The sequence below is a fragment of the Sorangium sp. So ce367 genome, from assembly GCF_051520455.1.
Classification (GTDB): Bacteria; Myxococcota_A; Polyangia; order Polyangiales; family Polyangiaceae; genus Sorangium; species Sorangium cellulosum_B.
Map to the genome: position 1 here is coordinate 1 of NZ_CP150334.1, position 57,671 is coordinate 57,671.

41 protein-coding genes, 1 tRNA gene and 1 pseudogene are annotated in these 57,671 nt (G+C 71.6%); 19 read left to right on the top strand and 24 right to left on the bottom strand.

Translation table 11 applies throughout. The features are described 5' to 3' along the window. Entirely contained in the window at positions 1-1,416 is a 1,416-nt protein-coding gene (gene dnaA / locus WME97_RS00005) for a chromosomal replication initiator protein DnaA (RefSeq protein ID WP_437548394.1), read from the top strand. 37 nt (positions 1,417-1,453) lie between these two features. Here dnaA and WME97_RS00010 read toward each other — a convergent pair whose 3' ends face one another. The 3 genes from WME97_RS00010 to grpE form a co-directional block, all read right to left on the bottom strand. Then, positions 1,454-5,371 (bottom strand): serine/threonine-protein kinase, encoded by a 3,918-nt coding sequence (locus tag WME97_RS00010; protein WP_437548396.1) that lies wholly within the window; start codon positions 5,369-5,371, stop codon positions 1,454-1,456. Between the two features lie 120 nt (positions 5,372-5,491). Further along, entirely contained in the window at positions 5,492-7,354 is a 1,863-nt protein-coding gene (gene dnaK / locus WME97_RS00015) for a molecular chaperone DnaK (protein ID WP_012232637.1), read from the bottom strand. Between the two features lie 187 nt (positions 7,355-7,541). Further along, complete coding sequence (gene grpE / locus WME97_RS00020) at positions 7,542-8,126, bottom strand: nucleotide exchange factor GrpE (protein WP_437548398.1); 585 nt, start codon at positions 8,124-8,126, stop codon at positions 7,542-7,544. 267 nt (positions 8,127-8,393) lie between these two features. Here grpE and WME97_RS00025 point away from each other — a divergent pair, with 267 nt between their 5' ends. Further along, positions 8,394-9,656, top strand: a complete 1,263-nt coding sequence (locus WME97_RS00025) for an aspartate aminotransferase family protein (protein WP_437548400.1) — start codon at positions 8,394-8,396, stop codon at positions 9,654-9,656. Between the two features lies 1 nt (position 9,657). Beyond that, positions 9,658-12,105: an HAD-IC family P-type ATPase gene (locus WME97_RS00030; protein ID WP_437548402.1), complete on the top strand. Its 2,448-nt coding sequence runs from the start codon at positions 9,658-9,660 to the stop codon at positions 12,103-12,105. A gap of 49 nt (positions 12,106-12,154) precedes the next feature. Here the strand turns inward: WME97_RS00030 and WME97_RS00035 are convergent, their stop codons facing one another. The 3 genes from WME97_RS00035 to WME97_RS00045 form a co-directional block, all read right to left on the bottom strand. After that, positions 12,155-12,667 carry a Fur family transcriptional regulator gene (locus WME97_RS00035; protein WP_437548404.1) on the bottom strand — a complete coding sequence of 171 codons (513 nt, stop codon included), beginning with the start codon at positions 12,665-12,667 and terminating at the stop codon, positions 12,155-12,157. A gap of 98 nt (positions 12,668-12,765) precedes the next feature. After that, a complete protein-coding gene (locus WME97_RS00040; protein WP_437548406.1) occupies positions 12,766-13,827 on the bottom strand; it encodes a hypothetical protein in 1,062 nt (353 codons plus the stop codon). A gap of 77 nt (positions 13,828-13,904) precedes the next feature. Next, positions 13,905-14,699, bottom strand: coding sequence for a hypothetical protein (locus WME97_RS00045; RefSeq protein ID WP_437548408.1), 795 nt, complete (start codon positions 14,697-14,699; stop codon positions 13,905-13,907). 344 nt (positions 14,700-15,043) lie between these two features. Here WME97_RS00045 and hrcA point away from each other — a divergent pair, with 344 nt between their 5' ends. Beyond that, positions 15,044-16,087, top strand: coding sequence for a heat-inducible transcriptional repressor HrcA (gene hrcA / locus WME97_RS00050; protein ID WP_437548409.1), 1,044 nt, complete (start codon positions 15,044-15,046; stop codon positions 16,085-16,087). Here hrcA and WME97_RS00055 read toward each other — a convergent pair. Next, on the bottom strand, positions 16,080-17,039 hold the full coding sequence (locus tag WME97_RS00055) for an RluA family pseudouridine synthase (protein ID WP_437548411.1): 960 nt from the start codon (positions 17,037-17,039) through the stop codon (positions 16,080-16,082). The genes hrcA and WME97_RS00055 overlap by 8 nt on opposite strands. Positions 17,040-17,188: 149 nt before the next feature. Here WME97_RS00055 and WME97_RS00060 point away from each other — a divergent pair, with 149 nt between their 5' ends. Next, on the top strand, positions 17,189-18,205 hold the full coding sequence (locus WME97_RS00060) for a response regulator transcription factor (protein WP_437548413.1): 1,017 nt from the start codon (positions 17,189-17,191) through the stop codon (positions 18,203-18,205). A gap of 97 nt (positions 18,206-18,302) precedes the next feature. Next, the gene (locus WME97_RS00065) at positions 18,303-21,125 is read left to right on the top strand and encodes an ArnT family glycosyltransferase (RefSeq protein ID WP_437548415.1); all 2,823 of its coding nucleotides are present in this window, start codon (positions 18,303-18,305) and stop codon (positions 21,123-21,125) included. 330 nt (positions 21,126-21,455) lie between these two features. Here the strand turns inward: WME97_RS00065 and cobA are convergent, their stop codons facing one another. Further along, entirely contained in the window at positions 21,456-23,060 is a 1,605-nt protein-coding gene (gene cobA, locus WME97_RS00070) for a uroporphyrinogen-III C-methyltransferase (RefSeq protein ID WP_437548417.1), read from the bottom strand. A gap of 202 nt (positions 23,061-23,262) precedes the next feature. On the opposite strand from cobA, the gene WME97_RS00075 reads away from it, so the two are divergent. From WME97_RS00075 to WME97_RS00085, 3 genes are all read left to right on the top strand, one after another. Further along, positions 23,263-23,640, top strand: coding sequence for a DUF4339 domain-containing protein (locus tag WME97_RS00075; RefSeq protein WP_437548418.1), 378 nt, complete (start codon positions 23,263-23,265; stop codon positions 23,638-23,640). 210 nt (positions 23,641-23,850) lie between these two features. Beyond that, positions 23,851-24,834 carry a porphobilinogen synthase gene (hemB, locus tag WME97_RS00080; RefSeq protein WP_272097060.1) on the top strand — a complete coding sequence of 328 codons (984 nt, stop codon included), beginning with the start codon at positions 23,851-23,853 and terminating at the stop codon, positions 24,832-24,834. 3 nt (positions 24,835-24,837) lie between these two features. Beyond that, positions 24,838-25,413, top strand: a complete 576-nt coding sequence (locus WME97_RS00085; protein ID WP_437548420.1) for a hypothetical protein — start codon at positions 24,838-24,840, stop codon at positions 25,411-25,413. Positions 25,414-25,424: 11 nt separating this feature from the next. Here WME97_RS00085 and WME97_RS00090 read toward each other — a convergent pair whose 3' ends face one another. From WME97_RS00090 to WME97_RS00100, 3 genes are read right to left on the bottom strand one after another with little or no spacing between them, the layout of a single operon-like run. Further along, positions 25,425-27,344, bottom strand: a complete 1,920-nt coding sequence (locus WME97_RS00090; protein ID WP_437548422.1) for an ABC transporter ATP-binding protein — start codon at positions 27,342-27,344, stop codon at positions 25,425-25,427. 29 nt (positions 27,345-27,373) lie between these two features. Further along, positions 27,374-29,170, bottom strand: a complete 1,797-nt coding sequence (locus tag WME97_RS00095) for an ABC transporter ATP-binding protein (RefSeq protein WP_437548424.1) — start codon at positions 29,168-29,170, stop codon at positions 27,374-27,376. A gap of 27 nt (positions 29,171-29,197) precedes the next feature. Beyond that, positions 29,198-30,613 carry a hypothetical protein gene (locus WME97_RS00100; RefSeq protein ID WP_437548426.1) on the bottom strand — a complete coding sequence of 472 codons (1,416 nt, stop codon included), beginning with the start codon at positions 30,611-30,613 and terminating at the stop codon, positions 29,198-29,200. A gap of 368 nt (positions 30,614-30,981) precedes the next feature. Here WME97_RS00100 and WME97_RS00105 point away from each other — a divergent pair. Beyond that, positions 30,982-31,122 (top strand): annotated as a pseudogene (locus WME97_RS00105) (zinc-ribbon domain containing protein); the annotation flags it as partial. Between the two features lie 144 nt (positions 31,123-31,266). Next, positions 31,267-31,590, top strand: a complete 324-nt coding sequence (locus tag WME97_RS00110) for a CxxC-x17-CxxC domain-containing protein (protein WP_437555672.1) — start codon at positions 31,267-31,269, stop codon at positions 31,588-31,590. Between the two features lie 134 nt (positions 31,591-31,724). Here the strand turns inward: WME97_RS00110 and WME97_RS00115 are convergent, their stop codons facing one another. From WME97_RS00115 to WME97_RS00125, 3 genes are all read right to left on the bottom strand, one after another. Continuing rightward, positions 31,725-33,614 carry a serine/threonine-protein kinase gene (locus WME97_RS00115; RefSeq protein ID WP_437548427.1) on the bottom strand — a complete coding sequence of 630 codons (1,890 nt, stop codon included), beginning with the start codon at positions 33,612-33,614 and terminating at the stop codon, positions 31,725-31,727. Between the two features lie 183 nt (positions 33,615-33,797). Then, positions 33,798-34,652, bottom strand: a complete 855-nt coding sequence (locus WME97_RS00120; RefSeq protein WP_437548428.1) for an HAD family hydrolase — start codon at positions 34,650-34,652, stop codon at positions 33,798-33,800. A gap of 10 nt (positions 34,653-34,662) precedes the next feature. Next, the gene (locus WME97_RS00125) at positions 34,663-35,862 is read right to left on the bottom strand and encodes a class I SAM-dependent rRNA methyltransferase (protein ID WP_437548430.1); all 1,200 of its coding nucleotides are present in this window, start codon (positions 35,860-35,862) and stop codon (positions 34,663-34,665) included. A gap of 236 nt (positions 35,863-36,098) precedes the next feature. Between WME97_RS00125 and WME97_RS00130 the strand changes: the two genes are divergently transcribed. Together WME97_RS00130 and lnt are read left to right on the top strand one after the other, a co-directional pair. Beyond that, positions 36,099-37,013 carry an outer membrane beta-barrel protein gene (locus WME97_RS00130; RefSeq protein WP_437548433.1) on the top strand — a complete coding sequence of 305 codons (915 nt, stop codon included), beginning with the start codon at positions 36,099-36,101 and terminating at the stop codon, positions 37,011-37,013. A 130-nt stretch (positions 37,014-37,143) separates the two neighbouring features. Next, positions 37,144-38,901 (top strand): apolipoprotein N-acyltransferase, encoded by a 1,758-nt coding sequence (gene lnt / locus WME97_RS00135; protein ID WP_437548435.1) that lies wholly within the window; start codon positions 37,144-37,146, stop codon positions 38,899-38,901. Here lnt and WME97_RS00140 read toward each other — a convergent pair. The 5 genes from WME97_RS00140 to WME97_RS00160 form a co-directional block, all read right to left on the bottom strand. Beyond that, positions 38,888-39,196, bottom strand: a complete 309-nt coding sequence (locus WME97_RS00140) for an HU family DNA-binding protein (RefSeq protein ID WP_272097071.1) — start codon at positions 39,194-39,196, stop codon at positions 38,888-38,890. The genes lnt and WME97_RS00140 overlap by 14 nt on opposite strands. Before the next feature lie 64 nt (positions 39,197-39,260). Continuing rightward, positions 39,261-39,869 (bottom strand): rRNA maturation RNase YbeY, encoded by a 609-nt coding sequence (ybeY, locus tag WME97_RS00145; protein ID WP_437548437.1) that lies wholly within the window; start codon positions 39,867-39,869, stop codon positions 39,261-39,263. A gap of 7 nt (positions 39,870-39,876) precedes the next feature. Further along, positions 39,877-40,527: a fructose-6-phosphate aldolase gene (fsa, locus tag WME97_RS00150; protein ID WP_437548439.1), complete on the bottom strand. Its 651-nt coding sequence runs from the start codon at positions 40,525-40,527 to the stop codon at positions 39,877-39,879. A gap of 137 nt (positions 40,528-40,664) precedes the next feature. Continuing rightward, positions 40,665-43,700, bottom strand: a complete 3,036-nt coding sequence (gene secA, locus WME97_RS00155) for a preprotein translocase subunit SecA (protein ID WP_437548441.1) — start codon at positions 43,698-43,700, stop codon at positions 40,665-40,667. A 307-nt stretch (positions 43,701-44,007) separates the two neighbouring features. Next, a tRNA-Leu gene (locus tag WME97_RS00160) sits at positions 44,008-44,092 on the bottom strand. 457 nt (positions 44,093-44,549) lie between these two features. Here WME97_RS00160 and WME97_RS00165 point away from each other — a divergent pair. Continuing rightward, positions 44,550-45,272 (top strand): response regulator, encoded by a 723-nt coding sequence (locus tag WME97_RS00165; protein WP_437548443.1) that lies wholly within the window; start codon positions 44,550-44,552, stop codon positions 45,270-45,272. Here WME97_RS00165 and WME97_RS00170 read toward each other — a convergent pair. Continuing rightward, positions 45,226-45,987 carry a Crp/Fnr family transcriptional regulator gene (locus tag WME97_RS00170; protein WP_437548445.1) on the bottom strand — a complete coding sequence of 254 codons (762 nt, stop codon included), beginning with the start codon at positions 45,985-45,987 and terminating at the stop codon, positions 45,226-45,228. The two genes, WME97_RS00165 and WME97_RS00170, sit on opposite strands and share 47 nt — an antisense overlap. 344 nt (positions 45,988-46,331) lie before the next feature. Here WME97_RS00170 and rpoN point away from each other — a divergent pair, with 344 nt between their 5' ends. From rpoN to WME97_RS00185, 3 genes are all read left to right on the top strand, one after another. Further along, positions 46,332-47,852, top strand: a complete 1,521-nt coding sequence (rpoN, locus tag WME97_RS00175) for an RNA polymerase factor sigma-54 (RefSeq protein WP_437548447.1) — start codon at positions 46,332-46,334, stop codon at positions 47,850-47,852. Positions 47,853-47,914: 62 nt separating this feature from the next. Next, a complete protein-coding gene (locus WME97_RS00180; protein WP_437548449.1) occupies positions 47,915-48,907 on the top strand; it encodes a hypothetical protein in 993 nt (330 codons plus the stop codon). A 40-nt stretch (positions 48,908-48,947) separates the two neighbouring features. Beyond that, the gene (locus WME97_RS00185; protein ID WP_437548450.1) at positions 48,948-49,946 is read left to right on the top strand and encodes a hypothetical protein; all 999 of its coding nucleotides are present in this window, start codon (positions 48,948-48,950) and stop codon (positions 49,944-49,946) included. Positions 49,947-50,003: 57 nt separating this feature from the next. On the opposite strand, the gene WME97_RS00190 is transcribed toward WME97_RS00185, so the two are convergent. Beyond that, a complete protein-coding gene (locus tag WME97_RS00190; RefSeq protein WP_437548452.1) occupies positions 50,004-51,266 on the bottom strand; it encodes a bifunctional nucleoside/nucleotide kinase/histidine phosphatase family protein in 1,263 nt (420 codons plus the stop codon). A gap of 9 nt (positions 51,267-51,275) precedes the next feature. Beyond that, complete coding sequence (pgeF, locus tag WME97_RS00195) at positions 51,276-52,088, bottom strand: peptidoglycan editing factor PgeF (RefSeq protein WP_437548453.1); 813 nt, start codon at positions 52,086-52,088, stop codon at positions 51,276-51,278. An 86-nt stretch (positions 52,089-52,174) separates the two neighbouring features. On the opposite strand from pgeF, the gene WME97_RS00200 reads away from it, so the two are divergent. Further along, positions 52,175-53,380, top strand: coding sequence for a serine/threonine-protein kinase (locus WME97_RS00200; protein WP_437548455.1), 1,206 nt, complete (start codon positions 52,175-52,177; stop codon positions 53,378-53,380). Positions 53,381-53,692: 312 nt separating this feature from the next. Next, positions 53,693-56,407 carry a PBP1A family penicillin-binding protein gene (locus WME97_RS00205; RefSeq protein ID WP_437548457.1) on the top strand — a complete coding sequence of 905 codons (2,715 nt, stop codon included), beginning with the start codon at positions 53,693-53,695 and terminating at the stop codon, positions 56,405-56,407. Between the two features lie 109 nt (positions 56,408-56,516). Here WME97_RS00205 and WME97_RS00210 read toward each other — a convergent pair whose 3' ends face one another. Further along, on the bottom strand, positions 56,517-56,762 hold the full coding sequence (locus WME97_RS00210) for a hypothetical protein (RefSeq protein WP_437548459.1): 246 nt from the start codon (positions 56,760-56,762) through the stop codon (positions 56,517-56,519). Between the two features lie 181 nt (positions 56,763-56,943). Then, on the bottom strand, positions 56,944-57,651 hold the full coding sequence (locus tag WME97_RS00215) for a hypothetical protein (RefSeq protein WP_437548460.1): 708 nt from the start codon (positions 57,649-57,651) through the stop codon (positions 56,944-56,946). Positions 57,652-57,671 lie beyond the last annotated feature (20 nt).

Genomic DNA, 57,671 nt, shown 5'->3' on the forward strand with positions numbered 1-57,671 from the left:
ATGACGATTCCGAAACACGAGCCGCGCGAGGTCTTCGATCGGGCGATCGAGCATACGCGGACGCTTTCCCCGGCCACTTTCGATCAGTGGTTCGGGGGAGTTCAGTTCGATGATCTGACCGACGGCGTCCTGACGCTGCGTGTCCAGAACGAGTTCGTCCTCGAGTGGGTCAGGGACAATTTCCTGCCAGCGCTCACGGACAAGATCCGAGAGCTCACCGGCTGGTCGGTCCAGGTCGCGTGGACGGTGGATCAGAACCTCGACGCGCCCATTGCGCAGCGCGTGGAGCTCACCCCGGTGCGTCCACGGGCGCTCGTTGTGCGTCCGTCGAGCGCGGCGCCAGCGCCGGCGCCCCGCCCCGAGCCGACGCTCCGGCGCGTCCCGTCGATGCCGGACGACCTCAACCCGAAGCACACCTTCGCGAGCTTCGTCGTGGGCCCCTCGAACCAGCTGGCGCATGCGGCCGCGATCGCGGCCGCGGGCGGCGGGGGACGCCGTTACAACCCGCTCTTCATCTGCGGCGGCACGGGGCTCGGCAAGACCCACCTCATGCACGCGATCGCGCACCGCGTCTTCGAGGGCAGGCCGGACGCGCGGATCATCTACGTCTCGGCCGAGAAGTTCACGAACGACTTCATCACGGCCATCCAGCACCACCGGATGGACGAGTTCCGCACGCGGTACAGGTCGAGCTGCGACGTGCTGCTGGTCGACGACATCCAGTTCCTGGCCGGGCGCGAGCAGACGCAGGAGGAGTTCTTCCACACCTTCAACGCGCTCCACACGCTCGACCGGCAGATCGTGGTGACGAGCGACAAGTACCCCCAGAACCTCGAGCGCATGGAAGAGCGGCTCGTCTCGCGGTTCTCCTGGGGGCTCGTCGCCGACATCCAGGTGCCGGAGCTCGAGACGCGCGTCGCGATCGTGCGGAACAAGGCGGCGCTCGAGGGCATCGCGCTCACGGACGACGTGGCGCTCTACCTCGCGCAGATGGTCCGCTCCAACGTCCGCGAGCTCGAGGGGACGCTGATCCGGCTGGCGGCCAAGAGCTCGCTCACGGGCCGCCCCGTCGACCTCCCGTTCGCGCGCGCCGAGATCACGGCCACGTCGCCGCCGCGCGCGCAGATGATGAGCGTCGAGGACATCCAGCGCGCGGTGTGCCACCACTTCCACCTGCGCTCGATCGACCTCACCTCGAAGGACCGCCACAAGAGCGTTGCCTTCGCGCGCCACGTCGCGATGTACCTCTGCAAGCAGCGGCTGAAGTGCAGCTTCCCGGAGATCGGTCGGGCCTTCGGCAACCGCGATCACACGACGGTGATGAGCGCCGTCCGCAAGATCGAGGCGCAGCGCGACTCGGATCCGCAGGTCCGCGCCCACCTCGAGGCGCTCGAGAAGAAGCTCGCCGACGAGTGAGTCGCGCGCGCGTGACGCGGAAGACGCGCGCGCGGGGTCAGAGCTCGGACAGCGCGGAGCGCGCGTCGTCCGCGACGAGCTTGTTGCCGTACGCGGACGCGAGATCGAGCACCTCGGCGAGCTCGCGCCGCGCCTCCTTGACCAGGCCCCGCTGCTTCAGGAGCGCGCCGAGCAGGTACCGGCTCTCGAGGGCGTCGGTGCGGTAGGAGCGCGCGTCGGCGTAGCGCGCGAGCTCGCGCAGGAGCTCGCCGGCGCCGACCGCGCCGCTCAGCCCGTCCAGGTAGGCGAGGTGCGCGCGGTTGATGGAGGCGAGGCGCTCGTGGCCGCTCTCCTCGGCGAGCTCCTTCGACTCGGTGAGCGACGCGTAGGCGCGCGGCAGATCGCCGAGCCGCCGGCTCGCGTCGCCGAGGTTGTGCAGCGCGGCGGCGGTCTCGAAGCGCAGGCCCGCGGACCGGGCGAGGTCGACGGCGCGGGCGGAGCTCTTCACCGCCGCGTCGAAGTCGCGCAGGAACACGTGCACGAGGACGCGCTGCTTCTCGCGCTCGCTCGCCGCCGCGAGGTCGCCCGGATCGCCGAGCGCCTCTGCCCGATCGAGGGCGCGGAGCGCCGCCGCGATGTCGCCCGTCGCCGCGCGCGTCTGGGAGATCGCGAGCAAGAGCCTCGGATCGTCGATCGCGCCCGTCGCCTCGAGCTGCTCGACGGCGCGCTCCGCGCGCGCGAAGTCGCCGCTCCGGACGCCGATCTCCGTCTCGCACGCGAGCGCCTTGCGGCGGAGGTCCCCCCGATCGCCGGCGAGGGCGTAGGCCTCCTCGAGCCTCGCGTACGCGTCGGCGAAGAGATCCACCGCGCCGAGGGCGCGCGCCAGGTCGACGCGGGCCGAGAGCTTCTGCTCCGGCGTGCCGGCCTCGTCGATGCGCCGCAGCGCGCGGGCGGCGACGTCGGCGAGATCCGGCGCGGAGCGCACGCGCACGACGACGTCGGCGAGCGCGCCGAGCCACGCGGAGAGCTCCGCCGGCGAGCGGTGGGCGTGGTCGCCGAGATCGAGCGCCTGGAAGATGAGCCGGAGCGCCGGATCGAGCTGGCTCGCGCGGATCTTGTGCAGCGCCGCGCGCGCGTAGAACGTGGCGGCGCGGTCGCGATCGCCGGCCTGGTAGAAGTGCTGCCCGATGCGCTCGGCGTGCTCGGCGCCGTCCTCGCCGACGACGGCGACGTACGCCGCCGCGGCCGCGGCGTGCAGCTCCCGGCGGAGCTCCGGCGGGATCGCGTCGAGGACGATCTCCCCGTGCATGGGCGACGCGAAGCTCGCCTGCGCGGGGCCCTTGAGCCGCAAGAGGTCGCGGGTCGCGAGCCCGGAGATCGCGCGGTTCACGGCCGGGAGCTTCTGCTGGAGGAGCGCCGCGAGGACCTCGGTCGGCACCGGATCGCCGAGGATGGCCGCCGCCTGGAGCACGGCGCGGTCGCTCGGATCGAGCCGCCGCACCCGGGTCGCGATGAGCGTGCGCAGCGAGCGCGGCACCGCCGACGCGCCGTCGAGCCGCGCCTTCACGACGCCGCTGACGACGCTGAGCGCGCCGGAGTCGAGGAGCTCCCTGATGAGCTCCTCGAGGAAGAGCGGGTGGCCGCCGGCGCGCTCGCGGCAGAAGGCGACGACGTCGGGCGGCAGGAAGCTCGCGCCGATGCGCGCCGACATGAGGCGCGCGCTGTCGCTGTCCGAGAGCTCCCCGACCTTGAGCCGGTAGAAGTGGGGGTGCGCCTCGAGCAGCGGCGGCGGGTCGCTGCGCGTCGCCAGCATCAGCACGGCGCGGAGCCCGCCGGCGCGGCCCGCGGTGGCGAGCAGCGTCTCGGCGGTGAGCTGGTCCATCGCCTGCGCGTCGTCCCACGCGAAGCAGTGGAGGCGATCCTCGCAGAGGCTCTGCACCATGCGCGGGAACGCCGTGCGCAGGATCGCGGTCGTCCCCTGCGGCGCCCGCCTCTCGGCGAGCGCCGCGCCGAGCTGACCGAGCACGGCCGCGGACTCGTCGTCGCGCAGGCCGAGCGCCCGCAGCCGCGGCAGCACCGCGCGGATGCGCTCCTCGTCGTCGCCCTCCTGGATGCCGCAGAGCACCTGGAGCATCGCGGTGAGGCCGCTCCACGGGACGTCGGCGCCGTTGTGCGGGCACGAGGCGACGTAGACACCGACGTTGTAGTCGCCCTTCGAGAGCCGCCGCTCCATCTCGGCGAGCAGCCGCGTCTTGCCGATGCCGCGTTCGCCCTGGATGACGACGATCTGCGCGCGCTTCCTCGTGGCGTCGGCCAGGATGTCGCCGAGCTGCTTGAGCTCTTCGCGGCGGCCGATGAAGCGTCCGTACGCGCCGTCCGGGGGCTGCGCGGACGTGACGACGCGCCCCCCCTCGGGCGCTGTCCGGCCCGCGCCGGGCAGCTCCTCGGTCGCGAACGCGTTGCGGAGGACGCGCCCAGTGAGGTTCGACACGGCGACCTGGGACTCGGTCGCGCGGGCGAGCGCCTGGGCGGAGGCGATGAGCGAGGTGAGCCGCTCGTCGCGGATCGGGGCGCCGGCGCTGTCGACGAGGATGCGGGCGAGGTGGATGCCGGCGGAGACCGCGGCGCCCCCGCCGCGCGAGCGCAGGATCACGAGGGCGGCGCGCGCCGCGGCCTCCGTGTCGCGGCCGTCGGCGTCGCCGAGCCCGAAGACGGCGACCAGCTGCGACGCCTCCTGCTCGAGCAGCAGCGCGCCGTAGCGCGCCAGCACGTCGCGGGCCCGCGCCATGCGCCTCGCCGCGTCGTCCTCGGATCCCGTGAAGATGAGCACGAGCGCCGTGACCTCGCGCCGCTCGCCGAGCCCGCGCGCGGCCGGGCCGCTGTCGGCCTTCTCGAGCAGCTGGAGGAGCCCCGACGCCGAGCGGCTGCGCGTGCTCGTCGTGTGCGGCACCTCGACCGGCGTGCGCTCGTTGGCCCCGTTCGGCTCCTCTTCGAGCACGGCGCTCGCCTGGATCTCTGCGCTCTTCTCCTCGTGGAACGGCTCCAGGAAATCGGCGAGGTCGTTCGCCCCGAACCGCTCGGCCGTCGCGTAGAAGAAGCCGAGGAGCGCCTCGTGCAGCCGCCCGGCGTCGGGGAACCGATCCTCCGGGTTCTTCGCGAGCATCGTGCTCACGACGTCGACGAGCGACCGGGGCACGTCGGGGCGCACGAGCGCGAGCGGCGGATACTCGCTCGCCTGCAGCCGCCGCATGATCTCGAACGCCGTCGGCGCCGCGAACGGGTTCGACCCGGCGAGCATCTCGTAGAGCACCGTGCCGAGCGAGAAGAGATCGCTCCTGCCGTCGATCGCGCCGGCGCGCGACTGCTCGGGGCTCATGTAGGCGAGCTTCCCGCGGATCCTCCCTGCGCGGTTCTCGCCGACCTCCTCGTCGGTCATCGATTGCGTCGCCTTCGCGATGCCGAAGTCGGTGACCTTCACCTCGCCCTCCCAGGAGAGCAGGATGTTCTGCGGAGAGATGTCGCGGTGGACGATGCCGAGGGGGCGCGACTGCTCGTCGCGCCGCCGGTGCGCGTGATCGAGCGCCTTCGCGATCTCGGCCGTCATGAAGACCGCCATGGCGAGGGGGATCGGCTTCTTCGCCCTCCGGCAGCGGGCGAGGAGCGTCGCCAGGTCGAGCCCGGGGACGTACTCCATCGCGATGAAGTAGCTGGTCGGATCGCCGTTCGGATGGTCGACGCGGCCGAGGTCGAACACCTGCACGATGTTCGCGTGCGAGAGGCGCACGGCGAGCTTCGCCTCGTGCACGAACATGTCCACGAAGCGCCCCTGCTCGGCCAGCTTGGGGAGGATGCGCTTGATGACGAGGACCTTCTCGAACCCCTCGACGCCGAAGCTCTTCGCCTTGAAGACCTCGGCCATGCCGCCTTCGCCCAGGCGCTCGAGCAAGCGATACCGCCCGAAGGTCTCGCTCAGCATCGCCCCGCCTGCGCCCCACGCAGCGTCGCGCCTTTGGCGCGCGCGGCGCTCCGGAGGGGACGGCCCGCGATCGGCGCGCGCGCCGGCGCCGCCGCGCCGGCCGCGTCGCCTAGCCGCGCGTCATGTCTCGACGGCCTTGTTTGCGCCGGCGTCATCGTCCCCTCCATACATCGACTCCGCGATCCGGAACGCCGCCCCCTCCAGACGCGCGTACGCGTCCCGGAGCGCGTCGAGGTCGCCGCCGGCCTCGAGCAGCTTCCGCAGCGCCGCGCACTCGGCGTGGACCTCGCCGAGGAGCTCGGCGTCGAGCAGATCGCCGTAGCCTTCGAGGGCCTGCTCGGTCGTGTAGACGAGGGTCTCGGCCTGGTTGCGGAGCTCGGCGAGATCGCGCCGGAGCGCGTCGGTCTCCTTGAACCGCTCGCCCTCCGAGACGAGCCGCTCGACCTCGTCCGGCGTGAGGCCGCTCGTGGGGGTCACCCGGATCTCCTGCACCCGCCCCGTCCCGAGATCCCGCGCCTCGACGCGGACGATCCCGTTCTCGTCGATGCGGAAGGTGACCTGGATCTTGGGCAGCCCGCGCGGGGCGGGAGGGATGCCTGTGAGCTCGAAGCGGGCGAGGCTCCGGCAGTCCGCGGCCATCTCACGCTCGCCCTGGAGCACGTGCACGGGGACGAAGCTCTGGTTGTCGACGCTCGTCGTGAAGATCTCGCTCCGCTCGGTGGGGATGGTCGTGTTGCGCGGGATGAGCTTGAAGCTCACGCCGCCGCCGGTCTCGACGCCGAGCGACAGCGGCGTCACGTCGAGGAGCAGCACCTCGTCCACCTGTCCGGACAGCGCGGCGCCCTGCAGCGCGGCCCCGACCGCGACGACCTCGTCGGGGTTCACGCCCTTGTTCGGCTCCCGGCCGAAGAACTCGCGCACCGCCGCCTGCACCGCGGGCATCCGGGTCATGCCGCCGACGAGGACCACCGTGTTGACGGCGGAGACGGGGAGCTTGGCGTCCCCGAGCGTCGCGCGGCAGACGTCGATGGTCCGCCGGATGAGGCCCTCGCAGAGCATCTCGAGCTCGTTGCGCCGCATCGTCCGCTCGAGGTGGAGCGGCCCGCCGCCTGGGCCGACGGCGATGAAGGGGATGTTGATCTCGGTCTCGAGCGACGACGAGAGCTCGTGCTTCGCCTTCTCGGCCGCCTCCTTGAGCCGCTGCAGCGCCATGCGGTCCCGGCGCAGATCGATGCGGCTCTTCCCCTCGAACTCGTCGGCGAGCAGGTCGATGATCCGCTGGTCGAAGTCCTCGCCGCCGAGGTGCGTGTCGCCGCCGGTCGCCTTGACGCTGAAGACCCCGCTCGCGATCTCGAGGATCGAGATATCGAACGTGCCTCCGCCGAGATCGTAGACCGCGATCGTCTCGGCCTTCACCTTGTCGAGGCCGTAGGCGAGCGCCGCGGCGGTCGGCTCGTTGATGATCCGGCGCACGTCCAGCCCGGCGATCCGCCCTGCGTCCTTCGTCGCCTGCCGCTGCGCGTCGTCGAAGTAGGCGGGGACGGTGACCACCGCCTCCGTCACGGGCTCGCCGAGGAACCGCTCGGCGACCTGCTTCATCTGGCCGAGGATCACCGCGGAGATCTCGGGCGGCGAGTAGTTGCGCCCCTTGACCTCGACCCACGCGTCGCTGTTCGGCGCCTCGACGATCTTGTAGGGGGCGAGGCTGATCTGCTTGCTGACCTCGGGCGCGGTGAACTTGCGGCCCATCAGCCGCTTCACCGCGTAGATGGTGTTCTGCGGGTTCGTGACCGCCTGGCGTCGCGCGACCTGCCCGACCAGGCGCTCACCGCTCGCGGGGAAGCCGACCACGGACGGCGTGGTGCGCGCGCCCTCGGCGTTCGGGATCACCCGAACATCGTTGGCCGAGGCGACGCCTGCCCCTTCGACGACAGCCACGCACGAGTTCGTCGTCCCGAGATCGATGCCGATCACCTTCCCCATATGCGGCGAAAGATACTACAGGCCTGGATGCTCTCCGGGTGGGGAGACGACCTGGGCGCCCGCGATATTTGGGGAGATCGTGCGGCGAGGTAGCGGGGCACGGCAGATCCCGGACAGGATCACCGCCAGGATGCGCACCGTGCCGGTGGTGTGCGCCGAGGGAGCCGGCGCGACGCCGCGCGGAGGCTCAGTTCGCCGCGGGCGCCGGCTCGACGGGCGAGCCCTTCGAGACGACGACCATGGCCGCGCGGATCAGGTAATCGCCCAGCATGTATCCCGGCTGGACCTCCGCGATCACGACGCCGGCGGGGTGCTCGGTCGAGTCGAGCTGCTGGATGGCCTCGTGCACGCTGGGATCGAAGGGCTTGCCGACCGCGGCGATGCGCTTGATGCCCATGCGCTCCAGCGTGTCGACGAACTGCTTCGTCACGATCCGGACGCCCTCGGCGACCGACTTCACGTCCGGCGCGCTCTCGGCGTGGGTGGCGGCGCGCTCGAGGTTGTCGAAGACCGGGAGCAGATCCTTCAGGATCGACTCGCGGCCGCGGCGCTGCGCCTCTTCGACCTCGCGCCGGGAGCGCTTACGGAAGTTGTCGAAATCCGCGGCGGTGCGCAGCAGCTGCTCGCGCATCCGCGCGGCCTCGGCCTGCACCTCGCCTAGCTTGTCTTCGGGGGTGGAGGCCTGCTGCTCCGCGGCCTCTGCGCGCTCCGCGTGCGCCTCTGCCGTCTCCCCCGTGTTCTGGTTCGACCCATTTTGTTCCGAATCGCTCATAGGACGGCGGCACTATAACCAGCCGCGATCCGCTGGCAATCGCCAGGCCCATGGTCGGCCCGGAGGCGAGCGCCGCCGTCCGAGCGCGCCGGCGCTCGCCGCCGCGCCGGCCCAGGACGCCCGCGGGTGGGGGGGCCGGCGCGCGGGCGCTCCGGACGCGCTCCGGCCGCGCTCCGGCGGGTCAGATTGCCCGGGTCTCCACGATCCGCTGCGGGCGCTGCATCGAGCGTTTGCTCCGACCCCCCGCCCGGCGTTAGATCGCCCCCCATGAGCATCGCCACAAGCCCCGCCGCCGAACCTCCTCCGGCGAACGCCTCGACGCCGGCCAGCGCGCCGCTCCTCGCGGCGCAGAAGCACCTGCTCGGCAACTACCGCCAGCCGCCGTTCGTCCTCGACCGCGGCAGGGGTTGCGAGCTCTTCGACACGGAGGGGCGCCGGTACCTTGACATGTGCGCGGGGGTGGCAGTGGCTTCGCTCGGGCACGCTCACCCGCGGCTCGTGGCGACCATCTCCGAGCAGGCGGGTCGCCTGATGCACGTCTCCAACTATTTCTTCAACGCCGAGAACCTCCGCCTCGCCGAGGAGCTCTGCGCGAAGACCGGCTTCGACCGCGCCTTCTTCTGCAACTCGGGCGCGGAGGCGAACGAGGCGATGCTCAAGCTCGCGCGCCGCCATTTCTTCAACCGGGGCGAGGAGGGGCGCTACCGGATCATCGCGTTCGACAACGCGTTTCACGGCCGCACCCTCGGCGCGGTCGCCCTGACCGGGACGCCGAAGTACCGCGAGGGCTTCGGCCCTTCGCTCGACGGCGTCACGCACGTGCCGTACGGAGACGCGGCGGCGGTGCGCGCGGCCATGGGCCCGGACGTCGCGGGGATCCTCGTGGAGCCGGTGCAAGGGGAGGGCGGCGTGCTGCCGGCCCCGGCCGGCTTCCTCGCCGAGCTGCGGCGCATCACCGACGAGCACGGCGCGCTGCTGCTCATCGACGAGGTGCAGACCGGCATCGGGCGCACGGGGCACTGGCTCGGCGCGACGTACGACGGCGTCCAGGGCGACGCCGCGGCGCTCGCGAAGGGGCTCGGCGGTGGGTTCCCGGTCGGCGCGCTGGTGCTGCGGGAGCGGCTCAACGGCGCGCTGCCCCCGGGCTCGCACGGCTCGACCTACGGGGGCAACGCTCTCGCGTCCGCCACGGCGCGCACGGTGCTCGCGGTCATCGAGGAAGAGAAGCTGTGCGAGGCCGCCGTGAAGCGCGGCGAGCAGCTCGGCCGCGGCCTCGCCGCGATCGCCGCGCGGCTGCCGGGCGTGTGCCTCGGCGAGCGCGGGCGCGGGTTGCTCCGCGGGCTCATCCTCGCGCCGACCGTCGACGCGCGGGCCGCCCTCGGCCGCGCGCGCGATCGGGGCGTGCTGCTCACGATCGCGGGCAGCAGCGTGCTCCGGTTCACGCCGCCCCTGATCGTGAGCGAGGCGCAGATCGACGAGGCGCTGGCCGAGGTCGAGGCCGCGCTCGCCGAGACGCCGGCTGCAGGTTGAGGTGGTCGCATCGCGCGCCGCGGGTCCCGCCGTCGCACCCGTCCCGTGCTCGGGCTGCAGCAAGCTGATCGATCCCCTGCGCGCGGGGCAGGTGGCGATCTTCGATCAGCGCTTCCATTACTTCTGCAACGCGCGGTGCCGCCACGCCTTCCTCGGTGAAGCGCCGCCTGCGCCGGGGGACGCCCGGCCTTCGGGCCTCGCGGCGCCGGGCGCGCCCTTCGCCGGCGCTCCTCCCCGGGGGCTCCCGTCGGGCGCGCCGCCCGGCGCCGGAGGGCACCACGCCTCCACCCCGCGCACCCCGCGCGCGGAGCCCGCGCGGGCGAGCGCCGACGAGGGCGCGGCGCGCGTCGCCGATCTCGACGCGCCGATCGTGAACGCGTTCCCCCCCGTGTCGCTCGACGAGAAGCTCCCCGATCTGCCCGTCCTCGACGACGATCGCGCGCTGCTCGAGCCCATCGGGAACACCATCCTGAGCGAGGAGCCGCAGCGCTACGACGCGGTCGAGGCGCGGGACATCGGCGCGCTCCTGCTCGTGCTCGCGATCATCGCGGGGACGCTGGCCGTCGCGCTCACCCTCGCCGGGGACGCGAAGCTCGTCATCGGCGCGCGCATCGTGCTCGCCACGGTGAGCGCCGGGATGCTCCTTGGCCGCGCCGCCACGACCGCGCGCGACGCGACGGATCCGCACCCTGCGCCGATGCTCGCCCCCGTCCTTGGCGGGCTCGTCGCCGCCGTCTGGGCCCTCTTCGGTCAGGACCGCGCCCTCGCGGCCGAGGCCGCGTCGCTCGCCGGCGTGATCGCCACCGCCAGCGCGATCAGCGCGTGGCTCATCGAGAGCGCCCGACATCGCGTGTTCGCGGAGCGGGCGTGGATCGGATCCGTGCTCTCGACCCCCGCGCGCCGGCCGCCTGGCGCGTGGGCGCAGGGCTCGGCGCCCGCCGACCGCGCCCCTCAGCGCGGCGGCGACGGCGGTCCTGTCGAGGGCGCCGGGGATGAGCTCTACGAGCTGCGACCGGGCGAGAGCGTCCAGGTCGACGCGGGGGAGATCGTCCCCGTCGACCTCATCGTCACGGGCGGCGACGTCGAGGTGCTCCCCTGGATCGGCGCGACCACGCCGACACGCCGCCGCGACGGCGACCCGGTCGTCGCCGGGGCCACCGTGGTCCGGGGTCGCCTCGTCGGCGCGTGCACCTTCTCCGGCGGCGATCGCGCGGTCGCGCGCGTCCTGCTCGACGCCCGCCGGCGCGCGGACGCCCTCGCGCCCATCGCGCAGGCCTCCCGCGCCCTGACCGAGCGCTGGGCGATCGGCGCCGCGGCGATCGGCGCGCTCTCCGCCTTCGTCGCCGGGCGCGCTCCGATCGAGATCGCGATGACCGCGGCGGCCGTGCTCGCCGCGCTGTCCACGGCGATCACGGCGTCCATCGCCTCGGTGCACGTCGCGCGGGGCATCTTGCTCGGGCTCCGCCGGGGCATCGTCTACAAGAGCGCCGACGCCTGGGATCGCGCAGGGAAGACCTCGGTCGCCGTGTTCTGCGCCCGCGGCACGCTGCTGCTCGGCGAGCCCGAGCTCGCGGAGCTGGAGGCGACCGGCCAGAAGCTCAAGCCGAGCGACGTGCTCGCGCTCGCGGCCGGGGCGGAGCGCACCGAGGAGCACCCCGTCGCGACGGCGATCGTCCGCGCCGCGCGCGCCCGCGGCTTGCGGCCCGACGGCGTGCGCAACCCCAACTTCCACCCCGGCCTCGGCGTGACGGCCGTCACCTCGTCCGGCGAGGACCTCTGCGTCGGCAACCGCGCGCTCATGCTCGAGCAGCGGATCTCGATCGCCGCGGCCGAGAGCCGCGTCGCCGAGCTCGAGGCGCTGGGGCGCACGGTGGTCCTCGTCGCTGTCGGCGCTCGCCTCGTCGGCATCATCGGCCTGCAGGACGGGCTGCGCCCCGGGGCGCGGGCCGCCATCCAGCACCTGCTCGACGCGCAGATCGAGCCCGTGCTGATGTCGGGCGACGCGCGCGAGACGTGCGAGGCGATCGGCCGCTCGCTCGACATCGATCACATCCGCCCCGAGGTCCTCCCCGCGGATCGCGGCACGGAGGTGCGTCGCCTGATCGACGCGGGCACGAGCGTCGCCGTCCTCGGCCACGCGGGCGTCGACGACGCCGCGCTCGGCGCCGCGGACGTCTCCGTGGCGCTCGGCGCCGCCGGCTCGGCGCCCGCCGATTTCTCCACGGTCCTCGCGTCGGACGACGTCCGCGACGCCGCGCTCTCCCTCGCGCTCGCGCACCGCACGCGCCTCGAGGCGCGCGTCGGGCTCGCGCTCAGCGTCGCCCCGGCGCTCGTCGGCGCCGCGGTCATCGCCGCGTTCGTGCTCCCGCCGGCCTACGCGCCCATCGCCTCGCTGCTCGGCGGCGTCATGGCCGTCGTCCACGCCCGCGCGCTCGACGCGAAGAGCTGAGCGCCGGGCGCGGTCGCCGGCGCGGGGCTCCTCGCCGCGCCGGGGCGGGCTACGAGACGTCGGGCGTGGTGTCCTTGGCGTCGCGGCAGTCCGCGCAGACGCCGTACATCTCGTGCTTGTGCCAGGTCACGTCGAAGCCGTACTTCGCGGCGATCTCTTCCTGGAGCGCCTCGATCCGCGGCTCCTCGAACTCGATGATCTTCCCGCAGTTGACGCAGATCAGGTGGTCGTGGTGCGTGCTGGCGTCGTCCGCCAGCTCGTAGCGGCTAAGGCCGTCCCCGAAGCGTCGCTCGGAGGCCACGCCGCACTCCGCGAGCAGCTTGAGCGTGCGGTACACCGTCGCGTACCCGATGCCTCGGTCGTGCGCGCGCACCTCCGCGAGCAGGTCCTCGATGGTCATGTGCGGCGCGCCGGAGAAGAACGTGTCGACGATCAGCCGGCGCTGCGCCGTCGATCTCAGCCCCTTCTTCTCCATGTACGCCTGGAGGCGAGCGCGGAGCCGGTCGAGGGCAAGTTGGTCCACGTGGCTGGCGCTGCTCCCCTCTCTCTCCATGACGGCCATGGCAAGTTTATCCCGTTCGCGGCGAACCGCGTCAAGGCCGGTGACCGAGCCCACGTGGCGCGGCCTCGCCGATGCTGCCTGTGCCCCGCTCGTCGGCGCTATTCGCCGACCTGCGCCATGTAGCTGATCTGAGCCGCCGAACCTCCGAGGGGGCTGAGCAGCGTGATGGGAGGCGCGACCAGGCCGGCCGCCGCCGTGTTGTCGATGACGACGTAGTAGAGGCCCGGGCGCAGCGCGTAGCGGCGGGTCTCGATGATCCCGGGCTGGAGAGGGCCGCCTGCCTGCACCGGGCCTGGCGGGGGGCCGAGCGGCTTGCCGGTCTGGTACGCCTCGCGCCACGCGTCGCCGGTGGGCTTGTCGACGATCATGAGGTCCACGGGCGCGCCCTGCGCGCTGACCTTGAGGTAGAGCGCCTGGTCCGGGTCGGCGACCTCGAACGGCCCGAGGTAGTCGCGCTGGTTCGCGTACACCTCGACGGTCTCGTTCGCGAACGTGTACCGCTCCTCGTCCTCCGCCTCGAACGGGTGGTGCGGTCGCTGGGGCGGCATGAGGATCCCCAGCGTGAAGTCCTTCCCGGTCTCCTCGTTGTAGAGGACGGTGAACCCGCGGGTCAGCTCGCCAGCGACGATCTGGTTGCCGAGCAGGTTGGCGAGCCCTCCGAACGGCGGGACGTTGGCCATCACGTCGATGACCGGGTTCTCGACGTAGCCCAGCTGGAAGCTGGGGCCTTGAACGATCCGGTTCAGCCGTCCCCACACGTAGACGTTATCGTCCGCGAGCTGGAAGTCGGGCCGGTACTCGACGGACGTCGTGAGCGAGAAGCCCACCCGCTTGGCCGGCTGCATGTAGCCGTAGCCGGTGCCGGCGATGTGGACGGTGATCGTCTGGGCCGCGTCGTTGACGTCGTACGAGCACTGCATCGGGAAGAACCGCCCCATGGACGCCGATCTGTCCTGCAGGCGCAGCGAGACCCCGCTCTTCAGCATCTCGGGGCAGATCTTGCTGGCGCCGAAGTTCGAGAACAGGAACCAGCGGAGGGCGGGGCTCGCGTTCACGGGACCGCTGACGCAGGGGCAGCCGACGAACGTGAACGACAGCGCGACGGCGGCGAGCGCCAGCGCGGCGGACGCGCGGGAGAGCGGGGGTCTTCGTGCGGGCACGCGGGCTAACATAGCGGGTCGACCTCGAAGGGAGAGCGGGTTTGCGCGCGGGAGGACGGAGGACGGCCCCTCCCGGATCAGCGCACGAGATGCCATTGGACGCCGGGGGTCACCTCGAGATGCAGGTGATTTTTGTGCGCCCGGTCGTAGTTGGGCGTGAGGATCGACGTGAAGATGTGCTGGTCCACGGCCTCGCACACGATGGATCGCAGCTCTCGCGCCGCCGCGTCCGCTGGAGGGCCGCTGCCCGCCCCCTTGCCGGCCCCGCGGGGCCGCCCGGTCGGGCGGGCGCTCTCGCCGCAGACCGGCGCGCCGCGCCTGCCGACGAAGTCGCGCTCCACCTCGAGCCAGTCCTCCGCGAACCCGCCGCCGACGCGCTCCTTGACGAACCTGTAGGGGTCGATCGCGAGCCCGCCGGGGTGCCTCGTGGCGAGCCTGCCCTCGGGCCACATCCTGGCCGGAGGCCGCCAGGCCGAGAACATCAGCACCTCGTCGATGTCGTGCGCGCGGAGGATCCGGCTGAAGTCCGAGAGCGCCAGCGCGAGGCGGCAGTCGAAGACGTCGTGCGGGTTTCCCGCGCGTTGATGGGCCGGCAGCGCCGTCCGGTAGAGGACCCCGCCGACCCCATGCATCAGCCGCACCGGAGCGAGCACGCCCGGCGCGCGCTGCACCGGCTGGAACGCGATCTTCCGCTGCGTGAGCGCCGCACGGCATTGCTCCGCGCTCATCGCCGCGTAGCGCGCCGACGGGTGCTTCGCCCAGTCCTGGTGGTACCTGACCTTCGGCTTGCCCTGCGCGCTCGGCGCGACGGCGAGGGGGCCGAGCGCGAGGGCGAGCGCGCAGGCAGCGGCGGCATGGCGTGCGGGCGGCATCGTTGCGGTACATCCCTCGTGCGAAGCAAGGCAGGCCGACCCTCTCGGGGGGGCCAAGTGACTACGACCACGACCACGTGGCCGAGTGGCCGGCCGCGCCGCCATCCGGTGGATCGGGGCCCCCGTGCGCGGGGGGGCTGGTGGCTACTGCCCGATCCTACCGCGACATTTGACCGGGCCGCGCGATCCCCTCAAAATGGGTCGCATGCGCGTCCGTGGGTCAAGCGCCCGCACGCGCAGCTTGACGTACGGGAGCGAAGGTCCGGCCCGCATGGCTTCCCGGTCCGGGCGGTCCCTGGTCCAGGTAGCCACCGCGGCGTGCTTGTGCGCTGCATGCAACTGACATGGGTGATCTTTCCAACCGAGCTCGAAAGATCCTTTTCGCCGCGGTCACCGAGTTCATCGCAACGGGCGACCCAGTTGGCAGCAGGACGCTCGCCCGGAAGTACGGGCTGGATCTCTCGGCTGCTTCGATCCGCAACGTGCTCGCCGACCTCGAAGAGGCGGGGTACCTCCACCAGCCGCACACCTCTGCCGGGCGGATCCCGACCGATCGCGCGCTCCGGCTGTTCATCGACGCGCTCGTCGAGCTCCGGTCGCTGTCCCCCGAGCAGCAGGCCGAGCTGAGCGCGAGGTTCACCGAGATCTACGCGGGGGCGAACGATCCGCTCCGCGAGACCGGGCGCTACCTCTCGGAGCTGTCCGGCGCCGCGGCCGTCGTCGCGGCGCCGCGGGCGGAGCTCCGCGCCCTCGCCCAGCTGCGCTTCATCCCGACCAAGCCCGGGCAGCTGCTCGCGGTGCTCGTCTTCGCCGACGGCTCGGTCGCGAACCGCTTCATCTCGGCCGACGAGGCGATCAACGAGGGCGAGCTCACCCGGATCCACAACCTGCTCACCGACGTCATCGAGGGGCGCACCCTGGGCGAGATCCGGGACCTGTTCGCCCGCCGCCTCGCCGACGAGCGCCTCCAGATCGACGCGCTGAGGCGCCGCGCCTTCGAGCTCGGCAGCAAGGCGACGGCCGACGTGACCCGGCGGAGCGAGGTCGTCATCGAGGGGCAGAACCGCCTGATCGATCTGCCTGAGTACGCCGACGTCGACCGGCTCAAGAAGCTGATGAAGGCGCTCGAGGAGCGCGAGGAGCTCGTCGATCTGCTCGACCGGACGCTCGCCGCCGGCGCGGGTGAGGTCACCGTGTTCGTCGGCAGCGAGGCGGGCGACCTTGGCGGAGGCCAGCTCAGCCTCGTCGCCGCGCCGTACATGGAGAACGGCCGCGTCGCCGGGACCGTGGGCGTGCTCGGCCCGACGCGGATGGACTACGCGAAGGTCATGCCGCTGGTCGACGCCACGGCCGCGGCGATGACCGAGGTCCGCGGCAAGGTCAAGTAGCGCCCTTCCGCTGCGGCGCGCGGATCCGCTCGAGCACGTCGTCGAAGTCCGGGGGCGGCGGCGCCTGGAAGCGCATCGGCCGATCGTCGGCCGGGTGGTTGAAGCCGAGCTCGGCCGCGTGGAGCATCAGCCGCGCGGCCGGGATCCTCGTCCCGCGGTAGTCCCGCACGTAGACGGTCTCGCCGACGAGCGGGTGCCCGGCCTCCGCGAGGTGGATGCGGATCTGGTGCGTGCGTCCCGTCTCGAGCCGGCACGCGACGAGCGTCACGCCCCCGGCGCCGGCTCCCTCCTGCGGCCCTCGGAGCACCTCGATCGGCTCCACGTGCGTCACCGCGAGCTGCCCCTCGCGCCGCCCGTCACGCGCCGAGCCGCGCAGCCCGTCGCCGCGATCCTCGACGAGGTAGCTGCGGTAGGTGCCGCGCGGGACGGCGCCGTGCGCGAGCGCCAGGTACTGCCGGTGCATCGCGCGGACGCGGAGCTGCTGCGCGAGGTGCTTCTTCGCGGCGAGCGTCCGCGCGAAGACCAGCAGCCCGCTCGTCCCCTTGTCGAGGCGCTGCACCACGCCGAGCGGCGCGCGCCCGCGCAGGCGGTCGCGCCTGGCCAGCACCTCGCGCACCAGCGCGTCGAGGGTCGCGGCCTGCTCCGCGGGATCCTCGTCGCCGAACGGGATGGTGCTCACCCCGGCGGGCTTGTTCACCACGACGACGCTCGCGTCCGCGTAGACCACGAGCTCGCCCTCGAGCTTGCGCCGCCGCACGGTCTCGGGCCTCGGCGCGTGCAGGCGGACCTCGATCAGCTCCCCGCCGAGCACCCGCCGACGGGCGCTCGTCGCCACCGCGCTCCCGACAAGCACCTTGCCGGTCTCGATCAACCGGCGCGCGTCGGACCACGAGACCTCGGCCAGCGCACGGACGGCCCCGTCCAGCGGGCGCCGATCCAGCTCGGCGGGCACCGTCCAGCGGCCATCCTGCGGAGGTCTTACCTGGGCGGCCGGGTGGACCCCGGTCGTTTTGGCGGTTTTGTCTTCGTGGCTCGGCGGAGTGGCGGGTCGGAGCGGACGCATGTAGAGCTCAGCGGGGCGCCTCGGCTCCGCCCACCAGCGTGGGACCGGGCTCTACCGGCGCGGAAAAACGCGCCTCCGCGGGGCACGCGGGGGCGAAATACACCGCGAATGTTGACACATCGCGCGACGGGGGCCGAAGATATCCAGAGCCGTCGCCGCTTTCTCGCCATCTGAGAGGAGACCCGTTCGTGGCCAGCACCCTTCTCGCCGTAGACGACAGCGTGACCATGCGCAAAGTGCTCGAAATCACCTTTGCGGGTCAGGATTTCCGCGTCGTGACGGCGAGCAGCGCCGACGCTGCGCTGCAGAAGCTCAAGAGCGATAAACCCGACCTGGTGATCGCCGACGTCACGCTCGAGCCGAAGAACGGCTACGAGCTGTGCAAGGCGATCAAGCAGGCCTCACCGGCGACGCCCGTCCTGATCCTGTCGTCCAAGCAGAACCCGTTCGACCCCGCGAAGGGATCGGGCGCGCAAGCGGACGATCACATGGACAAGCCGTTCGACACCCAGCAGATGATCGACAAGGTCAAGAAGCTGCTGGCGTCGCGCGGCGAAGCGAAGCCCGCCGCCGCGGCGGCCCCTGCTGCCGCGGCGCCTGCGCCCGCGCGCTCTCCTGCGGCGCAGCCCGCCGCAGCCGCCGCGCAGCCCGCGGCCGCCGCGCAGCAGGCGGCAGCGAGCCCGCTCCAGCGCGCGAAGACCCTCATCTACACGCCCAACGCGCCGGCCACGAGCGCTGTGCCGGCCCAGGCCTCCGTCAAGACGGCGCCGGGCGGCTCGGCGAACGTGCCGGTCACGACGACGATGGCCTTCTCGCCGACGCCGGTGTCCGGCGTGCCGAAGACCGCGACGGGGCCTGCCGCCGTCGCCGCGACCGCCTCCGCGCAGGTCAACGGCCAGATGGCGAGCAAGCTCGAAGGCCTCGGCCTCACCTCCGAGCAGGTGGAGGCCGTGATGGCGCTGTCCCGCGACGTCGTGGAGCGCGTCGTGTGGGAGGTCGTGCCGGTGCTCGCCGAGACGATCATCAAGGAAGAGATCGCGCGCCTGACGAAGTAGGCGCCCACCGCGGCCGCTGCCTGGCCGCGGCTGCTTTGTCCGGCGACCTGGAGTTGCTACGCCAGGGCCGCGCCTCGTTCCGCGGTTGGCGCAGCCCATGAACGACACACACGACAAACGCAGCGGTGCGCCCGCGGACGCCCGCGACGGGACGGCCGCGGGCGATCTGGAGAGCCCCAGCGCACCTGAGCCGCGCGCGCCTTCCGCTGGCGACGGGTCGGCAGAGAGCGACGGTAGGGTCGGGATGGCCGGGGTCGCGGCCGATGCCGACGAGGCTCGCCTCGTGCCGCAGGGCAACCCGCTCCGCTGGCGTGGCGCTGCCGTGTCCGCCGCGGGCGCCCTCCTCACGTTCGTCGTGATGGCGCTCGCGCCTCAGCTGCGCTGGGGTGTCCCGATCGGCGCGCTCGGCGTCGCCATCGCGGCGGTTGGTCTGCTCGATCTGCTCGGCACGTTCGACGATCCCCCCGAGCGCGTCGCCACGCGCGTCGGGATCCGCGACCTCCTCGGCCCGCTCGCGTTGCTCGGGGGTGGGCTCGTCGCGCTCTTCGTCCTGATCACGCTGAGCGTCGCGGGCTTCTTCTCGCCGAGCCCCCTCTCGTCCGACGGCGCGCCGACGCTGCTCTCGCTGGCGGTGCCCGCCATTGCCGTCCCTGCCGCGTTTCTCACGGCGGTCATCGGCGCGTTCCGGTTCGGCGAGCGCCTCGGCCCCTGCCGCGTCGACGAGGCGGGAGCTCCGCGCCCCCTCGGCCGGCGGCACGGCTTCTGGCTCGTCGCCGTCGTCACGCTGCTCTACCTGCCCATGCTCGGGAGCCACTCGCTCACCGATCCCTGGGAGACGCACTACGGCGAGGTCGCGCGCGAGATCCTGGCCAGGAACGACTGGATCTCGCTCTGGTGGGCGCAGGACGGCTGGTTCTGGTCGAAGCCGGTGCTCGACTTCTGGATGCAGGCGCTCGCGATGGCCGCGTTCGGCGTCCGCTACCGCTCGGGCGAGATGCTCTCGGCGGCCGCCGAGGGGCGCACCCCGTGGCCCGAGTGGGCCGTCAGGCTCCCCGTCTTCGCGCTGACGCTCATCGCCGTTTATCTCCTCTACAAGGCCGTCTCGCGGATCTTCAGCCGCCGCGCGGGGCTGCTTGCGGGGCTCGTCCTCGCCACGATGCCGCAGTGGTTCCTGGTCTCCCACCAGACCATGACCGACATGCCGTTCGTCGCGACGATGGCTGCGGCGATGGCGCTCCTCCTGCTCGGCATCCACACCGACGACGCGGAGGAGGCGCGCGTCTACGAGGTGGATCTCGGCCCGCTCAAGGTGGGCCTCTCGGCCTATCACCTCGTGCTGGGGGCGATCCTCGCCTGCGCGCTGCCGCAGATCCTCTACCTCCTCTCGCGTCACGTCGAGATCGGCCTTTCGCCCTTCGGCCTCCACTTCCGCGGCGACGTCTTCAGCTCGGGCTCACCGGGCAACTGCGGTCTGCCCGGCAACGAGGCCTGCCGGTCGGTGCTGCCCGTGCTCCCCGGCCTTCAGCCTGCGCTCCAGGCGCTCGTCTGGGCGCAGACGCTCGCGATCGTCCTGTACGCCAGCTGGGGCGAGCGGCGCGTCCAGCGGCTCCTCTTCCTCGCGGCGTGGTTCTTCGCTGCCCTGTCCACGATGGCCAAGGGGCCGGCCGGCTTCGGGCTCCCGGTGCTCTGCGCGCTCGGCTACGTCGTCGTCTCCCGCCGGTACCGCGACGTGCTCAAGATGGAGATCCCCGTCGGGCTGCTCGTGCTCGCGTGCGTCGCGTTGCCCTGGTTCGTCGCGATGTACGCGCGGCACGGCCAGCCGTTCACCGACAGGCTCCTGTTCCACGACATGTTCAAGCGCGCCTTCACCCACGTCCACGACACGAACGAGGGCGACGACGTGAGCTTCCGCTATTACGTGTGGCAGCTCGGCTACGCGATGTTCCCGTGGACCGGGCTCGTGCCCGCGTCGCTCGTGTGGTGGCTCAGGCGGCGCGAGGGGGCGGCGCCGGGGGAGCGCGGCTCGGCCGACGTCCGCCAGGGCGACGCCTCGGTGTTCCTGGCGATGTGGTTCCTCTTCGGCTTCGCGCTGTTCTCGCTGATGCTGACGAAGTTCCATCACTACATCCTGCCGGCCGTCCCGCCGGCGGCGATGCTCACGGGGATCCTGCTCGACGACATGCTGCGCCTCGACGGCCGCGCGGGAGGGCTCGCGCGCCGCTCGATCGGCGCCTCCTCGCCGGTGCAGTCGGCGCGCTCCGCCGCGGTGGTCAGCTACGAGCGCGCGATGCTCGGCGCCGTCGCGCTCGGCGCTGCGCTCCTCGTGTTCCTCGTCGGGCGCGATCTCGCGATGGTGCGCGAGGGACAGCCGAGCCAGGCCAGGCTGCTGCACCTGTTCACGTACAATTACAAGCGCCCCTGGCCGCAGTCGCTCGACTTCTCCGCGGCCCTGTGGGCCTTCACCGCCGCCGCGGCTGCCCTGTGCTTGCTGCTGATGGTCGCGCGCTGGCGCCGCCACGTCGTCTACGCGCTCCTCTCGCTCGCCGTCGTGTTCACGGCGTGGGGCATCGACGTGTACTTCGTGCGGACGTCGCCTCACTGGGGGCAACGCGAGACGTTGCTCGCCTACGTGCGCGCGAATCAGCAGATCCCAGGGCCGCTCGTCGCTTACCAGCTGAACTGGAAGGGCGAGAACTTCTATGCCGGCAACCGGCTGGCGGCCTTCGTGTCGAGCGGAAAGAAGTTCCAGGATTACATCAATGAGCAGAAGAAGAAGGGCGTGAAGACCTTCTACTTCGTCACCGAGCACGGACGCACGGGCTCCTTGTCGAACGAGCTCGGCAGCCCTCGCATCTTCGAGAAGCTCACTTCCCTCGAGCTCAACAACAAGTTCCTCGTGGTGCGAGCGACGTTCGAGTGAGCGGAGCGGCGCCGGAGGGCGCTCATCTCACAAGCGCTGTCCGGCTGTGACGCTGTACGCCTGCTCCGGCTTTGGGAAAGCCGCTGTCGATGTTCGACGGTCATGCTGAATCAGGAGTGTCCTTGCATCTCTGTCGCCGTGGCGGCGCAGCAGCGCAAGGGGACTCCTGCCAGGACGTCCTAAGTGCCTGAATCCACTTGAAGAAGTCGCAGGCACGCGCCCTGCTTTCCCCTGGGATCGAGCGTCGCGGCGGAGACCTTTCCCCCCCAGGTCCGCTGCGACGCTCTCTTTATTTCCGCAGCTGCGCCGGCCGCACATCGTGCGACCAGCTCATTCGCTCCCGGCGCCCCCAGGGGTCGCTTGCATTGCAGTGAAATGTCGATCCAGCGCGTCCAGGAGACCTGCTGTGGTGCTGACCTCCGCGGTCACGCCGATCCGGAGCCCCCGCTTCTCGGCGGTCGCGGTCGTGATCGGCCCGATGCTCGCGAGGAGCACGCGCTCGAGGCGCGCTGCGGCGCCCTCGCCGAGGAGATCGCAGAGGCTGTCGACGGTGCTGCTCGAGGTGAGCAGCACGACGTCGATCGCGCCCGCCGAGAGCGCCCCGAGCAGCTCTTCGCGGCGACCGGCCGACGCAGGGCGGGTCTCGTAGACAGGCACGACATCGACCTCGCAACCGGCGGCGCGGAGGCGCTCGGGGAGCACCTCGCGGGCGACCAGCGCGCGGGCGAGGAGCACGCGGATTCGAGGGGACGCCGCCCGGCGTCCGGCCAGCACCGGGTCGGCCAGGATGGCCTCCGCGAGCTCCTCGCCGCGGAACTCCCGCGGGACGATGTCGGCGCGGACGCCGCGCGCGGCGAGCGCGGCGGCGGTCCCGACGCCGATCGCGGCGAGGCGCGCGGGGCCGAAGGCGCGCGCGTCCAGGCCGAGCCGCTCCATCTCCTTGAAGAAGCAGGCCACCCCGTTCTCGCTCGTGAAGACGACGGCATGGTAGCCGGAGAGGCCGCGGACAGCGTCGGTGACGCGCGCGGGGTCGGGGGGCGGGTGGATCTCGATGGTCGGGAGCTCCACCGCCTCGCCGCCGCGGAGGCGCACGAGCCTCGACGTCGAGCGCGCCTGGTGGCGCGGCCGGGTCACGAGCACGCGCTTGCCGAAGAGCGGCTTCCGATCGAACCAGCGGAGCGTGTCGCGCAGGCCGGTGACGGCGCCGACGACGATGACCGCTGGGCTCTCGATCCCTGCCTCCTTCACGCGGCGAGGCAGGTCGTCGAGGCGGCTGGAGACGACGCGCTGGTCGGCCCGCGTCCCCCACTGGATCGCCGCCGCCGGCGTCGCGGGATCGCGGCGCCCCGGCCCCATCAGCCCCGCGACCACCGCGTCGAGGGCCTGCATGCCCATCAGGACGCAGATGGTCCCGCGGACGGAGGCGAGCTCGCTCCAGTCGAAGGATCTGCCAGCCCGGGTGACGCCGCTGACGATCATCACGCTGGAGGCGATGTGCCGGTGCGTCAGCGAGATGCCGGCGTAGGCCGTCGCGCCGAGCGGAGAGCAGACGCCCGGCACCACCTCGAAAGGCACCCCGGCCCGCGCGAGCGCCTCCGCCTCCTCCGAGCCACGCCCGAAGAGGAACGGATCGCCGCCCTTCAAGCGAACGACGCTGCGGCCCGCGAGGCCGAGCGCGACGAGCTCCGCGTCGATCTCCGCCTGCTTCGCGTCCTTCACCACCCGATCGCCGCCGCGCTTGCCGACCGAGCGCACGTCGGCGCCTTCCCGCACGCGGTCGAGCAGCGCGGGGTGGACGAGCTCGTCGTGTAGCACGACGTCTGCCGTGGTGAGGAGCTCTGCGCCGCGCAGCGTGAGGAGCCCCGGATCCCCCGGGCCGGCGCCGACCAGGTACACGACGCCTGGCCTCGCCGCGCCCGGCGCTCCGTCGTTCATTGCCCCCGCAGCCGCTGCGCCGGGGCCCTCCTCGGAAGGATCGTTACGCCTCGGAAACACAGTCAAACTCCCGTCATTCTCTCGTTCATGCATGACAGACGTTGATTGTCATAGCGATTCTGCAGTGATGTTGACCCGGTGCGTTATGCGATTAGAATCGCTCCGGTCGATTCAACGTCCGGCGGTTTCTGGAGTCCATTCGATGAGATCTGTGAAACTGGTCGAGGAGCTGCTGAGCTCGGAGCGCGGCTTTCCGGACCGATGGTACGTCACCAACGGGGAGCGCTCGGTCGGGCCGGTCAAGCTCGACCAGCTCGCGCGCGGCATCGAGAGCGGAGTGGTCCCCCTCGATAGCTTCGTCCGCAATGAGGCATGGACCGTGTGGTGCCCGCTGTCCGACATTGCAACGGTCACGGTCGCCGCCACGGCGACGCCTGCGGAGCAGCCGGAAGAGGGCTCGGCAGCGGATGACGACGACGACACGCTTCCGCTGTCGTCCCAGCAGGCGCCCCAGCCGATGACGCCGCGCCCCGGCCCGGCGGCGCGCTCGGCCGCGCGCTCTGGAGCGGCCCACCGCTGAGCGATGGCTGCGCGCGCGGGCCGCGCCCGGCGCGGGCTCCGCGCGCGGCGGGGCGAGCGCGGCCGCAAAACGGGAGGTGGAGGGCCGTTCTCATGTTGGCGGTTTCGGGCGAACACTAACCGATTCGCAGCGCCCAGGCGATCCACGGATCGCGCGCTCCTCTGGACCGGAGCGGCTCACGCGGGCGCAGGGCTGCTATGCTCCGCCGCCGTGTTCCCCACGAAGAGACCGCGCCGGCTCCGTCGCTCGCCCGCCCTCCGCGCCCTGGTGCGCGAGACAACCCTCCATCCGGGGGATTTCATCCTCCCCCTCTTCTTCAACGAGGCGCTCGACGCGCCTCGGCCGGTCGGGACGATGCCGGGGGTCTCGCAGCTGCCCGTGAGCGCCGCGGCAGCGCAGGCGCGGCTCTGCAAGGAGCTCGGCATCGGCGGGACGATCCTGTTCGGGCTCCCGCGCATCAAGGATGCGTCGGGCACGAGCGCTTACGACCCGGACGGGCCCGTGCCGCGCGCCGTGAAGGCGATGAAGGAGGCCGTGCCGGAGCTGCTCGTGATCACCGACGTGTGCGTGGACGAGTACACCGATCACGGCCACTGCGGCCTGCTCCGGCAGGACGCGTCCGGGGCGGTGGACGTCGACAACGACGCGACGCTGGAGGTGCTCGCGCGGGCGGCCGTGGTCCACGCCAAGGCGGGGGCCGACGTGGTCGCGCCGAGCGACATGATGGACGGCCGGGTCGCCGCGATCCGGCGCGCCCTCGACGCCGAGTCGCTGACGGGGACGGCGATCCTCTCCTACGCCGTGAAGTACGCGTCCGGCTTTTACGGGCCGTTCCGCGAGGCGGCCGACTGCGCGCCCAAGTTCGGCGACCGGGCGGGCTACCAGATGGACCCCGGGAACGCCCGCGAAGGCCTGCGCGAGGCGGCGCTCGACGAGGAAGAGGGGGCCGACATGCTCATGGTCAAGCCGGCGCTCGCGTACCTCGACGTCATCGCGCGCGTGCGCGAGGTGACGACGCTCCCGCTCGGCGCGTACAACGTCAGCGGCGAGTACGCGATGATCAAGGCGGCCGCGGAGCGCGGAATGATCGACGAGAAGCGCGCCGTGATCGAGCTGCTGACGTCGATCCGGCGCGCCGGGGCGGACTTCATCCTCACCTACCACGCGCTCGACGCCGCGCGCTGGCTCGGCTGAGCGATGCGGAGCCAGGGCGCAGGCGGGAACGCCGCGCAGCGCTTGAGGTGGGCCGCCGCTTGGGCGGTGGGCGCGTCGGCGGCGTTCGCGGCGGGGTGCTCGCCGAACAGGTGCGACCGGTCCGAGGAAGCGAACCCGCCGATCGAGTTCGTCGAGGCCACACCGGAGGGGGGCATCTACGAGACCTCGGCGCCGGACGGGGAGCTCCTCTACTTCCCGGGCGGCATGCGGTACGCGCTCAAGCATCACCTCGGCGCGCGCCCGCGGTGGTGGCAGGTGTACCTGTCGTTCGAGCGCGACGGCACGAAGAGCGGCGGGACGCTGGCGCAGGCGGCCGGCAACCAGGCCGAGGTGCCCTGCGTGGACGACCAGCACCTGATCGTCGTCAACGGCAGCTGCTCCGAGTACTGGCTGCGGGTGGTCGCCGGGGGCGCGATCGGCGCCGATGACGGCGCGACCGGCGCCGCAGGAGGCGGGGCCGACGGCGACGGCGATGGGATGGGAGCCGCCGGGGGCACCGTCGTCGGCAGGTGCTTCGGCGACGGCGCCGATCCCGGCGGCGGGAGCGCGGCGCCCTAGGGCCCGCGCTCCTAGGCGTGCGCCGCTGCCTGCCGGGCGAACTGCAGCCGGTAGAGCTTGCTGTAGACGCCGCCCGCGGCGAGCAGGTCCTCGTGCGTGCCCTGCTCGACGACGCAGCCCTTGTGGAAGACGACGATGCGATCGACGGCGCGGATCGTCGAGAGGCGGTGCGCGATGATCAGCGCGGTGCGCCCCTCCATGGCTCCCTCGAGGGCGCGCTGGAGGCGCGCCTCGGTGTCGCTGTCGACGTTGGCCGTGGCCTCGTCCAGGATGAGGAGCGGCGGGTCGCGGTAGAGGGCCCGGGCGAAGGCGATCAGCTGGCGCTCGCCAGCGCTGAAGTTGCTGCCGCGCTCGAGCACGGGGGCGTCGAGCCCGCCCTCGCGCCGCTCGAAGAGGTCGAGGGCGCCGATGCGGTTCAGCGCGTTCACCACCTTGGCCCGATCGGGGATCGCGTCGCCGGCCGCGATGTTGGTGAGCACCGTGCCCGGGAACAGGAACACGTCCTGAGGGACGACGGCGAACTGGCGGCGCAGCTCGTCGCGAGGGTACGCGCTGACGTCGCGGCCGAAGACCCGCACGACGCCCTCATCGACGTCGTAGAGGCGGAGCAGCAGCGACGCCACGGTGCTCTTGCCGGCGCCGGTCGCGCCGACCAGCGCGACCTTCTCGCCGCGCCTCGCCGCGATCGACACGTGCCGCAGCACGGGCACGCCCGGCTTGTAGCCGAAGCCGACGTTGTCGAGCTCGAACGCGACGCCCTCGTCCGCCGCCCTCGCCGCGTCGCCGCCGCTCGTCGCCGCCGCCGTCGCGTCCTCGTCCTTGTTGTCGAGCAGCTCGAAGACGCGCTCCGCGCCGGCCATCGCGGACTGCAGCAGCGTGTATCGAGCCGAGAGATCGCGGATCGGGACGAAGAACATGTCGATGTAGGCGACGAAGGCGAACAAGGTCCCGAACGAGATCTCGTCCTTCAGGCTGTTCACGCCGGCGTACCAGAGCACCGCGGCGATGCAGACGCTCGAGACCATCTCGATGGCGGCGTCGAGCGTCGCGTCGAGCACGATCGAGCGGTTGTTCGCGTTGCGGTACGCCGCGTTGATCTCGTCGAACTCCTCGGCCGAGCGCTCCTCCCGGGCGTAGGCCTGCACGACGGCCATCCCGGACACCTGCTCGTTGAGGTACGCGTTCATCCGGGCCGTCTTCGCCCGCACCTCGCGGAACGCGTCGCGCATCCGCCGCCGCGTCCAGTTGACGCCGAGGGCGACAGGGGGGACCGCCGCGAAGGCGAGCAACGACATGCGCCAGTCGAGCGACACCATCACCGCGACGATGACGGCGAGCCGGAGGAGATCGCCGAACGCGTTGAGCGCGCCGGACGCGAACATCTCGCCGATCGCGTCCACGTCGTTCGTCACGCGCGTGACGAGCCGGCCGACGGGCGTGCGATCGAAGAACCCGAGGCGGCGGGTGTGCAAGAAGCCGAAGACGCGCACGCGCAGGTCGGCCATCGCGCGCGCGCCGGCGAGCTGCATCAGGTAGAGCTGCGGGAAGGCGAGCGACTGCTCCAGGACCATGACGCCCGTGAGCAACAAGCCGCTGCGCGTGAGGTGATCGAGCCCGCCGGGCGTGTCGAAGGCATCGAGCGCGTCGCGCATGATGAGCGGGCGCAGCAGCGCCAGCAGCGCCGTGACGACGAGCAGCGCGAGCGACAGCGCGAGGTGCGTGCCCTGCGGGCGCACGAACGGCCACAGCCTCAGCAGCATGCGCGCGTCGTACGCCTCGCCGAGCCGTGACTCTTCGTGGAACCGGCTCAGCACGTCCTCCGTGCGGCTCGCCTTCGTCGCCCCGCGCCCCGTGGCCGCCGCCTGCGCCGGCCGCCGCGGGCCCGCGCCCGCCTCACCCGCGGCCGAGGCGCCGCCCGATTTCGACCGCATCGTCGCGCTGTCTCCGTGAGCCGGCTGTGTCACGAGAGCCCCACCGGTTGCGAGGACGGCGACGCCTCGAAGGTCGCGAGATCCTCTTCGAGCTGCTGCTCCTCGGCGAACGTCGCGTAGATCCCGCCTGCGCGGACGAGCTCGTCGTGCGTGCCGCGCTCGACGACCCGACCCTGCTCCAGCACGACGATCGCGTCACACCGCCGCGCGGCCGCGACCCTGTGGGTGATCAGGATGACGGTCCGTCGCGCGGCCTGCCGCTCGATCGCCGCGAGGATGGCCTGCTCGGTCTTCGCGTCGACCGCGGAGAGCGGATCGTCGAGGACGAGGACGTTCGGCTCGCGCACGAGCGCGCGCGCGAGCGCGACGCGCTGGCGCTGCCCGCCGGACAGCTGCACGCCGCGCTCCCCGACCACGGTATCGAAGCCGTCAGGGAGCGAGAGCACCTCGTTCAGCACCTCGGCCTCGGCGGCGGCCGCGCGGATCGTCTCGAAGGCGGCGGGCGAATCCGGATCGTCGAGGGAGTAGCCGATGTTGCGGGCCACGGTCGTCGAGAAGAGGAACGCATCCTGCTGCGCGTAGCCGATGCTCGCGCGCACGGTGTCGAGCGGCAGGTCGCAGATGTCGACGCCGTCCAGGAGCACAGAGCCGCGGGGCGTGGGCATGAGCCTGGCGAGCAGCGTGGCGATGGTGCTCTTGCCCGAGCCGGTGCGCCCGACGATGGCGAGCGAGCCGCCCGCTTCGACGTCGAAGCTCACGCCGTCGACCACCTTCCTCGCGCCGTGGGAGAACGTCAGGTCCTTGACGGAGATGGCGCCGCGGACGACCTCGGGGGAGGGCATCGGGCCGCTCACGACCTCGGGGATGGCCTCGAAGATCGCCTTGAGCCGGTCGTAGCCGGCGCGACCGCGCTGGACGATGGCGGCGACGAAGCCGAGGGCGAGCATCGGCCAGGTGAGCCGCAACAGCGCCAGCCAGAAGGAGACGAAGTCTCCCCGCGTCATCTGCTGCTCCAGCACGAGCCGCCCGCCGTACCAGAAGACGATGAGCACGCCGACGGAGCTGATGGCCCCCATGAGCGGCGCCATGGAGCCGCGCAGCTTGGCGAGCGCGAGGCTCTTCTCGAGGTAGCCCTGGTTCGTGCTCGTGAACGCGGCCATCTCGGACGCCTCGAGCGCGAACGATCGGACGACCCTGACCCCGGCGAGGCTCGCGAGGACGCGGTCGCTCATGGCGCCGATCGCCTCCTGGTTATCGCGGGTGCGGACGAAGAGCTTGGTCGAGAACGACCGGGTGACGAGCATCAGCGCGGGCATCGTCAGGAGCGCCGCGAGCGTGAGCCTCTTCGAGATGTGGAGCATCACGTACAGGGCGCTCGTGAACGCGAAGATCGAGCCCACGACGTTCAGCAGGCCGAAGCCGAGGAGGAGGCGGACCTGCGTCAGATCGTTCGTCGCCCGGCTCATGATGTCGCCGGTCGGCATCTTGCGGAAGAACGCCGGCCCGAGCTTGTGCAGGCGCGCGAGCAGGATCGCCCGGAGCTCGTACTCGACGTTGCGGCCCGCCGTGAAGATGGTGACCCGCGAGAACACGCGCATGATCGCGGCGCCCACGCTGACCGCGAGCATGAGGAGCGCCGCATGCGCGGCCTCGCTCGACTGCGCCTTCACGGCGGCGTCGACGGCGTCCTTGACCAGGAAATCTCGCCTGGCCATGAGGAACTGCTGCGCAGCGAGCAGCGCCGCGCCCGTCAGGTAGAGCGGAAGCTTGTGGCGGAACTGCGCGCCGAGACCGACGGGGTAAGTTGAGGGATCGCGCTTGACCATTGCGTGGGGGGGGCCGCGCGGCGACGCTCAGCGCGCCTTGCGCGGCGTCGGCGCGAGCGGCTTGCGGTGCGACGTCGAGAGCGCGGGCCGATCTCTTCCGTCGACCACGAGCTCGAGATCGTCGAGCTCGAGCCTCGTCGAGAGCAGGCCGAGCAGGACGCGCGCGCCTCCGCGCCCATCGAGCTCGCTCACCACGCCGATCTTGTCGCCGAAGGGGCCTCGTCGCACGCGGACGCGGCTGCCCTTCTCCAGCACGCCGCCCTTGGCGGGATCGGGCGCGACCTTCGCGGCAGCTTCTGGCTCGCCGGACGGACCACGCTGCGCTCGCGGCGCGTGATCGGCCGAGGGCTTCTGCGGAGCCTCGGCCTTCGCTTGCTGCTCTGCTTCGCCGTGCGGCGCTCGCCGGGCCGGGGCGCTGCCCTCTCCGACCCGCTTCAGCGAGGGCCGCGGCTCTCCGCCGCGGCCAGCGCCGGCGTTGCTCGGCGCCTTGAACAGCGTCGCCAGGGTCGGTCGGCGGGCGGGCAGGGCGGCCTCGACGCGCTCATCGCCGCGCGCTCGAGCCTGCTCCATCGAGCGCTCTCGCGCCCGGGCCTGCTCGGAGCGCCATCGCTCGTTCTCGGCCTCGAGCTCGGCGTGGGCGCGCGCCCGCTCCTGCTCGATGCCCTCGAGCTTGCGGTCGAGCGCGATGCGGTCGTTCTCGCGCGACCACGCGACGAGCCGGTAGATCGGGGCGAGCGCGACGAGCGCGTCCTCGAGCTGCTCATCGAGGATGTCGGCGTGCTCGACCGCCGTCTCGCGCGGGATCGCCCAGCCGATCCAGAGCGGCACCTGGCCGTCGGCGGCGCGGCGGAGCATCTCGGCGATCGCGTCCGAGGTGGCCGCGCTGCAGGCGACGCGATCGCCGCCGGCGGCGCCGAACGAGAACTGCTCCGGGAGCGCGTGGAGCGCGCTCGTGAGCTCGGCGGAGAGCGGCGAGGCTGGCGCGCCCGTCGCCTCCTCCGTCGCCGAGAGGCGAGCCCGGAGGTTGTCGACGTCCACCTTCGCGTCCGGGTGGACCGCGAAGCACACCTGCACCTCGCTCTCCGAGATGCGCAGCGCGAGGAAGGCGTGCCGCGTGAAGGGGCTCGGATCGTCGATCGCGTCGGAGATCGAGCGGCCGCGGTCGAGGAGGCGATCGAGCTCGTCGCGCGCCGCCTGGTCGCGCCAGAAGAAGACCCACTGGCAGTCGGCCCGGTGCTTGTTGCGGATCGACGGGTGCTCGTCCGAGCCATGGACATCGACCGAGATGCCGAGCTCGGCCAGCCGGGAGACGACGCCGCGCGCCCAGGCGAGCGCGCGCTGCTTCACCTCGAGGCGGGGGCGTGAGTAGGCCTTCGAGGTCGCTTTTTCGGCGGCGTACGCGTCGAAGTCACGAGCGGTGAGGTGCAGGGAGGGATGGCTCATTGCTTCGACTGGTTGCGATGCGCGGCGTGGGCGGATGCTGCTCGTGGTCCGTCACGGGAGGAGCTGTGCTCCTCGTGAAAGTCGCGCGGATGGTATCGTGAGGAGCTTCGAAATCAAAGCTCCGCGCCGCGCGATCGATCCTGGCGTTGCGTGGAGGCGGCACGCTTGACCGCCCTGACAAGCATGTCACCGTAGGCACTCCCGTACCCCATCAAGAGGGCGATCCCACCGATATCACGTAGAACCCCGCGTAAATCGCGCTTCTCCAGCGCAGCGGGGCAGCTCCCGGGCGCTCCAGTCACCCGAGTCATCCGAGTTACCCGAGCCCGTGAGCCTGCGAGGCCCGTCGGCCTGACGAAAGAGGAATCATGGAACAGCATCGAGACGAGCACATTGTCTGCGCGAGCTGCGGCACGTCGTTCCTATTCTCGGCCGCGGAAGCTGCCGTCTACGCCGAACGGAAGCTCGCTGCCCCGCCCAAGCGGTGCCGGACCTGCCGCCGTGCGCGCAAGGACAATCGAGGGGAGAGCGAGAGCGGATCGCCGGCTCGCGCTGCGGAGCGCCAGCGCCCTGGCTCGCCTCGGGGTGCCGGGGGGCATCGCGGCCTGGCGCGCGGCGACAGCCAGCCTCGGAAGCCCCGCTACACGGGCGACGTGAACGAGTACCGCAGCCCGATGCAGGACGCGTACTCGGGGCTGACGCCCGCATGGGCGGTGCAGAGCCACTACCCGAACCGCCCGCGCGGCGGCGCGCCCTTCCGGGATGACGGCAACTACCGCGCCCCCTCGTTCACCGGTGAGCGCCGCGCTGCCGCGCCGAGCCGCGGTCCGGCGCAGCAGCCTCGCGCGCCGCGCACTCGTCCGACGTTCTCGATCACCTGCAAGTCGTGCGGCTCCGAGGGCGAGGTCCCGTTCAAGCCGGTCGAGGGCCGCGACGTGTTCTGTCAGGCGTGCTACCGCGCGCGCAAGCCTTCCTGAGAGACGCCTCCTGCGACGCGCAGCCATCGCACTGCGGCACACCCCCGAGCGCCGGTCGCTCCTCGTGCGGCCGGCGCGGCCGCGAAGCGGCGCCGAAGCCCGGCTGTCTCTGACCGGGCTTCGGGCGGGCGGAGCTAGAGGCTGATCTCGCAGGCGAGCTCGGAGGTGAAGCCGAGCTCGCCGAGCGTGATCGTGACCTTCACGCCGCCGCCGGACGCGCGGCGCGCTGTCTCCTCGACCATCCCCACGACCCACAGCCGGAGCGGCAGCGAAGCAGGATCGAAGTCGCCGATGTGGAGCGTGACCCGCCCGGTCGGGCCCGTCGCCACGCGCCACGAGCCGAACGTGAAGAGCCGCGACCAGATCGATGTCCCGCGGCGCATGAGCGACGCGATGTCGGTCAGCGGGCGGGCGAACAGCGTGCGCACGAGGCTGTGCAGCTCGCCGCCCACGCCGAGCCTGCCGATGTCGCGCCAGCGCTCGAGATCGCGCAGGACCAGCGATGTCGCGAGCTCCATGTAGGCGTCGAGCGCCTCGAGCTCGTACCCGACGAGCGCGTTGATCGAGTCGTGCTTGAAGTCGTCGGCGTAGCGGAGCGGCATCTGCGAGACGACCTCGTCGCGCGCGCTCCTCCCGTACTCATCCACGATGGTGCGATCGACGCTCCGCAGGACGGGGCCGCGCACCTGGTACTGCCCGGCGAAGCGCGCCGGCAGCGGCCGGACCGGGGTGACGTTGGGCCGCCGCGTGTCGCGTGTCCGGTTCATCAAGGAGCCGAAGTCCGCGCTGCGGACGGTCGGCTCGGCCCGGTGCCCGAGGTCGGCGCTGCGCACCGTGGGCAGCGACTCGCCGCGCTGCGAGAGCATCGTGGGCTCCGAGCCGCGGCTCCGCAGCGCGTTCGAGAGCGTCATGCCGGGCGCGGGCTTCGCTGGCTCCGAGGACGACGGCCGCATCCCGGGCGGCGCCTCGGTGACGCGCCCCCCCGGCACGATCGACGGCGAGATGCGCATCGGCGGCGGAGGGTTCACGTCGAACCCCGGGCGCGATCGATCGCGCGAGGACGAGAGGCGATCGCGCTCGTTCTCCGGCGCGTTCCCCAGGCTCAGCGCCATCCGCCGCTGCACGTTGATCAGCCTGCCGAGCGCCGTCGTCCGCCGGGGCGGATCAGGCGCGACGCGCTCGAGCTCGCGGACGACGTCGCCGGCCGTCTGGAACCGCTTCGCGGGATCCTTTTGCAAGAGCCGCTGCACGATCGCCTCGAGCCGCGGGTCGACGGTCACGCCCGCCGAGGCGAGCGTGGGCACCTCGGCGTGCACGACGCGGAACGCGGTCGCCACGGCGGTCGGCGCGCGGAACGGCCGCGTGCCGGTGAGCACCTCGTAGAGGAGCACGCCCACCGAGAAGAGATCGCTCCGACCGTCGAGCGGCGACTCCCCCGTGGCCTGCTCGGGCGACAGATAGTCGGGCGTCCCGAACACGACGCCCGTGCGCGTCCGCGGCGAGGGGCCATCGGAGTCCAGCACCTTGGCGATGCCGAAGTCGAGCAGGCGGACGACGGCCGAGCCGCGGCTCGGATCGAAGGCGATGAAGATGTTCTCGGGCTTGAGATCGCGGTGGATGATCCCCGCGCGGTGCGCGGCGTCGAGCGCCTCGAGCACCGGGATCGCGACGCCGACGGCGGCCTCCATGTCGAGGCGGCCGAAGCGCGCGAGCGCCATGCCGAGCGACTCGCCGTCGAGGTGCTCCATCACGATGTACGGACCGAGCTCGCCGACGCCGGCGTCGATCACGTCGACGATGTTCGGGTGGCGGATCCGGTTGACCGCCTGCGCTTCCTGGAAGAACCGGTGCGAGAGCTCCGAGTTGTCCGCCAGCTCTGGGTGGAGGAATTTGATCGCAACGGCGCGACCTGCAAGCACGTGCTCCGCCCGGAACACGTCGCCCATGCCGCCCCCGCCGATGCGCTCCGCGAGGCGGTACTTGTTGTCGACGAGGAGGCCGGGGGTCGGGGGTCGAAACGCCATCTGCTGCCGCTGGCGGGCGAGGGACCAACGTCATGGTCCCCGAGAACACGCGCCCCTGTAAAGGGTTGGGAGGCACGGCCCTCCCGAAAGACCGATCCTATTCCTTCGGTGCCTGCCGCGGCTAGGTTACCTGCGTCAGGTGTGGGGCGGATCGCAGCGCGAAGTGACTTGCGCGCGGCAAGATCACGGTTCGGGTGCATTCTTCCGCAGTTCGGCGATCTGCTGGGCGATCTCCGCGAACCCGCGGCCCATGGGAAGGGACGCCACGAACTGCGGCGGTACGGACAGCTTGCCGAGGTGGGCGCGGACGTTGGCCACCCCAAAGGTCAGCACAAATGCGGCGAAGGCGACGCCGTCGTTGCCGCTGTCGCCGACGAACGCGTAGCGTTGCCGCGCCCGGGTGGGATCCTCACCGAACCGAGCGGAGAGCAGGCGCACAATCCCCGTGGCCTTGTCGGACGGGTCGTGCGTCAGGTGGAGGTGGACGCTCGATAGCAGCGTCCTCACCCCCCGCTCGCGCAGCTCGGCGCGCATCTTCTGCACGTCTTCCGGCGGGACATGCCGGTGCTCCCCGATGTCGATGGTGACGTCGGTCACCCTCTGGTCGTTGTCGTCCGCGAGCGCCGCCGCCGGAAAACGACGCACCATGTCATTTGCGAGCCCGATGAGCTCGGCCCGACGGGCTCGCCGCGCTTCGCGGTCCAGGTCGTCGAGCGTGACGACGCGGCTCGCGCCGGCGTGCGGGGCGTGTCCTCCTCGATGGCCGGCGACGCCGCTTTCCTCCTCGCGGACCAGCGCGACGGCTCCGTTTTCGACGATCGTCGCGTCGATCGGCCACTGCCGCTGGAGCACCTGGCCCCAGCCGGCGGGCCTGCCGGTGCAGGCGATCAGCGCGAGCCCCGTCTCGCGTAGACGGAAGAGCGCTGCGTACGCCGCCTCGGTGAGGGCGCCGTGATCCAGCACGGTGTCGTCGAGATCGAAGATCACCCCGGCGAGGGCGCGCGCGGCGTGGCGAGGGAGGAGGGAGAGCGGCTTCATCGGGCGATCGTCAGAGCGCGTCGATGCGCGCGATGAGGCTCTTCAGGTAGAGCCCCTCGGGGAAGGCGGCGGGGACGGGGTGATCCCCTCCCTGGAAGTGCCGGTCGAACACCGCGGCCTGCATGCGCGCGTCGCGCGCGCCGAGCGCGAGCACCCGGGTCAGATCGTCGAGGCTCACGGCGCTGGAGCAGGAGCAGAGCACGAGGACGCCGCCCGGGCGCGTGGCCCGGCACGCCCCGGCCGCGAGGCGCCGGTACGCCGTGAGCGCGGTGTCCTTGGTGGCGCGCGTGCCTGCGAGCTTCGGAGGGTCGCAGATGACGAGATCGTAGCCCGCCTGCCTCGACGCGTTCTGCAGCGCCTTGCGGGCGTCGTCGCGCGTGAACTTGATCCGGTCGAGGAGCCCGTTCTCCCGCGCGCACTCCGCCCCGACCTCGATCGCCGTCGCGCTCTCGTCGATCGCGAGGACCTCGCTCGCCCCGCCGCGGGCCGCCGCCATGGCGAACGTGCCGACGAAGCAGAAGGCATCGAGCACGCGCCGGTTGTGGGCGAGCTGCTCGACGCGGGTCCGCAGCGTCCGCTGGTCCAGGTAGAACCCGGTCTTGTGGCCGAGCGCGAGCGGGATCGTGTACCGCAGCCCCCGCTCGACGAACCGGAGCTGATCGAGCGCGGGATCGCCGCGCACCACGCCCGCGTCGGCGGTGAACCCCTCGAGCTTCGCGAGGGATTCCGGGGTCCTGTCCACGATCGCGCGGGGCGAGAGCGCCGCCTGGAGGGCGTCGAAGATCACCCCTTCGCGGCGCTTGATCCCGATCGTCCCGAGCTGCACGACGACCACGTCGCCGAACAGATCGACGATGAGCCCGGGCAGGCCGTCCCCCTCCGCGTGGATCAGGCGGAAGGCGTCGGTCTCATGGCCAGGCGCCCGCGCGGGCAGGCCGAGTTCGCGGCGGTGCGCGATGGCGCGCTCGATCCGGTGCCGGAACAGGGCCGCGTCGATCGGCCTGTCCTCGCGCGTGTACATGCGCACCGGGATGGCCGAGCGCGGGGTGTAGAGCCCGCGCCCGAGCACGCTGCCGTAGGGGTCGGTGACGACGACCTCGTCCCCGGCCACCGCGCCGCCCTCGATGCGCGCGATCGCCTGAGCGAACACCCAGGGATGCCCCGACCACACCGGCCGAACATGACCCTGCTTCAACGTAACCGTAGGCATGGTGGAATCCGATTGGTCTCGATGTTGGCAGGGCTCCCGACGGGGGCGACCGCGCCGTGACCTTTGCCGTGGGAGCTAGTACCCTGCGGAACGGCGCGCGTGTGAACCTTCCGCCACAGCGTGCCGTGGCGGCCGATGCACGCCGGCGTGCTGCGTGGCCATGGTGACGACGATCCCGCAAGATGGTCGATGGCATCCCGGTTGCTAACTTCCCTGCACCGAAGAGGAGTCGCCCGATGCGCCGTTGCTTGACCCATGCCCTTGTTGCTGTGGCGATGACCGCGCCGATGAGCGCGTTCGCGCAGGAGGACAGCAACTGTCCTCCCGGCGCGTGGTTCTGCGAGGAAGTGGAGCCGCCTCGCGATCCCGTCGCAGAACCGCCGCCCGCCGCTCCTGCCGAGGCCGCGCCTGACGAGGCGCCGCCGCCCCCGCCGCCGGCCAGGGGGGCCGCCCGCCGGGCCCCGCCGGTCGTCGTCTACGAGACCTCGCCGTCGGGCCCGCCTCCTCAGGTGATCGTCGTGGCGCCTGGGGCGGCCCCTCCGCCGCGCGTGATCGTCCGCCGCGTGGCGCCGCCGGCGCCGCCCCCGCCGGTGAAGCGGCGCTGGCGGCGCCACTGGGGGATCAACCTCCGCATGGAGGGCGTCATGTTGGGGCGCGAGCACGGCGGAGCGGAGGACGCTGGCATGGGAGGCGTCGGGATCAGCCTGCGCTACCGGCCTGTCCCGGCGTTCGCGATCGATGCGGGCGCCGACTTCCTCGCGGGCACGGACTACAACGGCGACCAGCGGACCGAGGTGCCGCTCTCGCTGAGCGGGATGCTGTTCGTCAACCCGCGCAGCCGCACCCAGTTTTACTTCATGGGCGGCCTGAACATCGCGCACGCCGAGGTCGATCGCTCCTCGAGCGAGGTCGCGGCCGGCGGCGCCGAGTTCGCTCCGGACACGGAGTACGACTATTTCGGCGCGCACGGCGGCATCGGCCTCGAGTTCCGGCTTTCGCCCCGCATCGCCCTGAACGTCGATGCGCTCGGCTTCGTGCGCAGCCGCACGGACGGTGGGCTCGTTCCCGAGTTCACGGATCCCGACACCGGCCGGACGACCAACACGTCGGGCGGGGGGCTCTTCCGCGGCGGGCTCAGTATTTACTGGTGAGCGGCTCGTCATAGCCTTCCGTCCACCCTGACCGCGCGGTGTTCGCGTCCGTTCTGCTCTCGACCAGGCGGTCGCGGTCCGGATCGTCTCCACGCGGTATAACGCACGCATCGTGCCCCAGGCCTCGATCATGCGCGCGCTCCGTGGCCGCGCCCCGCTGTTGTTCGCCCTCGCTGGCGGCGCGACGTTCGCCCTCACGGCGCCGCCGACGGATCTGGTCCCCGCCGTCATCGTTGGCCTCGCTCTGCTGGCGGCCGCCGTTCACGACGCCCCGACGATCTGGCGCGCCTTCGGGCGCGGCGCTGTCTGGGGAACGGCGGCGGGCGTCGTGGGCCTGCGCTTCGTGCCGGAGGTCATCCAGCGGTTCACACCTCTCGGCTCGGCGGCCTCGTACCTCGCGCTGGTGCTGCTCGCGGCCGCCCAGTCGCTGGTCTGGGCGATCTGCGGCGGCATCACGAGCGCGCTCCTCCGGCGGCTGCGCGTTCCCCTCGAGCTCGCCTTTGCGACCGGCGTGTTCGCCGCCGTGGCCATCCCGACCGTCTTCGGCTGGACTCCTGCGGGTCTCATGAGCCCCTGGCCGGCGCTCGTGCAGCTCGCCGATCTCATCGGCGAGCGGGGCGTCTCCGTGCTGTTCGCCGTCGGGGCGGCCTTGCTCACCCGCGCTGGCCTGGCCGCCTCGGGGAGGGCGCCGGGCGGGCGGCCGCTCGAGCGCGCGCCCGCGCAGGAACCGCGGCCCACCCGCCCTCGGTTGCCCCGCGCGATCCTCTACCCGGCGCTCTCGAGCGTCGCGCTGTTCGGGCTGCTCGCGGCTCACGGCGCGCTGCGGATGGCGGCGGTGGAGCGCGCCGGCGCCGGCCTGCCGACCGCGCGCGTCGCGCTCGTCAACCAGGCGGTGGGGCCTCACGAGCGCTGGCAGGCGAAGAACCACCCGCGGATCCTGCGAACCCTGCACGATCTCACCCGGGAGGCCGAGGCCGGCGGCGCAGAGCTCACCCTCTGGCCCGAGGCGGCGTACCCTTACCCCCTCTCGCACAGCGCCCGGCAGGCGCCGCGCGGCGGTCGCGCGATCCTGGGGCCCGGCATCCGTGGCCCGATCCTCGCGGGGCTCATCACCCAGGCGCCGCCCGTGAAGGCCGCCGACGGCGTCGAGGAACGGAACAGCTACAACTCCGCGACCCTCGTGCTCCCCGATGGGAGCATGCAGCCGACGCAGGACAAGCTGCAGCTGCTCTGGTTCGGCGAGACGGTCCCGGGCGGCGCTTACCTGCCCTGGCTGCGGCGCATCTTCCAGAAGAGCGGCGGGCTCGTCCCGGGCGCGGAGCCGCGCGCCCTCACGTTGCCCCGAGAGCACGGGCCGGAGCTCCGGATCGGGGTGCTCAACTGTTACGAGGACACGCTCACCGGGGTGGGGCGGCGGATCACCGGGGCGCTCGCCCCGAACCTCCTCGTCAACATCACGAACGACGCCTGGTTCACCGGGAGCGCCGAGCCCGAGCTGCATGCGAGGCTCGCGGTCATGCGCGCCATCGAGCTGCGCCGTGATCTCGTGCGGGCGGTGAACCTCGGCGTCGTGTCATGGATCGACGCCCGAGGCGTGGTGCGCAGCCGCGATGAGAGCGCTGCGCCGGGGGTGACCTTCGCGACCCCCTCGGTCAGGGACACGCCGCTGACGCTCTACACCCGTCTGGGCGACGCCCCGATGGCGTTGCTGCTCGCCTTCGCGAGCGTCGCTTGCGCGCTCCGGGCGCGACGCTCCACAGCGAAGGCCCCGCGGCAAGCCCGGGGCGTCAGCTCGGGGGCGCGAACGCCTGCGGGGCCCCCGGAGCTCGCGCCGCCCGATGCGGCGACGCAAGCTGCGGCCACGGACGCGCCGCTCAGCCGTCCTTGAGCGCCTTGACGGGCGCCGCGCGGAGCTTGCGGCTCGCCGGCTTGCCCTTGATGGTCATCGGCTGCTTCGTGAACGGATTGACGCCTTCCCGGTCCTGCGTGGCCGGGATCTCCTTCGCCTTGATCTTCACGAGGCCCGGAACCGTGACCTCGCCCGGCCCCTCCGGACCGAGCTCTTTCTTCACCAGCTCGCCGAGCGCATCGAGCACGCTGGCCACGGACTTCTTGTCGAGGTGGGTGGCCTCGGCAAGACCGACGATCATCTGCGCCTTGGTCAGCTTGTTCGAACCGGGCATGTTTCCTCCAAGTCGAAAGGGGGCGTCCGTTTAACAAGCGAGGTTTCGCATCGCAAGCGATAACTCATCGCGCCCCCGTCTTCTTTTGCCTCGCGGTGCTGCGATGCGGCTTGATTACAGTGTTGCTGTTGCTTCGTGACGCCGCCGCGGCCTCGAGCTCCCGGGTCAAATCCGTCATTTCCCGTTCTTCTGCGTCGGTCTTGTGGTCGTAGCCGAGCAGGTGGAGCAGGCCGTGCCCGAGCAGCATCGTGATCTCGTCGAGCAGCGGGCGATCGCGCTCGGCGGCCTGCCGCGCGGCCGTGTCGATCGAGACGATCACGTCGCCGAGGAGACCGCGCCATACCGACGGATCCACGGGACCTCGCCGGCCGCGCCTGCGCGAGTCGGCCCCGTTCTGGTCCAGCATCGGGAAGGCGAGGACGTCGGTCGGCTTGTCCTTGCGCCGGTAGCTGCGGTTGAGCTCGTGGATGGCCTCATCGTTCACCAGGGCGACGGAGAGCTCCACGCCCTGCAACGCGAGGTGGGAGAGCATCTTGCTCGCCCGCCGGCGCACGACCGCCGTCGACACCCCCTTGAAGGGCCCTCCCTGCGTCGTGACGGACACGACCGCGGGGGCCGCCGGGCGGCTCCCGCGGCGCGTCGTCCCCGAGCTCTCCTTGCGCTTCTCGGCCACGGGATCGCTATACCAGCTCGGGGATCTTCTTCGCATCTGCCAAGAACTGCGCGAGCCCGACGTCGGTGAGCGGGTGCCTGGTCAGCTGCTTGATGACCTTGAGCGGCATCGTCGCCGCGTGCGAGCCGATCATGGCGGCCTGCACGAAGTGGACGGGGTGCCGCACGCTCGCGGTGAGCACCTGCGTCGAGAGCCCGTAGTTCCTGAAGATGGTCACGACCTGCAGGACGAGATCCATCCCGTCCCCCGCGGCGTCGTCGACGCGCCCGACGAACGGCGACACGTACGTGGCCCCGGCCTTGGCCGCGAGCAGCGCCTGGGCGGCCGAGAAGCAAAGGGTCACGTTCGTCTTGATGCCCTCGGAAGCGAAGATCCGGGCGGACTTGAGCCCCTCGTCGATGAGCGGCACCTTGACCACCACGTTCCGGTGAATCTTCGCGAGCTCGCGACCCTCGCGGAGGATCGCGTCCTTCTCGACCGCCACCACCTCGGCCGAGATGGGGCCGTCGACCACCTCGCAGATCTCGGCGATCGCCCGCTTCGTCGGCTTGCCGGCCTTGGCGAGGAGCGACGGGTTGGTCGTGACGCCGTCGATGACCCCCATCGACTGCGCTTCCTTGATTTCCGCGATATCCCCTGAATCGATGAACACCTTCATGATGCTGCCTCCGGGAACCGATGGATCGGCCCTTCGGCGGTGTTCATGCTGGGGTCAGATGCCGAGGAGCAAGGGCCTGACAGGGGCCCTCGCTGCCTCGTTCTGGCTGTCAGGCGGAGCGGGCAGGGAGCGCCGGCTCAGGCCGTCGCCTCGTCCTCACCGCCATGGCACTTGTTGAACGGCTTGCCGCTGCCGCAGGGGCACTCCTGCTCCTGCATGACGGCAGGCTGCGGGAGCGCCGGGGCGGGGTTCGCGCCGATCGGGAGGGACTCGTCGTGCTGCGCGACCGCGTCGAGCAGCGCCGCGGCGTGCCGCTCGCGATCCGCAGCCTCGATCTGCGCCTCTTCCTGCTCGGCGCGCCTGACGTTCACGCTGAAGAGCTTCGTGACCACGTTCGAGGAGACGCGGGCCACCATGTTGACGAACATGTTGTAGCCCTCCTTCTTGTACTCCTGCTTCGGGTCCTTTTGCCCGTAGCCGCGCAGGCCGATGCCGTCGCGGAGGTGGTCCATGTCGGTCAGGTGGTCGACCCAGGCCTTGTCGAGCTCCTCCAGGTAGAGGTGGCGGAAGATGCGCAGCGACAGCTCGACGCCGATCTCCTCCTCGCGCTTCTCGTACGCCTTCTCGGCGCGCTCGTAGAGCTCCCGCGCCAGCGTCTCCTGGTCGCCGATGTGCGCGATGTCGTCCGGCAGCTCGACGCCGAAGTGCTCGCGGAAGCCCTGGAAGATGCCGCCCCAGTCCCAGTCCTCCGGCGGCTTGCGGGCCGGGCAAGACTCCTCGACCATCGCGCCGATGATCCGGTCCATCAGATCGAGCAGCCGCTCGCGCTGCTCGGTGAGCGCCAGGGGCATGAGCTCGGAGCACTCGTCGTAGATCTCGAGGGCCTTGTCGGCGCGCGTCTCGAGCTCGATCTTCACGCCCCAGCGCGTGTAGATCTCGCGCTGCATGTTCTCGAGCTCGACGAACCGCTCCGTCTTCTCGAAGTCCTTTCGCACGATCTCGCGCCGGTTGCCGTCCGCGTCGAGCGGCATCACCGGGTCGTTCGCGAACATGCCGAGCAGGTAGCCGACGTCCGGGCGGACGAGCTCCACGATGGACGCGAGCGGCTTGATCGCGCGCTTCTCGCCCGTCGGCTTCCCCTCCTCGTCGAGGACCTCGGGATAGTAACGGCCGACGAGCAGCGACTGGCGCATGTCGTAGATCGTCTTGCGCTGCGCGCTCATCACGTCGTCGTACTCGAGCAGGTTCTTGCGGATGTCGAAGTTGCGCTCCTCGACCTTCTTCTGGGCGTTCTCGACGCTCTTCGTCACCCACGGGTGCTCGATGGGCTCGTCGTCGGGCATGCCCATCCGCTCCATCAGGTTCTTCACCCGATCCCCGGCGAAGATGCGCATGAGGTCGTCCTCGAGGGACAGGTAGAACTTCGACGTCCCGGGGTCGCCCTGGCGGCCGGCGCGGCCGCGCAGCTGGTTGTCGATGCGGCGCGACTCGTGCCGCTCGGTGCCCAGGATGTACAGCCCGCCGAGCTCGCGAATCTCGTCGCCCTCGGCGGAACACTCCTTCTTGAGCTCGTCGACCAGGGCCTCGAACGCATCGGGCTCCGCCTCGGGCTGGCGGTTCTGCTCCTTGAACTTGAGCTTGGCGAGCATCTCCGCGTTGCCGCCCAGGATGATGTCCGTCCCGCGACCCGCCATGTTCGTCGAGACCGTGATGGCCCCTTTGCGGCCCGCCTGCGCGACCACGTAGGCCTCGTTCTCGTGGTGCTTCGCGTTCAGCACGTTGTGCTTCACGCCGCGCTTCGTCAGGATCCGGCTGATCGCGGTGCTCTTCTCGACGCTCGTCGTGCCCACCAGGATCGGCTGGCCGAGCTCGTGCTTCTCGAGGATCTCGTTGATGACCGCCGTGAACTTCTCCTTCTCGGTCTTGTAGACGAGATCCTCGTAGTCGACGCGGACCACCGGCTTGTTCGTGGGGATGATGACGCAGTCGAGCTTGTACGTGCTGTGGAACTCCGCCGCTTCCGTGTCCGCGGTGCCGGTCATCCCGGAGAGCTTCTTGTACAGCCGGAACAGGTTCTGGAAGGTGATCGTCGCCATCGTCCGGCTCTCCTCCTGGATCCGGACGTTCTCCTTCGCCTCGACGGCCTGGTGCAGGCCGTCCGACCACCGACGGCCCGCGAGGACGCGGCCGGTGAACTCATCGATGATGAGCACCTTGCCGTCGCGTACCATGTAGTTGACATCGCGCTTGTACAGCGTGTGAGAGCGCAGGCACTGGTTCAGGATGTGCAGCGTCTCGAGGTTCACCGGATCATAGAGGTTCGTGCCCTTGAGCACCTGGAGCGAGGCGAGCAGCCGCTCTGCCGTCTCCACCCCCTCGTCGGTCAGCGTCACCGAGTGCCCCTTCTCGTCGACGGTGTAGTGCTCCTCGTTCCGGAGCTGGGGGATGACCTCGTTGATCGTGCGGTACTTGTCGCTCGAGCGCTCCCCCTGCCCGCTGATGATGAGCGGAGTCCGCGCCTCGTCGATGAGGATGGAGTCGACCTCGTCGACGATCGCATAGTGCAGCGGGCGCTGAGCGTACTCGAGCGCCGAGAACTTCATGTTGTCGCGCAGGTAGTCGAAGCCGAACTCGTTGTTCTGGCCGTACGTGATGTCGCAGCGGTACGCGTGGCGCTTCTCGGCGTCGCCCTGCTGGTTGACCACCACGCCCGTCGACAGGCCGAGGAAGCCGTACAGCTTGCCCATCCACTCGGCGTCGCGCCGCGCCAGGTAATCGTTCACCGTGACGACGTGGACGCCCTTACCCTCGAGGGCGTTCAGATAGCAGGGGAGCGTCGCGACCAGGGTCTTGCCCTCGCCGGTGCGCATCTCGGCGATGCAGCCGTTGTGGAGCACCATGCCGCCGATGAGCTGCACGTCGTAATGGCGCATCTTGAGCGCGCGCTTCGACGCCTCGCGGCAGACCGCGAACGCCGGGACCAGGATGTCGTCCAGCGTCGCCCCGTTGGAGAGCTTCTCCTTGAACTCCGCCGTCTTCGCTCGGAGCTGGGCGTCCGAGAGCTTCTGCAGCTCCGGCTCCATCCTGCTGATCACCTCGACCCGGGGTCGCATGCGGCGGATGGCACGCTCGTGCGAGGTGCCGAAAATCTTCTTCATCGCCCAAGTGAACATCTTTAGGTGCCTTGGCTCCGCGGCGGTCAGGTGGGAGGAGAGGGTCCGGCCGAGGAACGCGAACGTAGTCGCGCCGCGGGCGTCGCGCAATTCCAGGACCGCGCGCGCCGTCGACGACGCCGCCGACGCGATCCGCCCGAGGCTCCGCAGCCCGGGTCCTCGTCAGGCGTTCGTCGTCCGAGCCCGCTCCGCGCGCGGGTGAACGCTCGTCCCCGCGCCGCGCGCCCAGCGGACCACGACCGTCCCGGGCCACCAGGGGGGCGCCCCGGGGCGGCGCGTCACGTCGCGAGGTGGAGGCGTCAAGCCGTGGTGCACGAGGGGGGACTCGAACCCCCAAGCCTCCCGGCGCCGGAACCTAAAACCGGTGCGTATACCAATTCCGCCACTCGTGCGCGCGGACGCTTGTGGCACCCTACGCCAGCCTCATCAAGCGGGAAAATCAGTTTGCTGCGTTGCGCCGAACGCGTCAGGGCGGGGCAGCGCGAGCGGCCCGGACATGTGGCCCGCGATACGTCGAGCCTGGAGCAACCGGCGGATCGGCGGACCGCGCCGCCTTGGCGGGGCCGCAAACCTGGGCTGGCCCGTGCGCACGAACCGCCCACCGACGGCCAGCGACGCGGTGGGTAAGCCGACAGGGTGGGGGGGCGCTCTTCGTCGGGGCGGAGAGGCGCTGCGGAGGGAGCGCGAAATGGGCACAGCGGCGGCCCCGGGGTCGGCGGGGCAGCCTCACCGGCAGCGACGCTCGAACGAGCGCGTTGCCGCCGAGAACAGGGGAAACGAGGCCCAGGCGACGGCGGCGCCTCGCCTTCGGCACGTGCGTTGCGAAGGGGGGACCGTCCGCGGACGCGGATGCTGCCGCTGAACGACGGAGGGGGCGCGCTCATCGCCGTCCTCGTCGATGCGGCGCAATTCGACTGCAAGCCGCAGGGATACCCGATGACGTACCAACCGAACGTTCTCCTCCTCGATCAGGACCATGTCCTCCGGAGGGCCACGGCGCTCCTCCTCTGCAACCGCGGCGCGCTCGTCAGCCCGGCCGCGACCTTGGAGGAAGCGATCTCCCTCTCCCGCGAGCGCGTCTACGACGTCGCGCTGATCGATCTCGCCCCCGGAACGAAAGGCGCCCGGGAGATCCTGGGCCGCCTGCGGCGCGAGGGCACGATGCCCCGGCGGGTCATCTTCTGTGCCGACGAGCCGGTCTCGTGCGACGGCACGGACGACGTCAGCGAGGTCCTGCTCAAGCCGTACGCCTTCGGTCGGCTGCTCAGCACGATCTTCGTCGACCTCAGCCCCCGGCCCTCCACGCAGTCCGGGGTCTTTCCTCGCCTCCGCCTGGTCCAGGGCGAACGCGCCGACCTGGAGGGGAGCCGCCCGAGCGCGCCTGGTGCTGCGGCGGGTGGCGCTGCGGCGGGTATGGAAGGCGTGGAAGGCCACCGCGCCGAGCGGCGCACCTTCATCGAGGCGAACGGCGCCGCGGTGTACCGGCTCCAGCGCAGGCCGCGCAGCGGCACCTCCGGGCGGACGCTCAGGCCGTCGCGGCGAGCACCTCGAGGTGCTCGCCATCCCGGATGACGATCCGCCGCCGGTCGAACGCGATCAGGCCGGCGCGCTTCAGCTTGCCGAGCAGCAGGGTGACCGTCTCGCGGGTGGACCCGATCAGCAGCGCGATGTCCGCGTGCGTGAACGGGGCCGACACCAGCTGGCCGGCGGTGTGGGGCTGCCCCCATCGCCGCGCAGCGGCGCGGAGGAACTCGATCAGGCGCGCTTCGACCGTGCAGAGGAGCAGGGAGCCGAGGCGCGCCTCGGTCTCGAGCTTGCGCGCCACGAGCGCCGCCGCGAGCGCGCCGCGGAGCGCTGCGTCGGAGGCGAGCTGCCGCTCGAGACCGGCGAGCGGCACCACGAGCGCGTTCCCCTCGTCGAGCACCGTCGCGCTTTCGGACGAGACCGTCGCGCCCGCGAGCGCGCCCTCGCCGACGAGGTCGCCAGGCCCGCGGTGCCCGAGCGGAACCACCCGACCGTCGGCGACGCGCTCGACCTTCACGCGACCCGCCCCGATCAGGAACAGGTGCCTCGGCGGCGCGCCCTGCTGGCAAACGCACTGCCTGCGCGCGAGCCGCTCGACCCTGCCGAGTTCGAACAGCGCCCGCCGGCTCGGTGAGGCCAGCGAGGCGAGGGGTGAGCGAGACAGGATCCGCTCCTTTTCGACATCCTGCGAAGCCCCGCCGCGCACGCCCTCCGCCTCCATCCCGTGCCCGTGCGTAGGTCCGCGCACCTTCGGCTTTCCCATCGCGCCTTCGCCCAACCTTTCGGGATTTCAAGCCTCCCGATCGGCGGCCGATAGTGCAACGATCGGCAGATGGGGGCCAATCCGAACTGGCTGCGGGCAGCGCTCCGCGCGGGGCGAAAAATCTACCGCGGCGAAGGCTGAAACCATGTTCAGCGGTGTAGGATGCAAGCCCTGCGCTATTTTTTTGGTGCAGACGTGAAAGCAAGACCCGGGCCGCTGCCCCGTTCGATGCTACGTTGGGGGTGAGGCCACCAATGAGACACTCGATGGCACGAACCTCGCGCAATGCCCCGGCCCCCGTTCGGCGGGTGGCGCTGGCGGCGAACTGAGAGAAGGAGCTCCTCATGGGCATGGAGATGAAGCTCCAGTTCAAGCTGTCGCAGCAGCTTGTGATGACCCCGCAGCTGGTGCAGGCCATCCGGCTGCTGCAGCTCTCACGGCTCGAGCTGGTCGACGAGATCAGGAAGGAGCTGGACGGCAACCCTGTCCTCGCGGACGACATGACCGACCCGAAGGCGCGGGACGGCGACAAGGGGGATCAGCGGGGGAGGAACGCGGACCTGCCGACGGAGCAGCGGCTCGAGAACGGCGAGCGGTTCGACCGAGACACCGACATCGCGGCGCGCGAGACGGAGAAGCGGGTCAAGGAAGTGGACTGGGAGCAGTTCCTGGAAAACAGGCAGCTCCAGCAGGCCATGCCCGCGCACCGGGGCGGCTTCGAGGAGCTGCCGCCGATCGACCAGAACCTGACCAAGCCGTCGAACCTGCGTGACCACCTGCTCTGGCAGCTCCAGATGAGCGATTTCGTCGAGAACGAGCGGCAGTTCGCGCTGCTCGTCATCGGCAACCTCGACGAGAAGGGGTACCTCGACCTCAAGGGGGGCGAACGTCCGGACGGCACGAAGGGGCCCGACATCAGCCTCGTGGACCTGGCGCGGGAGGCGGAGCTCCACCCCGAGGACGCCGAGGAGGTGCTGTCGATGATCCAGCGCTTCGATCCGGTCGGGGTCGCGGCCCGCGACCTGTCGGAGTGCCTGCGGGTGCAGGCCGAGGTGCTCGGCTTCGACGACATCGAGATGGCCATCATCAAGGACCACCTCCACAACGTGGAGCGGCGCAACTTCCCCGCGATCGCGAAGGCGCTGAAGATCCCGCTGGAGGAGGTCTACGACGCGGTCCAGGAGATCCAGAAGCTGGAGAGCGTGCCGGCGCGCAACTTCGCCGAGGTCGACGAGAAGACCATCGCCATCACCCCGGACGTGTACGTCATCAAGGACGGCACCCAGTTCGTCGTCACCGACAACGACAAGGGGCTCCAGCGGCTCTACATCAACGAGAACCTCGCCCAGCGGATGCTCAGGGACCCGAAGGCGAAGGAGTTCATCAGCGAGAAGCTCCGGAGCGCGCAGTGGCTGATCCGGGCCATCGAGCAGCGGCGGCGCACGATCATCAAGGTGACCGAGTGCATCGTCGAGAAGCAGCGCGAGTTCCTGGAGCGCGGCGTGGGCTACCTGAAGCCCATGATCCTCAGGGACGTCGCCGAGTCGGTCGGCATGCACGAGTCGACCATCTCCCGCGTGACGTCGAACAAGTACGTGCACACGCCCCAGGGGCTCTTCGAGCTGAAGTACTTCTTCAACTCATCCATCCACAGGGTCGCCGACGAAGACATCGCCTCCGAGAGCGTCAAGCAGGCGATCAAGAAGATCATCGTGGCCGAGGACAAGTCGAATCCCTACAGCGACCAGGCGATCGTCAAGATCCTCGAGGAGACGGACGGCATCAAGATCGCCCGCCGCACCGTGGCCAAGTACCGCGAGATGCTCGGCATCCTGAGCTCGTCGAAGCGCAAGAAGATGTTCTGAGCCGCGGCGGCCGGCCGCGGTCGCCCGCCCCTCTGCCACGCCGATCCTCACGGCCCCGAGCCATGCCCGCCGAACCGATCACGGCCGCCCAGATCTTCGAGCGCTTCTTCGCGCCGCACTACCCGCCCGACGCGCTCGCCGACCTGGCAGGCGCGCGCTCCACGGACGCGAACCCGGCTGGAAACCCGTCGATCCTGGCCCAGCTCGACCACGCAGCGGAGGTGTTCGCCCGCCTCGCGCCCGCGGCGTTCGGCGCGCCCGACCTCGGGCTCGACTTCTCCGATGCGTCGGTCCACCGGCTGGGCGCGGCGCTGACGCGCGAGCGACGCGACGCCTGGCTCGCGCCGGCAGGCGGCCCTTCCGATGCGCGCGGATCGAGCGGCGCGTCGGCGGCGAGCGGAGGCGGAGAGCCTCCCATGCTCGTCACCCTCGTGACGCACGGGGCGCTCTACGTCGGGGCGTGCGTCGTCAAGAATCACGGCGGAAAATGGCAGGTCCGGAGGCCCCTGTGGGAGTCGCTGGTCCGGCTCGAGTCGAGCGCAGGGACGGGCGACCTCGCGATCTTCCAGTGGTGGCTCAAGGCGCTCAGCGACGAGGAGATCGGCCGCGGCAGGCTCGTGGATCGCTACCGCACCCACGTGGAGGTGCCGACGTTCGACGCGGAGCGGCTGCCGATCCTCGCCGCGGGCGACCGGCGGATCCCGAAGCTCGCGAAGGTCCGTTACGACACGCTCTACAAGCACCTCCGCGCGCACCTGCCGGAGCTCAGATCCGTGGGCGACGATTTCCCGTCCCCGGAGCGCTTCGAGGAGCTGGGCTTCAAGAGCATGGAGTTCGCGCTGCTCGGCGGCGGGCGGATGCTCCTCATGCACGGGGCGACCGCGGACGGGGTGCACCTGCTCTGGCTCGACGCGAACGGCTTCGTGAAGTCGCTTTACTACCCGGCGGACAGCTTCCCCGCCCACGTGGTCCAGATCGAGGGCCAGAAGATCCGGGTGATCGTGCCCGTCCGCGGCGAGAGCCAGGTGCACGAGATGCTCTGGTGGGGGGCGTAGCTGGCTCGCGCACGGAGCGCGCCGGCGGTAGGCTCGCCCCGTGCTCTCGCCCGACGTCCGCTTCGAGGGGTTCACCGCGACCGACTGGGTTCGCGTGCTGTCGTTGTTCCGGCCCAGGCGCGCGGGCATCGACGAGCGCGAGGTAGGCCGGCCGCGCGGCGGCGTCGTCGCTGTCCACGCGGGCGGCAAGCTGAGAAAGCTCGTGCACACGGACGCGGGCCGGCTCCGGATCGATGACGCGCAGCGCGCCCTCCCGCTCTCCGCGGAGGAGCTCGCCGCGAGCCACCACGCGAGCTGGGCCGCCGTGCTCGAGGCGGGTGTCCTCGAGGCCATCGTGGAGCGGTTCGGGGCGCGGGTGCGGCGCGGTGACGATCTCATCGGCCAGTCGCTCCTGCTGCTGCAGCTCGCGCGCGAGGAGCTCCTCGCAGGGAGAATCGATCTCTGGCCGGCGAGGCTGCGCGGCGTGCCGATGCCCTCGGCGGGCGTCGTGCGCGGCACGCTGGAGTCGCTCGCAGGGGTCGGCAAGACGGTGGTGATCGGCCTGTTCGAGGGCGGGGAGCTCTGGACGAGCGTCGCGCTCCGCCGCGACGCCCGCGGGATCAGCCTGATCCTCGGGCCGGACGAGGTGCGGGAGGACATGGGGCTGCTCGCGGGCGACTGGCGGCGCGACTACCGGCACCTCTCGCGCGCCATCGAGGAGCGGGCAGGGGAGCTGTCGCTCGGCTGCTTCGCGGAGGCGGAGACCATCCGGCAGCTCGAGGTCGACCCGAGCCCGGGCGCCTGGGCCAGGGCGGTGGCGGTGCGCGACGTGATCCTCGCGCCGGTGCCGGCGGCCCTCGCCATCCCGCTCGGGATCGACGCGGGGCGCGCGGCGCTCAGCGCGCTCCGCGCGCTCGTGGAGCGGATCGATCCGATGGGGATCGTGGCGCCAGCGGTGCGGGCGGTGCTCGAGCGGGCCGGCACCGACAGCGACATGGCCGCGATGCTGCCGTTCCACCCGCTGGAGCTCCTCCGCAAGCTGCTCAGCCGGGATCGCTGAGCCGGCGCGGCCCCGCCGCAGCGCGGCGCGCACCTCCAGCACGGCGCGCTGCCTGGCTCAGGGGTGCGCGGTGCTCGAGTCGCCGCCCTGGACGGCGGGCGCGAGCTGGAAGCGGCGCTCCTCGCAGGCATACGCCGTCGGGGTCAGCTCGATGACGGTGTGCAGCGGGATCGGCAGCGTGGGGCACGAGGGCGCGGGGCGATCCACGAGGTAGGCGTAGAGCGCGCGCAGCACCGCCTGGTGGCCGATCACGAGCACGGGCGAGCGCTGGCGCTCGAGCTGGATGATCAGCGGGTCGAGGCGCTGGATGACGTCCTCGTACGACTCGCCGCGCGGGTAGCGGTAGCGGAACTTGTCGGCCGCGCGCGCGTGGAAGACCTCGGGCATCTGCTGGCGGATCTCCTCGTACGTCATGCCCTCGCAGACGCCCGCGTCGATCTCGTCGAGGGCGCGCCAGGCGACGTGGTTCTGCGTCATCGGGCGCGCGGTCTGGATGGTGCGGCGCAGCGTGCTCGTCCAGACGTTGACGTGCTCGTCGCCGGCGCGCTCGCGGATGAACGCGGAGAGGTTCTTCGCGTACTCGTCGCCGCGCGCGCTGAGATCCGAGTCGCCGCCGAGCAGCCCCTTCTCGTTGAACACGCTCTCCCCGTGGCGCGTCAGCCAGATCGGGTGCGGCGTGAGGTGCATGTTCATCAAGAGCGGGACGAGGCGCGCCGGCAGGTAGCCGTGGATGCGGTTCAGCACGACCTGGCGGCCGACGTCGATGATCTTGATGTAGCTCCGCTCCGGCTCGCCGAGCGGCTCGTACGCGCGGGCGTAGTGCGCGATGCGCGCGCGGAAGTCGCGCAGCGCCGCCTCCGGGTCGACGCCCTGGTAGTCCGGCGAGCGGAGCTTCGTCTCGCGGACGTTGGTCTCGATGATCGACTCTTCGTTGCAGATCGACTCGATGAAGACGACCGGGAAGCCGTGCGCCTGGCAGCGCTCGGTGACGAGGTTCCGGCGAGCGCGCGTGCTGTTCGTGGCGTCGTAGATCGCCACCTCGCCGCCGGAGCTGAGCCAGCCGATGAGGTCGTCGAGGGCGGTCATCGCCATGCCGAGGAGCGCCTGGCGCCCCTCGGTGTTGTTGGGATCGAAGAACTGGTGCGGCTGCGCGGTGCCGAGGTGCGCGCGGCGGTAGTTGCCCACGTTGAAGAGCCGCGTGGGGTGGCCGAGCCACGACAGGTACCGCGCGATCTTGCGGGCGATGGACGTCTTCCCGCGGGCGGGCAGGCCCACCATGGCGAGCACGATCGGCGAGGAGTCACGCGCGAGCGAGACCATGGGAGCGTTCTAGCCGATGACGGTACGGCCGGCGACGATGACGGAGAGCAGGCGGCCGCTGCGCTGTCCGTCGCGCCGGTACGAGAAGAAGCGGGCGGGGTCACACGCGGTGCAGCCAGGGACGTCCTCGACCGAGGCCGCGTCCAGGCCGACCTCGGTGAGCTGGGCCTTGAGGATGCGGCGGACGTCGACGTGCGGGCGCGCGCCGGGCGCCCCGCGGACGACGGCGGCGGCGCCCGCGCTGGAGGACGCGGCGAGATCGGCGGCGACGTCGTCACCGACCTCGAAGCAGCAGGCCTCGATGTGCGGGCCGATGGCCGCGACGAGATCCGCGCCGGGGCCGGCGAGCGAGCGGAGCGCGCGGGCCGCCTCGACCACGACCCGGCGGACGGTCCCACGCCAGCCGCTGTGGACCGCGGCGACGGCGCCGGTCCGGCGATCGGCGAGGAGGATCGGGGCGCAGTCGGCGCTGCGGACACCGCAGCCGACGCCGGGTACACGCGAGAGGGTCACGTCCCCCACCTCGCGGACGACGTCGTCGCGATTCTCCTCACCGGTGAGGACCCGCGCCTCGACGCCGTGGACCTGGCTGAGGAAATAGAGCCGAGCGGCCGGGATGCCGAGGCGCCGCGCGGCGCGCTCCAGGTTCTCCCGGACGGCGGCGGGGTCGTCGCCGAGGGCGATGGCGAAGCTCAGGGTGTCCCACGGGGGGGCGCTGACGCCGCCGCGCCGCGTGAAGAAGGCGTGCGAAAAGCCGGCGGCGGCGAGGAGCGGGCTCTCGAGCGCCTCGGCGGCCCCGGGGGCGTCAATTTTTACGGTCATTTTGGCTCCACGGCGGGATCCGCTGCGTCGGCTGCTTCGGTCATAGACGATACGGGTGGGTTGCGTGGTATTTTCCGGCTCCACGCATGGCTGCCGGTCCGGACCCGAATATCGGTCGAGATCTGCTCGGAGGGCAGTTCCAGATCCTTCAGAAGATCGGCTCCGGCGGTATGGGGTCGGTCTACAAGGCCGCGCAGCCGGCGATGAACCGGATGGTGGCGGTGAAGATCCTCCACCCCAAGCTCGCGAACCGGAAGGATCTCGTCTCCCGCTTCCGCCGCGAGGCGCGGGCGATGAGCCACCTCACGCACCCGAACACGGTCAAGGTGCTGCTCTACGGCGAGCTCGAGGACGGCTCGCTGTACATCGTGATGGAGTACCTGGAGGGCAAGAACCTGAACCAGGTGGTCCGCAAGGAAGGGCCGCTGCCCGTCGAGCGCGCGATCCCTGTCCTCATCCAGGTCTGCGGCGCGCTGCAGGAGGCGCACATCCAGGGGATCGTGCACCGCGATCTCAAGCCCGAGAACATCTTCCTGTCGACCAACGGCGGGCTGAAGGACTACCCGAAGGTGCTCGACTTCGGCCTCGCGAAGGTGACGGAGCGCGAGCTCAGGCCGGGGTCGGTGATGCTCACGCAGGAGGGCATGGTCTTCGGGACGCCGGAGTTCATGTCGCCCGAGCAAGCGCAGGGCAAGGTGCTCGACGCGCGGAGCGACATCTACTCGCTCGCGACCATCCTGTACGAGGTGCTCACGGGCAAGCTGCCGTTCGAGGCGCGCACGCCCATGGAGTACATCCAGCACCACGTAACGAGGAACCCGATCCCGCTCGATGACCGCGTCCCCGGGAAGCAGTTTCCGCCGGGGCTCAGCGCGGTGCTCGCCAAGGCGCTCGAGAAGCGGCCCGAAGATCGGTTCGAGTCGGCCGCGGAGTTCGCGGACGCGCTCAAGCCGTTCGCGGGCGGCGCGGGCAAGGGCTACACGGCGATGATGCCGAAGAAGGCGAACGCGGTGCTCGAGCAAGCGTCGAAGCAGCACGCCGCCGCGCTCCAGGCGAACAAGTCGTCCGCGCCATCCGCGTTCAAGTCGCCCGCGAAGACGGTGAAGATGGTCCAGCAGCCGCCGGCGCCGTCCGCGAAGCCAGCGCCCGCGCCGGCGCCCCTCGCCAAGCCGCCCAGCAAGGCGCCGGCCAAGGCGGAGGCGAAGCCGCTGCTCCTCGTCGGCATCGCGGCGGGCTGCCTGATCGCAGGCATCCTGATCACCATCGTGGCCATGCGGCTGTTCCAGGGCTGATCCTCCGCGAGCGCGCCCCGGATCGAGGCGGGCCTCCGCGGGCGTGCTAGCGTCGCCGCGCCGGCGCGCCGGGCGCTCTGGATGCGCATCGCCTGCGCCAGCGTTCACGGGGACGGCGTCATGGCCTCGGAGCAATCACGGAACCCAGGGGGAAACGAGAACGATCCGGTCAGGAAGACCGATGCGCCGGATCGGGCGTCGGATCCGCTGCGTCAGGCATCGGATCCGCTGCGTCAGGCGTCGGATCCGCTGCGTCAGGCATCGGACCCGTTGCGTCGAGCCTCGGATCCGCTGCGTCAGGCATCGGACCCGTTGCGTCGAGCGTCGGATCCGCTGCGTCAGGCGTCGGATCCGCTGCGTCAGGCGTCGGAGCCGCCGGCGCGGCGGTCGGGGCCGCCGGGGCGAGGGAGCGAGCCGCCGGAGCGGATCAGCGGGGCAACGCGGCCGGCGAGCGCGCCGCACATCGAGGGCGCGAAGCGCTTGCCCAGCCAGCCAGACGGCGCGCCCCCGCAGGAGAGAGGCCCCAGGATCGCGACGTGGGCGAAGCGCATCGGGATCGCGCTCGCGGCCCTGCTCGTCCTCGCCGCCGCCACGATCGCGCTCGTCATCCGGCACTACGAGGCGGATCTCCCCTCGACCCACGAGCTCAAGGACTACCGGCCCCCGCAGGTGACGCGCATCCTGGCGCGCGACGGGACGCGCCTCGGCGAGGTCTTCACCGAGCGGCGCACCGTGGTGCGCATCGGCGAGATCCCGAGCCAGGTGAAGCTGGCCGCGCTCGCGGCCGAGGACGCAGGCTTCTACGAGCACGCAGGGCTGAACTATCTCGGCATGCTCCGCGCGCTCGCGGTGAACCTCCGCTCGACCCGGGCCCGGCAGGGCGCGAGCACCATCACGCAGCAGGTCGTGAAGAACGTCCTGCTCACGCCGGATCGGACCTTCAACCGCAAGGCGCGCGAGATCATCCTCGCCCGCAAGATCGAGCAGGAGCTCACCAAGGACGAGATCCTGGAGCTCTACCTCAACAAGATCTACTTCGGCCACGGCCGCTACGGGGTCGAGGAGGCGAGCCGCTACTACTTCGGGAAGAGCGTGCGCGACGTGACGCTCGCCGAGGCCGCGCTGCTCGTCGCCATCGTGAAGGGGCCGTCTGTGTACTCGCCGCGGGTGAACCTCGAGCGCGCCGCGGCGCGGCGGGACTTCGTGCTCGATCAGATGCAGCGCAAGGCCTTCGCGGACGAGATCCAGGTGGCGCAGGCGAAGCAGGAGCCGGTCGTGCTCGCCATCGAGACCGAATCGCTCGCCGAGCTCGCGCCCGAGGTGGTCGCCGAGGCGCAGCGCGTGCTGCGCGAGCTCGTCGGGCCCGCCGCGCAGCAAGGCGGCTACACGATCACGACCACGATCGATCCGGCGATGCAGGCGGCGGCGCGCGCGTCCGTCCGCAAGAACCTCGACGCCTACGCGAAGCGGCACAAGCTGCTCGGCCCGCTCGCGCGGAGCAAGAAAGAGCCGCCGGCCTTCGATGGGACGCCCGCCGGCCACAAGGTCTTCCGGGGGGTCGTGACGGGCGCCGACGACGCCCGAGGGACGCTCTCGGTGCGCGTGGGCACGCTGGAAGGCACGGTCACGCTCCGCGGCGCGCAGCGGTACAACCCGAGCGGGCTCCCGCCGAGCAAGTTCGCCGACGTCGACAAGGTGGTGCGCGTCAGCCTGATCGGCCCCGCGCCGGAGCCGGTCGTCGAAGCGGCCGCCGCAGGCCAGGAAGAGGACGAGGACGCCGCCGGAGAGGCAGGGCGCGCCGCGCCCGCTGGCAAACCGGGGAAGCCCGCGGCCCCGGTGCCGCTGCGGCTCGAGCTCGGACCCGAGGGGGCGCTCGTCGCGATCGACGTGCGGACGCGCGAGATCGTCGCCCTCGTCGGCAGCTACGAGGCGATGCGCGGCGGGCTCGACCGGGCGACGTTCGCGCGGCGGCAGCCAGGGTCGACGTTCAAGGCGTTCGTCTACGGCTACGGCATCCACGCGCGCACGCTGACGCCGGCGACGATCCTCGACACCGATCCGCTGTCCATCGCCGGGTACAAGCCGCAGAACTACGACGAGAGCGAGGGGAAGTCGCCGGCGCGGCTCCGGGAGGCGGCGGCGCACAGCGTGAACGTGGCCGCGGTGTCGGCGCTGTCGCGCGTCGGCGCCTCGAACGTGGTCGCCTTCGCCGGCGCGCTCGGCGTCCAGTCGAAGCTCGGCGCAGACCTGTCGCTCGCCCTCGGCGCCTACGAGGTCACGCCGCGCGAGATGGCCGCCGCGTACGCGAGCATCGCCGCGGGCGGCGTCCACGAGCAGCCGGTCCTGATCACGAAGATCGTCGGGCCCGGCGGGGTGGAGATCCCGCTGCCGCCACGCCGTCCGGGGCACCGCGTGATGGAGGAGGCGGAGGCCTATGTGCTCACGAGCGTGCTGACGTCGGTCGTGCAGAGCGGGACCGCCAGGCAGGCGCGCTCGCTGGGGCGGCCGATCGCCGGCAAGACGGGGACGACGAACCAGTCGAAGGACACCTGGTTCGTGGGCTACTCGACCGACATCGCGTGCGCCGTGTGGACCGGCTACGACGACGCGGCGCCGCTCGGCAGCGGCGAGACGGGCGCCATGGCGGCGCTGCCGGCGTTCGTGGATTTCATGAAGCAGGCGCACGCGAAGCGCCCGGCCGCCGATTTCCCGGTGCCGAGCGGCGTCGTGCGCGTGAAGATCGATCCGCTGACGGGTCTCCTCGCGCGCGAGGGGCAGGAAGACGCCATCGAGGAGGTGTTCGTCGCCGGGACGGAGCCGACCGAGGAGGCGCAGGTCCCCGAGGCGGACGCGGGCGCGGAGCCGGCGGACGGCGGGACGCCAGCCGAGCAGCCGGGAACCCCGCCGGCGGCAGGCGAGGGGCCGCGGCCGGTAGAGCCAGGGGCCGCGCCAGCGCCGGTCGAGTCGGAGCACGCGCCGGAGCCGGGCCCGCTGCCGGCCGGCGAGACGGCGCCGCCGCCGTTCTGAGCGGCGCGGGCGCACGAGCGCCCTGATCGGCGAGAGGGACAGGGAGGCTGAGGCGGAAGGAGAGAGTCCACTCCGCCCGGTGCTCCAGGCGCTCGGACCGGCCGCCGCCCTACCCGGCGCCAGGCGCCGACATGCTCGCTCGGATCGTGGCGCCGGCGCCCACCTCGGGGAATGGGCCCATGACCGCCAGCGTGAGGCCGTCCTCCTGCATGTTCACGAAGAGCGCCTTGCCGTCGGGCGAGAAACACACGCCGGAGAGCTCTCTGATGCTCCGCGCGTTGCGCGCGAAATCGAAGATCTGCCCGTCCAGCGTCACGCCTCGAAGGTAGTTCCCTCGATAGCCATCCTCCGCCATGAAGAGCTCTCGAAACCAACACATGCCGTCCGGCCGGCCGGGAACTCGGTACCGAAAGGCACGGAAGGCAATTGCCACATGGGCGCTGCGGGGACGATGCACGAGAGGAACGCAGGGCCGCGCGCAAAGAGAGGCCGAGTCGGTGAGCGCGCTGGCCGGGATACACGCCACCTTCGTGGCGTCATCCCACCTGGCCTTCGTCACCGACGTTACGGGCCAGGACCTTCGAGGACACCCGGCCGACGAGCCGCCGCAGGACCTGCTTCGCGCCGATCGCGCCGCCAGCGCCGACCGCGAAGACGAGAGGCGCCGCGGCGCCGCCGGTCACCGCGACGAGGCCCGCCGCGAGCAGCACGCCGGCGCCGGTCGCCATCGCGCCTGTCGAGGCCTCCTGCGCCGCGTGCGCGAGCGCTTCCTTCCTCGTCATCTCGCCTCGCTGGTAGGCCGTGACGCCCTCGTAGGCACCGAAGGCGCCGTCGATCACGAACCCGATACCGGCCGCCTTGCCCGCGCCCTTCAGGACCTCCCGGCCCGCGGCCCTCATCGCCTCGCGGGCCAGCCCCTTCGCGACCGCGGCCGAGACGCCGTCGGTGAGCGCGGCCTGGCCCGCGTGCCGCCCCGCTGCCTGCGCGACGATCGCGGCGGCCTGCGTTCCGCCCTGATCCCCGATGATCTTCGCCGCCGTCTGCGCTCCCAGCGAGAGCCCGGGCGCGAGCGCGTCCACGACCGCCGTGGTGTTCTCGACCATCACGCGCCGCAGGCCCTCCCGCGCGCCGTCGTCGAGGAGCCTCTTGCCCGCCGCCGAGAACAGCGCCTCCGCCGCCCCGCGGACGGCGACCGCGCCGCTCCCTGCAATCGAACCAAGGATCTTGTTTCGCTGTGAGCTCATCTCGACCTCCCCGCCTCGCG

Excerpts from the sequence above, each read along its gene's own strand:
- WME97_RS00165 (WP_437548443.1), top strand. The coding sequence starts at position 44,550 with ATGCTGCCGCTGAACGACGGAGGGGGCGCGCTCATCGCCGTCCTCGTC.
- rpoN (WP_437548447.1), top strand. The coding sequence starts at position 46,332 with ATGGGCATGGAGATGAAGCTCCAGTTCAAGCTGTCGCAGCAGCTTGTG.
- WME97_RS00085 (WP_437548420.1), top strand. The coding sequence starts at position 24,838 with ATGCGGAGCCAGGGCGCAGGCGGGAACGCCGCGCAGCGCTTGAGGTGG.
- WME97_RS00210 (WP_437548459.1), bottom strand. The coding sequence starts at position 56,762 with ATGGCGGAGGATGGCTATCGAGGGAACTACCTTCGAGGCGTGACGCTG.
- cobA (WP_437548417.1), bottom strand. The coding sequence starts at position 23,060 with ATGAACGACGGAGCGCCGGGCGCGGCGAGGCCAGGCGTCGTGTACCTG.
- WME97_RS00045 (WP_437548408.1), bottom strand. The coding sequence starts at position 14,699 with ATGCCGCCCGCACGCCATGCCGCCGCTGCCTGCGCGCTCGCCCTCGCG.
- pgeF (WP_437548453.1), bottom strand. The coding sequence starts at position 52,088 with ATGACCGTAAAAATTGACGCCCCCGGGGCCGCCGAGGCGCTCGAGAGC.
- WME97_RS00180 (WP_437548449.1), top strand. The coding sequence starts at position 47,915 with ATGCCCGCCGAACCGATCACGGCCGCCCAGATCTTCGAGCGCTTCTTC.
- WME97_RS00120 (WP_437548428.1), bottom strand. The coding sequence starts at position 34,652 with ATGAAGCCGCTCTCCCTCCTCCCTCGCCACGCCGCGCGCGCCCTCGCC.
- WME97_RS00075 (WP_437548418.1), top strand. The coding sequence starts at position 23,263 with ATGAGATCTGTGAAACTGGTCGAGGAGCTGCTGAGCTCGGAGCGCGGC.
- WME97_RS00025 (WP_437548400.1), top strand. The coding sequence starts at position 8,394 with ATGAGCATCGCCACAAGCCCCGCCGCCGAACCTCCTCCGGCGAACGCC.
- WME97_RS00090 (WP_437548422.1), bottom strand. The coding sequence starts at position 27,344 with ATGCGGTCGAAATCGGGCGGCGCCTCGGCCGCGGGTGAGGCGGGCGCG.
- WME97_RS00100 (WP_437548426.1), bottom strand. The coding sequence starts at position 30,613 with ATGAGCCATCCCTCCCTGCACCTCACCGCTCGTGACTTCGACGCGTAC.
- WME97_RS00125 (WP_437548430.1), bottom strand. The coding sequence starts at position 35,862 with ATGCCTACGGTTACGTTGAAGCAGGGTCATGTTCGGCCGGTGTGGTCG.
- WME97_RS00170 (WP_437548445.1), bottom strand. The coding sequence starts at position 45,987 with ATGGGAAAGCCGAAGGTGCGCGGACCTACGCACGGGCACGGGATGGAG.
- WME97_RS00115 (WP_437548427.1), bottom strand. The coding sequence starts at position 33,614 with ATGGCGTTTCGACCCCCGACCCCCGGCCTCCTCGTCGACAACAAGTAC.
- WME97_RS00010 (WP_437548396.1), bottom strand. The coding sequence starts at position 5,371 with ATGCTGAGCGAGACCTTCGGGCGGTATCGCTTGCTCGAGCGCCTGGGC.
- grpE (WP_437548398.1), bottom strand. The coding sequence starts at position 8,126 with ATGAGCGATTCGGAACAAAATGGGTCGAACCAGAACACGGGGGAGACG.
- dnaK (WP_012232637.1), bottom strand. The coding sequence starts at position 7,354 with ATGGGGAAGGTGATCGGCATCGATCTCGGGACGACGAACTCGTGCGTG.
- fsa (WP_437548439.1), bottom strand. The coding sequence starts at position 40,527 with ATGAAGGTGTTCATCGATTCAGGGGATATCGCGGAAATCAAGGAAGCG.
- WME97_RS00035 (WP_437548404.1), bottom strand. The coding sequence starts at position 12,667 with ATGGCCGTCATGGAGAGAGAGGGGAGCAGCGCCAGCCACGTGGACCAA.
- WME97_RS00190 (WP_437548452.1), bottom strand. The coding sequence starts at position 51,266 with ATGGTCTCGCTCGCGCGTGACTCCTCGCCGATCGTGCTCGCCATGGTG.
- WME97_RS00065 (WP_437548415.1), top strand. The coding sequence starts at position 18,303 with ATGAACGACACACACGACAAACGCAGCGGTGCGCCCGCGGACGCCCGC.
- dnaA (WP_437548394.1), top strand. The coding sequence starts at position 1 with ATGACGATTCCGAAACACGAGCCGCGCGAGGTCTTCGATCGGGCGATC.
- WME97_RS00095 (WP_437548424.1), bottom strand. The coding sequence starts at position 29,170 with ATGGTCAAGCGCGATCCCTCAACTTACCCCGTCGGTCTCGGCGCGCAG.
- secA (WP_437548441.1), bottom strand. The coding sequence starts at position 43,700 with ATGTTCACTTGGGCGATGAAGAAGATTTTCGGCACCTCGCACGAGCGT.
- hrcA (WP_437548409.1), top strand. The coding sequence starts at position 15,044 with ATGGGTGATCTTTCCAACCGAGCTCGAAAGATCCTTTTCGCCGCGGTC.
- lnt (WP_437548435.1), top strand. The coding sequence starts at position 37,144 with ATGCGCGCGCTCCGTGGCCGCGCCCCGCTGTTGTTCGCCCTCGCTGGC.
- WME97_RS00200 (WP_437548455.1), top strand. The coding sequence starts at position 52,175 with ATGGCTGCCGGTCCGGACCCGAATATCGGTCGAGATCTGCTCGGAGGG.
- WME97_RS00130 (WP_437548433.1), top strand. The coding sequence starts at position 36,099 with ATGCGCCGTTGCTTGACCCATGCCCTTGTTGCTGTGGCGATGACCGCG.
- WME97_RS00215 (WP_437548460.1), bottom strand. The coding sequence starts at position 57,651 with ATGAGCTCACAGCGAAACAAGATCCTTGGTTCGATTGCAGGGAGCGGC.
- WME97_RS00140 (WP_272097071.1), bottom strand. The coding sequence starts at position 39,196 with ATGCCCGGTTCGAACAAGCTGACCAAGGCGCAGATGATCGTCGGTCTT.